Below are 57,671 nucleotides of genomic sequence, written 5' to 3' on the forward strand. Positions count from 1 at the left end.
TTATAAAACGAAAAACGCTTATAACGGATATTTTTAAATCCTGTTATAAGCGTTTTTTATTGTCTAAAAAATAAACCTGATCAAAAATAAGGGATGTTTTTCAGTGCCCTCGTGTGGTCTCCACGACTTTTAATTTTAGATTATTTTCTACTATAAAGAGAACCATTTCTGATAGATTGTTTATTCAGTTCTCCTTTTTCGAATAAATTTTCTAAAATAGTTATCGCCTCAGCATAAGTTTTATCCAGAATTACAGCATATTCTTTTGGAGTTAAAGTAGGATAAATTTCAAAAAGCGATAACGGATTTTGATCTTCAAATTGATTCTTTTTTGCATCTGGAAATAAAGACAATAAGGCGTTTTCATAAAAAGCATAAGGTTTAGAACCATAAACCGTTAACCGATTATTACTCCCATCATAAAAAAGCAAAGTAGGAAAGCCTCTTACGCCAAGTGTTTTTGCATAATTCAAATCTTCCTGAAATAGAATCTTCGCATTATTTTCGTAATCAATTTTTAATTTGTTCACATCAAGGCCGGTAAGTTGAGCGGCTTCTGCAATATTTTCCCATTTTGCAATATTTTTCTTTTCCAGATACAGTTTCTCACGAAGAATTCTCATAAATAAGACCGCCTTATCCTTGCTCTGCATTTGCGCTGCTTTCATCGCAATACAAGACGGATAAGAAGAATCAAGAGGATCTTCAATCCACACATTTCCGTCAATTGGCATCTCATAATGCAAACTTGCTTCATCCCAATGATGGGCAACATCTGACGGTTTGCTTATCCCGCCACTGTTATAAGACCAATCAGGCAATAAACCACCCATTCGATAATCAATATCAATATATTTACCATATTCTAGTTTTAGTTTTCTTAGTTGTGGCTCAATCCCCCAGCATGACGAACAAATAGGATCTGTGTAATAGACTATTTTTACAGGTTTATTGTCTGTTTTAATAGAGACACTTTTACTTAATTTTTCATCGCCAGGCATTTCGCATGTTCCGGTGACAGGATCGCATAATAACAGATTAGTTTTGTTTTCGTTCATTTTTGAAGTTATTTGCGATTGACAGCTTAAACCGAAAATCAGAATTAATAATAGTAACAACCTTTTCATAAATAACTGTTTTAAATTTACGCTTAGGTTTTAATTTTTATAATTTTACTGCAAAGTTCGCTCATCTTTAATCATAAGTCAATTAGTCTAAAAAATATGACTACAGAAAATAAATTAGAAAAAGAAAATGAATGTCCTGCAGAAGGACTTCTAAAATTGCTGTCCGGAAAATGGAAACCACAGATTTTTTTATTGGCAGTAAGCGGACCTTTACGTTTCAACGGACTTTTAAGAGATATTAAAGGGGCTAATAAACAATCTATAGCAGTTGCACTTCGTGAACTTGAGGATTTTGAAATTTTAGATAAAAATATTATCAAACTGAAACCGCTTCACATCGAATATAATTTATCTGAAAAAGGGAAATCGTTGATTCCTGTTTTTAGGCAATTGGAGTTTTTCTCTGAGCAACAAAATATTAAGTGTGAAACTCAAACAGAACATTAAACAATAAAAAATCATGAAAAAACTATTTTTAGTGATGTTATTGCTTTTGCAGATTGCTACAATCTTCGGGCAAAACCAAAATCAAGATCCTTCTTCAAAAAAAATTATTGGAACCTGGTATGTTGATGCAAACCGAAATACAAAATGGATTTTCAGTCAGGATGGAAAAGTTTATAACTATGACAAGGATATTTTTAAGGTAATGTATCGTTATACAGTTTCGCACAACTGTGGAAACAGTTCAGATGATACTATTGAATTTATTACTTTAATGGGCAAAGATGGAAATGAATTTTGTTTTAGAATTAATAGTATCAATGAGAATAAAAACGGCATTTTGTCTCTTACTAAAATGGATAATATGGAATCTCTGAAGTTTGTTAACAACCTAAAAACCTGATTCGTAAAAATTTTTAAAATACCTTATGTATAACAAAATTAAGTTATCATTCTTAATGACTCTGTTTTTGGCAATACTTAGTTCCTGTACGCAAAAAAGTGTGAATCCGATTTCCTCCATTTCATATAGTATCGAAAATGGAGGTAAAGGCGCTGCAAGTTCAAGTATTACGATTTCAAAAGATTCAACAAAATATGTATGGGCCAATTATAAGGAAACAAAGACACGCTCAGAAGCAACTTTACCCAAAACATGGAATAAAATAGTAGGTATTATAAATCTGGAAGATTTTGACCAAATTAGTAGTAGCGAACGCCGTATTCAATATGATGGTTCGGATATTGTAATTGTCATAAATGATGATAAGGAACATAAACTTATTAATGGCGAGCAGGATTCAATACATTATAGTAAAATTAAACCTTTAAAAAAAATGATAGAACAGGAGCATAAAAGGTTAGATTCTTTAGCGTTGCGTCTTTAATTTATTAATTGAGAAGAATGAGACAACTACAAATAGTACTTGCAATATTAGTATTTTCCAGTACGGCACAGGCACAGTTAATTAAAAATTGTGCCACCTGTTTATCTAAAAACATCAAACCAGAACAAATCGAAAACCTAAGTATTGATGAATTGCGTTTTCTCTCAAATGATTTGTATGCCAGAAAAGGATATAGATTCAAAACGGGAGATATAGATAGTTATTATTCTAATATGAACTGGTATAGGTCTTTAGATAACAATGACAAAATTGTATTGATCACTATTGAGAAGCAAAATATACAAATGTTTCAGCAAAAAATCGCTGCACTTAAAGCAGAACGGGACAAGTTAATAAATGAGCTTAAAGCATTTAAATCGTTTGTACTTTCTAATGATAAAACGATCCTTAAGAATAGATATTCGTTCTCTACCCAAAACGAACAATACAAGAATATAACCGAAGCCTTGACAAAGATAAATCTTGAAGATATGAACTGGTCGAAAAATAGAGGTTTGTATTCAGTAACTATCGATAACGGAGATTATGTTATGGCGTATGAATTAAAAATTGATAAAAATAATATAACGATACAATACAGCAGTAGAGGAGGTACCGAAATTGGCGAATCCATATATCCGAGCGAATTTAGTGATGAATACTCTTTCTGGTGGGAATTTGAGTGGCAAAAAGATAAACTTAAATTTATAAAGATGAATGTGGCAGGATAGAACTCTGTAATGTCGTAAAATCATAAGATTTACATGAAATCTAGATGATTAGATAATCAAAAAAATAGAAGATTAACAACAGAATATTCTGAATTTCTGATAATGTGAATTTGTAATTGGCAGCAAAAAGAAGCTATACTAAAAAATAAGCTTCGTGTCTTAGCGCCTTAATGGCTAAATTTAAATGCATTAAACTTTTATTAACAAAAAGTAACTTGTCATTAAATTATATTTGTAAGGCAAAATTAATTTTAGCAATGACGAATATGAAAATCCACGCTTTTAAAATATGTACTTTATTATTCTTTGCTTTTTCGATAGCAGGATACAGTCAAAATGTAAAGTTGCTAAACATTGATCAGCTCAACGAAAGGATAAAAAACGGAAAAGACAGTACTTATGTTGTCAATTTTTGGGCAACGTGGTGTGCACCATGTATTAAGGAATTACCTCATTTTGAAAAAGTGGGCGCGGAATATAAATCAGAAAAACTGGCTGTGTTATTAGTCAGTGTTGATTTTAAATCAAAATTAAATTCGGCAGTAATTCCCTTTGTGAAGAGAAAAAACATGAAAAGCGAAGTTTTTCTGTTAAACGAAAGCAGTCCTCAGGAATATATTGACCGAATCGACAAAAACTGGTCAGGAAGTATTCCGGCAACACTCTTCATCAAAGGAGATAAAAGAAAATTTGTTGAAACTGAATTTACCTACGAACAATTATTAACTGAATATAAAAAACTATAAATTATGCAAAAGTTCATTACTACAGTCACGGTACTAGTATTTAGTATCTTATTTGCTCAGGCACAAACTGCGACATTAAAAGCAGGGCAAACAGCACCGGATTTCAAATTAAAAAATGTTGATGGTAAAGAAGTATCTTTTGAAAGTTACCCAAAAGCCAAAGGATTTATTGTTGTTTTTACTTGTAACACTTGTCCTTATGCAGTGGCTTACGAACAAAGAATAATTGAGCTAGATAAAAAATTCAAGTCACAAGGATATCCTGTAATTGCGATTAACCCGAATGATCCGGAAGCTTCGAAAGCAGATTCTTTTGATAAAATGCAAAAATTAGCAAAAGATAAAAAATATCCGTTCCCTTACTTATTCGATCAGGGACAAGTAGTAACAGACCAATACGGAGCAAAACATACGCCGCATCTTTATATTGTTTCTAAAACAGCTAAAGGAAATATTGTAGAGTATGTGGGAGCAATCGATAATGATCCTGAAGGAACTAAAACAGAAAAAATAAAATATGCTGAAGATGTGATTGCATCATTAAAAAGCAATCAGAAACCAGCTATTACCGAAACAAAAGAAATTGGTTGTACCGTAAAAAGAAAAGCAAAAGCTTAAGTTGTATTCCTTTTTCAATAGTAAAAAATGCCTCAATATATGAGGCATTTTTTATTATACAATGTTTTGTCATTTCGATCGAAGAGAGAAATCACAGAAGTAACTCGACAAAGATTATCGATTTTCTTTACAGGAATTAATTGTTTTGTCATTTCGATCGAAGAGAGAAATCGCACAAGTAACTCAACAAAGATTATCGATTTTCTTTACAGAATTTATAATGTGATTTCTCTCTTCGATAATGATTAAGATTATGTTTATGAGCACAGAAAAATTCTCATTCGACTAAATGACAAGATCACGTTTATTCATTACAAACTTTTCAGCTTTTTCATAAAAACAGGAAAAACTTCATTCAGTTCATCAAAAAGTGGGTTTTTACGATGCTTTAATTTCACTTCACTAAATAGTTTTAATCCAAGTGCAAATTGAGTTGCATCATTAGGATCTTCAAAAATATTTTTATCTTTTATTTTTTCTATAATACTGAAAACTTCGTCATGATTGTCAAATTGTATTCCAAGTTCTTTTGCCGGCTCAGTTTCGCCGTTTGCGTATTCTTTTAAACTTAACGTAAGATAATATTTGTTTGATCTTTTTTCCATGTTACTTTAATATTATAATTATTTCAACCATTTTTCTACAATGGTTTTAAAAGTCTCTTTATACTGTTCACCAACAGTTATTTCGGTTTTATTAACGAATATTGAATTTTTACTTATCGAATTTATTTTTTCTAATGCAACAATAAAAGAACGGTTGATTCTCATGAACTTTGATGCAGGTAATTTTTCTTCCAGCGCTTTTAGAGAGATTAAGGACATTACTGATTTTTGCGAATCTTCGAGATGCACTTTTACATAATCTTTCAGGCTTTCGATATATAAAATATCTTTCAAAGAAATCCTGACCCATTGATATTCTACCTTCAAAAAGATAAATTCATCATCTGCCGTTATAGACTGAAAGTGATTAGATGCTTCTTCAGACATTTGCAGGACTTTATTAGCCGCACGCAAAAACTCTTCGTAACTAAACGGTTTTAGAAGATAATCTACGGCATTTACTTTATAACCTTCAATAGCATAATGATTATAGGCTGTCGTAAAGATAATTTTGGGCAATGGTCCCGGCTGTTCCTGTAAAAGTCGGGCAAGTTCCATACCCGTTAAATTGGGCATATTAATGTCTAAAAAAACAATGTCCGGTTGCTGCTCTCGTATTAAACTCATAGCTTCAACGGCATTATCACAACTGCAGGCTAATTCTAAAAAAGGAGTTTGTTCTATAAAAGTCTCCACAAGTCTCAATGCGAGTGGTTCATCATCTACTGCTATACATTTTAATACAATCATTGTTCTAAAGTTATTTGCAGATTTACTCTGTATTTGCCATTTTGATCGACACCGCAGGTCAAAATGTGTTTATGAGGATAGATTAAGTGCAATCTTCGTTTGGTGTTTGTTAATCCAATTCCGCCTTGATCCGTAGTAGAAGTTTTCTCAAAGAAAGTGTTTTCCACTTCAAATTCAAGATTAGTTTCATTTTGTCTCAGTTTAATATGTATTTCACTCTTATCAGTAGCATGTACGCCATGTTTAAAAGCATTTTCGACTAAAGGCAATAACAACATAGGAACAATTGGATAATCGATTATTTTTTCCGGAATGTCTGTCGTTATGGTTAATTTACTATTGGCGCGAAGCTTCATCAAAGCTATAAAATCTTTCATAAAATCTGCTTCTTTTAATAAAGTAGTTCTTTCGCCTTCTGTACTATAAAGCAAATATCGCATCATACGGCTCAAGGTGTGTAGTGCACCACGAGAATCTTCGATATTGGTATAAGTAAGTGAATAAATACTGTTAAGCGAATTAAAGAAAAAGTGAGGATTGATCTGCGCCTTTAGCATAGCAAGTTCAGCCATTGTTTTATCCTGTTCCAGTTTTTGCTTGTGTTGAGCTGCTTTTTGCCAATGATGCAACATCGCCCAACTGGTGCTAATACCTAAAACTAAGAGACTAATTGTGAAAACATAGTTGTCAAAATAATCATTTCTATATTTTTTAAAACCTAAAATTTCCGCCAGTTTACTATGCAAATCAGTATTGTAATTGTAGATATAAGCGATAAACTGCATGGCAAAAATGATAAAAAGTGCCCATAACAAAAACGGACTTATGTTATCTCTTATAATTGTTCTTGGAACTATAAGCTGTGCATTAGAATAAAAAATAACAATCATAAAAAACAGCACAATAGATTGCCATAACCAGAAGATTGTTGGCAGCACAATATTCCATGTTAAAGGTATGTAAAACAGTAGGGTAAACCCTAATAATAACCAGGCAAGGATATGTAATCCGGTGAATATGTATGGTTTAAAAAAGGTTGGAGACATTTTATTTTTGGATTTTATGACAATATTACACTATATTTATAAAAGATATAAAAGCAATCGGCAAAAATAGAATCAGAACCTTTAAAAACCAATTTAGAGCCGATGAGTTTATTTGTACGTGCCTAATTGCAATGGATTAACTTCTATCGGTTCTCACGTTATATCTATCGATTATCTCTAGGGCTTCGTCTATTGGTAATTTTTTGTTTGTAATATTTTAGTTCTTTTGTTTCTATATAAATTGATAATTACACATTTTTCACAATGAATAAGCAATCCTTTTTAAGCATTCTCGCAGCATCTGTTATTATCGCATCGTGTGGTAATAAAAATGACAAATCAGCTCAGGCTGGAGGTGCACCACAAGTTAAAGAGTACAAAACTGTGACTTTACAGCCACAATCAGCAACATTATATACAGACTATCCTGCAAGTATTCAGGGACAGGAAAATATAGAAATCCGCCCAAGAGTAGAAGGCTATATTGATAAGATATTTGTTGATGAAGGTGCTGTTGTAAAAGCAGGTCAGCCATTATTTAAAATCAGTGCTCCTGAATATGAACAACAAGTTCGTACTGCAGCGGCAAGTATAAAAAGTGCTCAGGCAGATTTAAGCGCAGCAAAATTAGCTGTAAATAAAGTAAAACCGCTTGTAGAGAAAGGAATTATCAGTAAATATGATCTTGAATCAGCACAGTATACATATGAATCTGCTGTGGCTACGCTTGCACAGGCAAATGCAGCTTTAGTAAATGCTAAAGTTAATTTAGGATATACTACAGTAATAAGTCCAGTTAATGGTGTTGTGGGGTCAATCCCGTTTCGTTTAGGAAGTTTAGTGAGTTCTAACACAGCTGATCCGTTAACAACAGTTTCGAGTATTGGCAACGTTTACGCGTATTTTGCCATGAATGAAAAAGTACTTTTGGAGTTTACCAAAAACACTCCCGGAACGACATTAGCAGAAAAAATCAAAAAATTACCGGAAGTTTTATTAGTACTTTCAGATGGTTCAACTTATCCTGAAAAAGGGCGTATTGAAACCGTAAATGGATTAATTAATACAGAAACAGGTTCGGTTAATATTAGAGCTCGTTTCGCAAATCCAAAAGGAATTATTAGAAGTGGAAGCAGCACAACGATAAGAATTCCGAATGAAGTAAAAGACGGAATATTAATTCCGCAGAGTGCTACATTTGAATTGCAGGATAAAATGTTTGCAGTTACAGTAGGGAAAGACGGTAAAACGAAAAATGTCAATATTACCGTGATGGACAATACAGCCAAAACTTATTATGTAGTAAAAAGTGGTTTAAAAGCAGGAGATCAAATCGTATTAGAAGGAGTAGCTTCTCTAAAAGACGGAAGCGAAATTAAAATTGACAATCAGAATCCAGAAACGGTTTACGCTGACTTAAAATAAAAAAAAATGTTTAAAATATTCATACAAAGACCTGTACTTTCGACAGTAATATCTGTTATTATTGTCATTTTAGGTGTTTTAGGCCTCGTTGAGCTGCCTATTTCTCAGTATCCCGATATTGCTCCGCCTACAGTAAACGTAGCAGCAAGTTATACAGGTGCAAATGCAGATGTTGTACTAAAAAGTATCGTAATTCCGCTTGAAGAACAAATTAACGGTGTAGAAAACATGACTTACATGACTTCTACAGCAACGAATGATGGAAATGCTTCTATTAAAATTTTCTTTAAAGTAGGAACAAATCCAGATTTAGCGGCGGTAAACGTTCAGAACAGAGTTTCCAGAGCAACAAGTTTATTGCCTGTAGAGGTAACTCAGGCTGGTGTAACAGTAACAAAGAGTCAGAGTAGTAACTTATTGATTTTCTCTTTATATAGTGATGATCCGGCTTATGATCAGACCTTTCTTCAAAATTATGCTAAGATTAACCTTGTTCCTCAAATTCAGCGTGTAGTTGGGGTAGGAGATGTAACCGTTTTTGGTGCAAAAGATTATTCTATGAGAATCTGGTTAAAACCAGACATCATGCAACAATACAAACTGATTCCAAGTGATATTTCGGCTGTTTTAGCAGAGCAAAACATAGAAGCTGCACCTGGTAAATTTGGTGAAAATGGAGATCAGGCATTTCAATATGTAATAAAATATAAAGGTCGTTTAACCAGTTCACAGGAATTTGGAGACATTGTTATCAAGTCTGTTGGTAACGGACAAATGTTGCGATTAAAAGATGTTGCTAAAGTTGAGTTAGGATCTTTGAGTTATTCCTCAACAATTAAAACAAACGGTGTAGAATCTGCGGCAATGGCAATTAGCCAGACTCCCGGATCAAATGCACGTGATGTAATCAACAACTCTAAAGCACTTATTGAAGACGCTGCCAAGAACTTCCCAAAAGGAGTAAAATATACTATTCTTGTTGACGTTAATGAAAACTTGGATGCTTCTATCGAAAAAGTAATCCATACTTTGGTCGAAGCCTTTATCCTGGTTTTTATCGTAGTATTTATTTTTCTTCAAGATTTTAGATCAACATTAATTCCGGCTATCGCAGTTCCGGTAGCGATCGTAGGAACGTTCTTCTTCCTGAATTTATTCGGATTTACAATCAACTTATTAACGCTTTTCGCGATGGTTCTTGCCATTGGTATTGTGGTCGATGATGCCATTGTCGTCGTCGAGGCGGTGCATGCTAAACTGGATCACGGTTATAAATCTTCTAAAAAAGCAACCATTGATGCAATGGATGAAATTTCCGGAGCAATTATATCCATCACACTGGTAATGTCTGCCGTATTTATTCCGGTTACTTTCATTACAGGTTCTACCGGGGTTTTCTATAAACAATTTGGTATTACATTAGCCGTGGCGATTATACTTTCGGCGATTAATGCATTGACTTTAAGTCCGGCATTGTGTGCTTTGCTTTTAAAGCCACACGCTGATGATCACAAACATAAAAGTTTTATTCAAAGATTTTATACATCGTTTAACGTTGCATTTGATAATGTTACGGGCAAATACAAACGTTCGGTTCAATTTCTTTCAGTAAAAAAATGGATCGTATTGGCGGCGATTATAATTGCAGGTTCAGCGTTATTTTATATGATGAAAACCACACCGTCAGCTTTCGTTCCTGCGGAAGATCAAGGAGTTGTTTTTGCTAATATTAGTTTACCGCCATCAGCTTCTATGGAACGTTCTGATGTAATAGCGAAAAAAGTAGACAGTATTGCACATACCATTCCCGGGGTAAAAAACACACTACGTATTGTAGGACAAAACTTTACAGCCGGAGCGGGAAGCGCATACAGTATGGTAATTGTAAGACTTGAAACATGGGAAAAACGTGATTTAAGTGTAAATGATGTAATTGGTCAGCTTTTTGCCAAAACTAGTGGTATTCGTGAAGCCAATATATTCTTTATCTCACCACCAACAATTTCAGGATTTGGACAAAGTGGTGGATTCGAATTTCAGTTGCAGGACAAAGGTGGTCATACGACAGCAGAATTCTTTAAAGTAAATCAGGATTTTTTAGAAAAATTATCAAAACGTCCTGAAATACAATATGCAACAACACCTTTTAATCCAGGTTTCCCTCAATATATGATGGATATTAATTTGGCAAAAGCAAAAGATGCAGGAGTTTCTATTAATACGATTTTGTCTACGATGCAGGGTTATTATGGAGGTTTGTATGCTTCGAATTTTAATAAATTTGGAAAACAATATCGTGTTATGATTCAGGCTTCGCCGGAATTCCGTACCAATACAGAAGGACTAAACAAGATTTTTGTTCGAAATGTAGCAGGAAATATGGCACCAATTACTGAGTTTGTAAAAATGACCAGAGTATTTGGACCGGAATCAATTTCAAGGTTTAACCTTTTCTCTTCTATTTCGATTACAGGAGCACCAAATCCTGGTTTTAGTTCAGGAGATGCAATTAAAGCCATTCAGGAAGTTGCTGCACAAGAGCTGCCTACAGGTTATGGTTATGAGTTCTCCGGTTTAACACGTGAGGAATTAGCATCAGGAAGTGAAACTGTTTTTATCTTTATCTTATGTCTTGTCTTTGTTTACTTCTTGTTAAGTGCACAATATGAGAGTTATATTTTACCATTTGCAGTATTATTATCCATTCCGTTTGGTTTAGCAGGAGCTTATTTGTTCTCGATTATATTCAAATTAAACAGTAACATTTATTTACAGATTTCCTTAATCATGTTGATTGGATTGTTGGCGAAGAACGGTATTTTGATTGTCGAATTTGCCTTGGAAAGAAGGCGTAAAGGAATGCCAATCGTACAAGCAGCAGTCGAAGGAGCCGTAGCACGTTTGCGACCAATCTTGATGACTTCTTTCGCCTTTATTTTAGGACTTGTTCCTTTAATGTTTGCGTCGGGAGCAGGAGCTGTAGGAAACAAATCAATTGGTACAGGAGCTGTCGGAGGTATGTTAATTGGAACAGTTTTAGGAGTATTTGTTATTCCGATATTGTTTATCATTTTCCAGACTTTACAGGAAAAAATTAGTGGTCCGGCAAGAGAGGGGTATGACGATGGAGATGATGACGAGGAAGTACAGCTAATCGAAGCTCATAAAGAGTAATAATTTAATTAAGAAAAAATGACTCATAGTACAAATAAATATATTCTAATGGTAGTCGCAGTCACACTTTTAAGTGGCTGCGTTGCTAAAAAGTACGAACGCCCCACAGCTATTTCTACAGATAAGTTGTATCGTGATCAGGTCTCTGCCGATTCGACTACGATTGCAAATATGCCTTGGCAGACAGTTTTTAAAGATCAAAAACTGAATGCTTTAATTCAAAAAGGATTAGATCAAAACCTGAATTTAAAGAATGCGATCGAAAATATTGTTCAGGCACGTGCGACCTTGCGTCAAACGAAACTGGCGTATTATCCAACTCTGGATTTTGATGCAAATGCAACACGCAATAAGCAGTCTAAAGCAGCATTAAACTTTCCGGCAGGAATTAATATCAATACACTCACAACGACCTATAAATTAGGTTTAAGTACCTCGTGGGAAGCTGATATTTGGGGAAAATTAAGTAGTTCTAAAAGAGCAGCTTTAGCAACGTATCTTTCTACAGATGCAGCCAAACAAGCGGTTCAGACACAATTGATATCAGATATTGCAAATAATTATTTTTTATTACTTTCTTATGACAGGCAATTAGAAATTACAAAAGCAACGTTAGAAAGCCGTATTAAAAATGTTGAAGTTATAAAAGCTTTAAAAGAAGGAGCAATTGTTACAGGAGCGTCTGTTGTACAAAGTGAGGCCAACCAGCATGCAGCAGAAGTTTTGATCCCCGATTTGAAAAGAAGTATTCGTGAAACTGAAAATGCGCTTAATATTTTATTAGGACAAGCTTCAGGACCAATTGAAAGAGGAACCATAGGAGATCAGGTAATTCCTGAAAAACTTGCGATAGGTTTACCAGCTCAATTGTTAGAAAACCGTCCGGATGTTCGTCAGGCTGAATTTGATTTCAGAACCGCTTTTGAGACTACTAATCTGGCTAAAACTTATTTTTATCCAAGTTTAACACTTACAGCAAGTGGTGGTTTGTCGACTTTGCAATTAAGGAATTTCTTCGATCAGTCTATTTTTTATTCTATAATAGGAGGATTAACTCAGCCTATCTTTAATCAGGGACTTAATAAAGCCAGATTGACAAACGCACAATCAAGACAAGTGCAGGCTTTTAATAATTTCCAACAAAGTCTTTTGGTTGCAGGTCAGGAAGTTTCTAATGCCATGTATGCGTATGAAATGGCGGTAGCCAAAGAAGATTCCAGAGAGAAACAAATCGAAGCTTTAGAGAAAGCCGTTGATTATACACAACAGCTTTTAGAATATAGTTCTTCTACTAATTATACAGATGTATTAACATCAGAACAAAACCTTTTAGCAGCTCAATTGAGCGGTGTAAATGATAATTTACAGAAATTACAAGCTGTAGTTGATTTATACCGAGCTTTAGGGGGAGGATGGAAATAAACAAATTAATTAATTGGTTTAGAGGGCTGTATGAAATTTTTATACAGCCTTTTTTATTTTAACTTTTTATCGGTTGTGAGTTACTATTCGTCGATTGGTTTTGCCCTTTCGTATAATCAATAGGATAAAGGCTAATAAATGGCATTACTTTCGCTTTGTTTCAAATCAAATAACTTAATACTACAAAAATGAAAAAATTAGGAATCGCACTAATACTTTTGATGAGTGTTTTTGCACATGCGCAAGTTTCGATCAATGTAAATATTGGTACACCGCCAAATTGGGGCCCGCAAGGTTATGACAATAGCAGATATTACTATTTACCGGATATTGATGTTTATTATGATGTAAACCAAAGTCAGTTTATTTATGATAATAACGGTAAATGGATTAGAGAGAACAGATTGCCTTCAAGATACAGAAATTATGATCTATATGGAGGTTATAAAGTAGTGGTTAATGATTATAAGGGAGATGCTCCATATACATATCATAAAAAACACAGAAACAATTATCCAAAAGGTTATCAGGGACCTCCTCAAAAAAATAGAGGGAATAAACCGGATAAGAGTAATAAACAAAATAACAGTCAGAAAAATTATAACGGGAATTCAAAAAATAATAATTCAAATCACGGTAAAGGAAATTCTAATAAAGATCAGAATCATTCGCATGATAATCACCATTAATTAAAATATGAATAAACAAAAACGCCTCAAATTACGAGGCGTTTTTGTTTTACAATAATGTACTTTATATTGAGGTCTTTACAATTGCTGAACTGCATTTGTTTAAACCTGTTATCTTGTAATAATCTTATTTTACCAGTTTCCTTTTAGGCCTTCTTTTAAGGCAACATCATATTTATCTAAATCAAAACGATATAAATCCGGAGCTTTATGAGCGCCTCCTTTTCTGGATTCATCCAGTTTAGTTAAAATATCATATCTTAGTATTTTACGATAAAAATTACCTCGATTTAGTTTTTTGCTCAAAATAGCTTCATATAATTTTTGAAGTTCCGGCATCGTAAATTTCTCAGGCAAAAGATTGTACCCAATTGGATGATTGTTTAATTGTTCGCGTAAGGTAAGCAATGCTTTATCGAAAATTGTTCTGTGATCCATCATAAACGGAGGTAAATCTTCGATAGATTTCCACTCACAAGCCGAAGAATACTCATCGACGATCAGATTGACTTTTGAATGTTCTGCTAAAGCGTAGTAACCTATCGAAACAAAACGTTGCTTGTACCATAAATTATCATCATATTTTTCAAACGCACTTTCAGAGCGATTTAAATTTCCAAAAGTATAAAATTGCTGCAGATAGATATTTTCCGTTCCCGTTCTGTCTTTCAGGATACGAATTGCAGCATCATCGACATTTTCTTCTTTTTGAACATAACCACCCGGAAGCCCCCATAGATCCTGATCTTTCATCTTAACGGTTAAAACCTGAAGAGTAGTTTCATGAAAACTAAAAATAACACAATCAATAGAAAGTGTCGGAATGTATGTTTTCCACGATTCTTCAGATTGTTTTTCAAGTATTTTTTTAAATTCCATTGCATTGATTTATTTTCAAATTTACAGTTTTTGTAAACTATAAATCAAATTAAAAAATCTAAACTTCCTTTTTAACAAAAAAAAGGAATAAATCTATAAAGTACTTTTCTGTTGTCGTTCTTAATGATAAACCGTAATTATTGGGAATGACTCATTTTTAGATATTTATAATTGAGATGAACGAAATTTTAAGCTGATTTATTTGTTGATGTAAAAAAAAGTGTTTAATATTGCTTCTATATGAAGCAATGAAATATCACCAGTAAAAGCTTTACTATTTTTTCCAAAACAATTTAATATTTCTAACTATGAAACCAAGCTTTACCAAAACTGCCAGAGTATCACTTTTGACTGCTTTAGTACTTTCAAATTTATCATGGAAAACCATTCCAAACGATGAAAACAACCCACCGCTTTTAACCATTAAGGGATTTACATTTGTTGATTCTAACAGAAATGGGAAATTAGACATTTGGGAAGACACACGCCTTTCTGTTGATCAGCGAATTGATTCAATTATCAAACAAATGACCAATGCCGAAAAGGTAGAACTGCTTATAGGAACAGGAATGCCCGGAATAGAAGTTTTGACAGGTCCTGTTGGAGATTCTAAGCAAGGTTTGGTTCCCGGAGCTGCCGGAGGAACGGCTTCTTTTGAGCGATTTGGAATTCCTGCGACTGTTGTTGCTGATGGACCTGCAGGTTTAAGAATTGAACCGACAAGAGAAAATGATTCAAAAACGTATTATGCAACCGCATTTCCTGTAGGTACAGCTTTGGCATCGACCTGGAATAAAACGCTTTTAGAAGAGGTTGGAAAAGCAATGGGTAATGAGGTAAAAGAATATGGCGTTGACGTTTTATTAGCACCGGCACTGAACATTCAAAGAAATCCTTTGAACGGAAGAAATTTCGAATACTATTCTGAAGATCCTTTGATTTCTGGAAAAACGGCGGCGGCAATAGTAAACGGAATTCAGTCGCAAGGCGTAGGAACTTCGATCAAACACTTTGCAGTTAATAATGAAGAAACCAACCGATTAACAATCAATGCGCACGTTTCTGAAAGAGCTATTCGAGAGATATATTTAAAAGGTTTTGAAATCACGGTAAAAGAATCTCAGCCCTGGACGGTAATGTCCTCCTACAACAAATTGAATGGCACTTATACTTCTGAACGTAAAGATTTGCTAACCCAGGTTTTGAGAAACGAATGGGGCTTTAAAGGAATTGTGATGACGGACTGGTTTGGAGGTTTTGCAGGTTTTGAATCGATACAGAATGGTTCAAGTTCTGATGTAGTACAACAAATGATCGCCGGAAACGATCTTTTGATGCCAGGAATTCCAGTTCAGAAAAAAGCATTATTAGAAGCTTTGAACTCGGGAAAAATATCTCAGGAAGTGGCCAATACAAATGCAAAAAGAATTTTAGAATATATTTTTCGCACACCAACTTTCACAAAATATAAATACAGCGATAAACCGAACTTGACTAAGAATGCCGAGGTAACAAGAAATGCTGCGGCAGAAGGAATGGTTTTGCTTAAAAACACAAATAAAGCATTGCCTTTTGCTGAAAAACAAAAAGAAGTTTCTTTATTTGGTGTTACTTCTTATGCCTGGATTACAGGCGGAACAGGAAGCGGAAGTGTGAATAATAAACATACAGTTTCGCTTTTAGAAGGTTTGAATGCTGCGGGTTATAAATTAGACAAAGAAGTGGTTGATTTATACACACCTCACGCAGAAAAAGAACTTGTTGCTGAAAAAGAGCGAAGAAAAATAAAAGGAATTTTGGCTTTGCCTGAAAGACTTCCTGAAATGAAAATGGACGATGCTTTTATTGCTAAAAAAGCAGCAAGTTCTGAAATCGCTTTTGTGACTTTAGGGAGAAACTCCGGAGAAGGAGGAGACAGAGTTGTGGACAATGATTTTAATCTCGCAAATGAAGAAATTGAAATGCTGGATAAAATTTCAAAAGCTTTTCATGCAAAAGGAAAAAAAGTAGTGGTTATTTTAAATATAGGCGGTGTAATCGAAACAGCTTCATGGAAAGATAAAGTAGATGCTATTTTGTTAGCCTGGCAGCCAGGTCAGGAAGGCGGACACTCTGTTGCAGATGTAGTTTCGGGGAAAATAAATCCATCCGGAAAACTTACTATGACTTTCCCAGTGAAATATTCTGATACACCTTCAGCTAAAAACTTCCCGGGATTTCCTGCTAATAATCCAAAAGAAGTGACGTATGAAGAAGGAGTTTATGTTGGGTATCGTTATTATAATACTTTTAATGTCAAACCATCTTATGAATTTGGCTTTGGAAGTTCGTATACTAATTTTGATTTTTCAGATGTGAAATTGAGTTCACCAACATTCAATGATAAATTAACGGTTTCAGTTACTGTAAAAAATACAGGAAAAACAGCCGGAAAAGAAGTAGTACAAATTTATCTTGCTGCACCATCAAAGTCTATTGATAAACCAAAAGAAGAATTGAAAGCTTTTGGTAAAACCAAAGAATTAAAACCGGGAGAAAGCGAAACACTAAAATTGACTTTATCTGCAAAAGATCTTGCTTCATTTTTAGAAAATAAAAGTGCCTGGATTGCAGAAGCCGGAACGTATAAAGTTTTGGTTGGAGCTTCGTCATTAGATATCAAAAAGACAGCAGAATTTTCAGTAGCAAAAGAAATTACGGTCGAAAAAGTAAAGAAAGCTTTTGAGTTAGATTCAAAGTTTACAGAACTTAAACCGTAAGTTTTAGTTAATCGTTGTTTGTAAAAAAGCCTTCCGGAACTCATGTTTTTGGAAGGTTTTTTTTTTTGTATTTTATATTGTTTTTTTTAATTATAGAAACATTTTTAAATTATTGTATGGAATATAAAACATCCTTATTACTAATCGATTATTGTTTATATTAGCTAAATGTCCAGAAATTAAATCAAAAAAAGGAAATATGAAATTATTTACAAGTGCATTTATTTTATTTATTGCTGCCATTACCAATATCAATGCGCAATTTGTAGGCAGTTATTCTCTTAAAGATGGAGGAGTAGATATTCAGAGTTCCAGTTTATTTGTTTTACCGGACCATACCTTTATTGTATTTTATGCCGGCGGAACTCCGCTACAAGGAAATTGGACGGAAGAGTCAAAGGATAAGATCAAATTAGAAATTAATACGGAGAACAAATCAATTTTTAGTGTGTATGCAATTAAGGGTAATCCGACCAATAAAAATGTTCAATTTAGTCCTTCAGGTCAAATAAATCTTTATGTTTCTGTTTCAAAAAATAAATTAAAACAACCCGTTTACCAGCCTTTGTTTGATGAAAAGTGGGGTTGTTTAGATCGGGATTTCGAAACAAATATTGCGGACAAAAAGGCTGAATTAAAGTTAGTTTCTCCGGAAATAGCAATTGATTTTTCAGATAATATAAAATATCCGGTTGCGTCAAATGTCTACACTTTTCAATTATCAGACAAGTTTTCGAACTATAGAATCTTTATTGATCCAAATGTAAAAGCCCCGTTTAAAATTGAAATTATAAAACAAAACGAAAAATATATCATTCAGGACACAAAGGGAGGGAAACCAATTGTAACGGATCGGGATGATATTGCAGAGGAGATGATTACAAAAATAAAGGCTGCCTTGATGCCCTGGCAAATTAATGATCTTATGAGAAAAGGGGTAGAAGTTGAGATGCTAAATCCTGTAAAAGTCGAAAAAACAGAATTTAATAAACCAACAGAAAAACCTTTGTTTATTGCAAAGTGTGAACAATAAACGATCTAAAACCGATGCTGTAAATAGGTTAGGAGAGGCTTTATTCTTTTAATAAATTTGTTGAAGATTTTTTCATACCTTAAACTAACGATTTTAAAATATCCAAAAACACCTTTACCGCTTTCTTTTCGTATACTTCTTTTATAGAAATTAGCATAGCAGTTCGTGTCATATTCTTACCCTCAATTGGAATACATACTATCTCTTTTTCATTTTTAATCGTAGTCTGGGTAAGAATCGTGTACCATTTACCGCTTTTCACGAGTTCTAATAAAGTAGGAATGTCATTGATTTCGATAGCGACTTTTGGATGCAGATTGTTTTTATTAAAAGCATCATTAATAAATTGAGTTGTGCTATACCCTTTGGCGGGAAGCGCAAGAGAGAGTTTGCTAATTTCTTTTAAAGATATCGATTTCCTGCTTTTTAAATCTGAATTTGTTGAAGTTACGAGCGTCATTGGAGACGTAAAAAGAGTTTGATACTTAAAATGATTTTCGGTAAGAATCTCTTCAAAAGTAAGAATGATATCCAATTCAAAATGGTTTAATTTTTCTATTAATTCCTTAGAAGTTCCAAAAACAATTTCGAATTCGATTTTAGGATATTGATCATTGAATTTAACGAGGGTTTGAGTCACGATATCCCGTAATGCATAGGTAACGCCAATCGCAATTTTTCCGGTATTCAGGTTGTTCAGGTCTTTTAATAACTGAAGACCTTCATTTGCTTTACTCGTGCTTTGCAAGGCATAAACAGAGAATAATTCTCCGGCTTCTGTTAATGTAATTCGTTTTCCTATTCGGTTAAAAAGTGGAATTTGTAATTCGTCTTCAAGTTGTTTAATTTGTTGCGATAAAGTACTTTGGCTAATATTTAAACTATTAGCCGCTTCAGTAAAGTTGAGCAATTCTTTTGCTTTTAGAAAATATCTAAGTTGTCTGAGTTCCATTTTTGTAAATCGGTTTTATCGATTGATGCTATCGAAAAATAAGGTTTTACAAATATAGAAATTCTTTAGACCTTTGTAACAAATAATGATTGTAGTAAAATGAAAATAATACCATTACAAGAAGGGAATTACGTTGTAAACAAGGATAAGGAGTTTAAACTTATTAATGAGTTCCCGTCAGATTCAGGACTTAAAATGGCAATTCAGCCTTTTTTGGTTGTTACTGAAAATGATTATATCCTTTTAGATCTGGGGTTAGGAGTGAATAAAAACGGAAAACCTTTGATTCATCATTTACTGGAAAGTCATAACATTCTGCCCGAACAAATTACAAAAGTCCTGATTTCGCATTTCCATAAAGATCATATCGAAGGAATTGGTTATTTTGACGGAGAAACTTTTATTCAAAATTTTCCAGATGCAACCATTTATCTGCAAAAAAGAGAGCTTGAATTTGCTCTCGAACAACAACATCCCTCTTATAATTTAAGTATATTAAATCAAATAAAACAATTTTCTAATGTTGAAATGCTGCAATACGATAAAGGGCAAATAACGGACGAAATTTTCTATAAAGTTTCTGCCGGACATTCACCATTTCATCAGGTTTTCTGGATTAGGGAAAACAATGAGATTACTTTTTACGGCGCTGATGATTTGCCACAAGAAGCTTATTTAAAACTTCATGTTGCTTACAAAACAGATTACAATGGTAAACGTGCTATGGAATCGAGAAAAAAATGGGAACAGGAAGCCAAAGAACAGCATTGGAAAGTGCTTTTGTATCATGATATGAAAGTGCCGGTGTTGGAGTTTTAGTTTTGTAGAGTATAGAGTATAGAGTATAGAGTATAGAGTATAGAGTATAGAGTATAGAGTATAGAGTATAGAGTATAGAGTATAGAGTATAGAGTATAGAGTATAGAGTATAGAGTATAGAATAAAGAGTATAGAATAAAGAGTATAGAATAAAGAGTATAGAATAAAGAGTATAGAATAAAGAGTATAGAATAAAGAATAAAGAATAAAGAATAAAGAGTATAGAGTATAGAAGAAAGAGGATAAATTTAGAGTGGATTGAAGAATAAATAAACGCGTTTATTGCACATCGCTATGTGAATTAATATAAAGTGAAACGCCTTTTTTAAGAAAAGGAAATCTATGTTTCTATGTGTTTAAAAAAAAACTCCACTAATCAAACATTTGTATGATTTTGAAGAAGATTATTACAAACGTATTCAGATACAATTTCAATTTAAAAAGGGGGAAATTGTTACGGGATACATTTATGCTTTAAGCCAGTAAAACTGCAAATAGAAGTAAAATTGACAAAGGTTTGAATCAGATGTTTTTGATTCAAACCTTTTTTATAAAATTATTTCAAAGCTTTTACTTTATGTCCGTAGATTCCAAATGATAGAATGATAACAAAACACAACAAGGGAATAATATATCCGGATTGAATATCATCATGTTTCATATCGATTAGAGTTCCCATTCCGTATGGCAGGATTGCTCCGCCAACAATCGACATTACTAACCATGAAGAACCTGTTTCTGTATTTGATTTTAAGCCCACAATACCCAAAGAGAATATCGTTGGAAACATAATCGACATAAAGAATCCGATTCCGCCAAGCGCATAAATTACATATATTCCTGTTCCGTAAATGGCTACCATACACAATAAAATACTGCAAACGCAATAGATCGAAAGCAAGACATAATCTTTAACGAATTTTAGAAAGAATGTCCCAATAAAACGTCCTGCCATAAACAGAAAACCATAAATACCAAGGTAATATCCCGCTGTTTTTTCGTCTAATCCTGCGCCTTGCTGCGCAATTCTAATAAAGAAACTTGTGATACAAACTTGTGCTCCAACATAGAAAAACTGAGCTACAACTGCCCAGCTTAAATGACGAAATTTTAATACAGAGAAGAATCCCGGTTTTACTTCAACCTCTGCATGTTGTGCTTTCATCGAAGGCAAATGCATGAAATAGAATAAGATTGCCACCAAAACAAGTACAGTTCCCAAAATAATATAAGGTAACTTTACAGATGAAGCTTCTTCTAATAAATAAGCAGCCTTTGTTGCATCTGGCATTGCAGCCATTTGTTCCGGTGTATGATTGGTTCCCGAAAGAATAAATAAAGAACCCACAATTGGTGCGACCATCGCAGCCAAACCATTAAAAGAAGCTGCTAAGTTCAATCGTTTTGATGAGGATTCCGGAGGTCCTAAAATCGCAGCATACGGATTTGCGCTGGTTTCCAGAATAGTTAGCCCGCAGCCAATTACAAATAAAGCAAACAAAAACAATTCGTAAGTTCTGGTGTTTGCTGCAGGAACAAATAGAAAAGCGCCTGCCGCGAAAACCAATAAGCCGGTAATAATACTGTTTTTGTAACCAAAGCGTTTGATTAACATTCCGGCAGGAATTGCCATAATAAAATAGGCGAAAAATACTGCCGTATCAATCAAAGTCGATTGACGATTGTTTAATTCACAAGCCTTTTTTAAGTGCGGAATTAAAATAGAATCCAGATTGTGAGCCATTCCCCAAAGGAAAAATAAACTTGTAATTAATATAAAAGGCAAAAGGTATTTTGTTCCTGTTCCTTTTTCTGTAGCGACTTCGTGTTGGTCGCCAGTTTGGTTGGTTATTTGCATAGTTTTTTTTAGTTAATAGGTTCAAAGAGGCAAGAGACAGAGGTCCAAAGGTTTTCGTTTTATATTCAAAGTATAGAAACCTTTCTACCTCATAAAATATTTTTTTTCACCAATAATAGGTGATCACAAACGAGAACGACTTCACCTTTTTGATTGAGAATTTCTACGTGTTCAGTTACAGTTCCCATATCCGGTTTTTTGGCTTCGCCTTTTTCTGAGATCGTGATTTCAGAATGGATGGTATCGCCAATGTGCACAGGTTTTACAAATCGCATTCTGTCATATCCTTTAGAAAAAGCTTCCGGATTAATTTCAGATGCGGTCAGGCCAATGCCAATGCTAAAAACCATAGTTCCGTGCGCGATACGTTGACCAAAAGGTTGTGTTTTGCACCATTCCTCATCCATATGATGCGGGAAAAAGTCGCCTGTATGACCCGCGTGAACCACAAAATCGGTTTCGGTAATCGTTCTGCCAAAAGTGACGCGTTTATCGCCAATGTGATAATCTTCGAAAAATGTTGATTTGAAATACATATATTTTTTGTTTGAAAGTTTCAAAGTGATAAAGTCAAAAGTCAATCACTTTTGATTTTATGACTTTCGATTAATTTATAATTCGCTAAGAGCAACCCCTCCATTTTTGTTACTGATATAACAGGCTTCAACTACCTTCATCGTGTCGAGAACATCCTGAACACTGGTTAAAAGTTTAGTATCAGAACCTTCTTTAAAACGCATTAGGTTGGACATTGTTCCTATGAAAGCTTCGGGAAACCACGAACCCTCGAGTTCGATTTTTTTCCATTCGTATTGCCCTTTTTCGTTTGCTAAAGCATATTCAAATTCATCAGGCAAACCATCGGGATAATTCATTAATAATCCCATTTTAGCTTTTATCGCACCTTTTGTTCCTTCCCATTTGATGTAGCTTTCCTCATGTTTAGGGCCAAAATGATGATCGTGATTTGTATTAATCACAACATGTTTGTCTTCTCCATAATCTAAAATGATGGTAGAACGAGAAGAGGATAGTTTTTTTAGCGGATGTTTGGCCGTTTTTGCCATGACACTCTTCGGATTTCCCAAAAACGATCTGATGCAATCGATATAGTGAACACTATGAAAAAGAATTTCTAATCTGGGATGTTCCTTAATCAGCGGAAACAACTCCCAAGGTGTGTTTACAGTAACTTTAAATTCAAAATCATACAAGTCGCCAATAATTCCTTCGTTGATTAAATGTCTTGCAGTGCTTACGAATGACGCAAAACGCAATTGAAAATTAATTGCCGCGACCAGATTTTTTCGTTCGCAAACCGCAACAATTTCACGTGCCTGAGCGAGATCATTTCCCATAGGTTTCTGAATCAAAACTGCAGCGCCATCAGGTAATTGTTCTAATATTTCGATGTATTGATCAGGCAGGACTGTAATGTCATAAACAGCATTTGATGGCGCGTTTTTAACTGCATCAGCTACATTTTCAAAAACATGGCTAATCTTAAATTGTTTCGCCAGATCATGCGCTTTAGAAATCGTTCTGTTGGTAATACCAAAAACAGTAAAACCGGCCATTTCATAAGCAGGTAAATGCGCATCTTTAACGATTCCGCTTGCTCCGATGATGATAATCGGTTGGTTCGTTTCAGGTAATTTTGGTTGATATGGAATATTCATAATTTTTAATTTAAAGGTTCTAAGCTGCTAAGGGACTGAGTTGCTAAGATTTTAGCATCCTTGTTAACCTTTGTCAAAGTTGTAGCAACGTATTCAATGCGTTAATTTTTCAATCATATGCTGAGTTTCTTCTAATAGTTTTTCTGAGGAAATATCACTTTCAATCGCTTTCAAAACCATTTGATCTATTAACCCGGTTACTTTAGGCCAAATAGGGGTTTGAGGTAAAGTCAAAGCATTTTCATGTAACATCTCAAGCTTATGATAAAACGGAATGATATTGTTGATTTCAGGGTCATTCCATGTTGATTTTCTACAGCCAATTCCGCCTTCTATAGTCAATAGTTTATCACTTTCCGGTGAAGTAGCAAATCTCAAAAAGTCGTAAGCCAGTTTTTGATGTTTACTTCCGGAACCAATGGTATACAACCAATACACATTCAAAGAAGCCGTTTTATGGTTAAGGTCAGAAGGTAATTCCGTAATATCAACTTTGCCTTTTACTTTCGATTCATCGATCACTTCACACATCGAAGCAAATCCAAACCAGTTGATGGCCATTGCGGCTTGCCCTTCGGCGAAAGCCATTCCTGCTTCAACCGAGCCAAATTCTTTCGACTTGGGATGAACGGCATTTTTATTGTTTACAATTTTTCGATAAAAATCTAAAGCTTCAATTGCCACCGGATTATTGATGTTAATTTGATTTTGATCGTTTAATAAAGATTCGCCACGAGTCCACAACTGCAGGCAGAAATCAAAAACCATATTGTGACCGTCTGGATAATTGGCAAAAATACAGCCGTACAGATTTTGTTCGGGACGGTTAAAAAACGTGGCTATTTCTACAAATTGTTGCCATGTTTTGGGTGGATTTAATTCATAACCCAATTGCTTTTTGAAGTTTTCTTTCTCAATATTATTTTCGAATAGATCTTTTCTAAAAATCAAACATTCAGGACCGTCATGAAATGGTAAACCGTAAATTCCGTTATTAACTTGCTGTAAATTCAATAAAGATTGCGACCAGCCTTCAGGATAATCCTGAGGTGGGTTGTGATTGATAGAGGAAGTTAAATCCAGAACCGCTTTTTCATTGGCAGCATCAAAAATCCAATCAGTATTCAGGTGCGCAATATCCCATTTTCCGTTTTTCAGACCTTGATTTGTAATGGTTTCTTCATAAATATCATGCAATTCCAGTGGAATCATTTCAGCTTCAATCTGAACATTATTTTTGATGCAAAACAAATCCCATAGTTTTTGCAGCGTACTTTCGAAAGGATCAAATTTGCGGACAGCGATTCTTATTTTCTCCATTATATTGCTATAAATTCTTTAATAATTTGTTCGTTATCCTGTCCTAATTTTGGAGAACCTTTGCCTGAAACTAAATACTCTCCGTCAATTTTAATAGGACATCTTGTCGTTTCATACGAATAACCGTCGAGCATTGTTACTTTTTGCGTAAAGTCTAAAACCTTAAATCCTTCTTCTGCAAAAAGCTCCTGATAATTTAAAACTCCGGCACACCAAATATCTGCTGGTTCTAAAATATTCAACCAAAAATTAGTATCCTGAGTTTGTAAATGTGTTGCGAGAATATTTTTTATTTCATCTCTTAAAGTGAATTTATTTTCAGGAAATGCCAAAAGCGCATCGCATTTTAAAAGTGAAGCGAGAACCGGAATAGATCCCATTGCCAATGCCAGAAAGCCATTATTGGTTTTGTAAATTCCATAAGGTGCGCCTAAATAAGCGTGAGCATTATTCGTTTTAGTTCGAACAGGTAATTCACCGCCATCATTAAAATAAGTAGTAATCGTTTCAAACTGAAAATCAAAAGCCGATTCTAACATGCTGACCTGAACCGAAGCGCCAATAGTATGAGTTGCTTTTCTATACAAAGCCGCCAAAATTCCCTGAGCCAAATGTGCACCTGCCAACATATCGACAATCGATAAACCCATTGGTACGGGACCATCATCCTGATTGCCGCTTAGCCACGTTAAAGCCGTTAAGGATTGTAATAGCAAATCCTGTCCTGGTAAATCTTTTAAATCCGGATGATCGCCAAAACCTGAAATTGAGGCATAAATTACATTCGGATTTATCGCTTTAACATCGTCATAACTTAAACCAATGCGTTCCATAACTCCGGGTCTGAAATTATGCATCACGACATCGGCTTTAGCCAATAGTTTTTTTAATTTTTCAAGTTCCTCAGGTTCTTTGAAATCAATGGTAAACGACTCTTTGTTCCTGTTAATGGTATGAAAAACAGAAGATTCACCGTTCATGATCAAGTCTGATGTGTATAAGGTTCTGCAAATATCGCCTGTTCCCGGTTTTTCAATTTTTATCACGCGTGCACCCAGATCAGCCAACCGCAAACTTGCAGAAGGACCAGATAGAAACTGGCTAAAATCTACTATTAAATAATCTTCTAATGGTTTCATGCGTTGTGTAAAAATTGTTCGTGTATTTTTAAATTGTCTTCTCCAACTTTTGGAGCTGCTTTTGAGCTTACTAAAATTTTTCCGTCAAGCTGAATTGGACTTCTTGTTGTGACCATAGTTTCTCCATCTGAATTTTTTACGGTTTGTTTCAATTTCAATTCCTTTACAAAAGGCTGACTGTCGAGTTCTTCATAATTGAATACTTTTCCGCACCAGATTCCTTCTTTTTGAAGTACTTTCAGCCAATAATCAGCTGTTTGAGTGGCTAATTTTTCACTTAATAAAGTTCTGATTTCATCCCTATGTGTAAACCAATGTGGTTTGTCTGCGTACTTATTTAAGTCTAATCCTAACGCATTTCCAATAAAAAGCAAATCGCCCATGGCCAAAGAAAGAAAACCGTCCTGAGTTTGATAGACACCATAAGGAGCACTGAGAAATGCATGTGCACTTCCTTTGATATCGCCTCTTTCCGGTAATTGTCCGCCATCATTCATGAAAGAAGTAATGGCTTCAAACTGTACATCCAAAACCGATTCTAACAAACTTACTTCGACCAAAACCCCTTTTCCGGTTTTGGCTCTTTTAAGTAATGCTGCCAAAATTCCCTGTACAAAATGATTACCGCACATCAAATCTGCTACAGCCAAACCAAACGGAACAGGTTCCTGACTTTTTCGACCGCTTAACCAACTCAATCCGGATAAGGATTGCAATAATAAATCTTGTCCCGGTTTTTTTGCCCACGGACCAATATTCCCATAACCCGTTATAGTTCCGTAAATTATTTTTGGGTTGATTGCTAATGTTTCAGTAAAGTCCAATCCAATTTTCTCCATCACGCCAGGTCTGAAATTATGTGTCATAATATCAGCCTGGGCGATCAGTTTTTTGATTAAAGTTAAATCTTCAGGGTTTTTAAGATCTGCTGCAAAAGATTCTTTATTTCGGTTAATGGTATGAAATAACAAACTGCTATCATCAACAAAAAGATCTTTGATACTTAATTGTCTGCAAGCTTCGCCTTTTACAGGACGTTCGATTTTGATGACTCTTGCACCTAAATCGGCCAATTTTAATCCCGCTGAAGGCCCTGCCAAAAACTGGCAGAATTCCAATACAACTAATCCTTCAAGTGGTCTCATGTTGTTTGCAGGTTTAAAGATTTTGTATAAAGCGAATTCATGACTTCTAAAACCAATTCTTCATCTCCGCCATTCATCAGATAATCACGAACGACATCGCCTGCATGATCTTGAAAATACATATGTCCGGAATATCTTGGGCGTAAAAAAGCACGTTCTAAAGCAGGTAAAGTATTCTTGAAATAATCATGCGTTACAGCATTAATTCGGTCACTTTTCCAGGCTTGTAAATGTCCCGGTTGTCCGCCATTATCAGCAAATATGTTTTGTTGAACGTACGACGATCCGGTAAATTCAGCATAGGCAATTGCTTCCGGAATATGTTTGCTAAAAGAAGAAACGGCTAAACCGGTTCCGCCCAGCGAACTAATCATCGGGTTATTATTCAAACGAACCAAATCATAAAAATGAAGTAAATTTTTGCTGTAACCCGTTCTCGAATAATTCGAATATCCGTAAGCAAAAGGGCAGTACGCAATCTCATCAGAATTGACCATAGCTTCGTAAACCTGAATTGGATTTCTGTTAAAATTCGCCGGATCGATTAATTGTGCTAATTCACGAAACATCTGCAAAGCCTTTTTTCCTATTTCTACTGAGATTACTTTTTCATCAGACTGAAACGGAGCTTCACCCAAACTACAGCAATACATATAAAAACTCATTAAAACATCAACCGGAATTCCTGCGAAAGCGACCAATCCTTTTTTTGCCAAAGCCAATACATCATCATAAGTCTGTGGTACTTTTAGACCTTGTTTTTCAAGAATATCCAGACGGGCAGCTGCAACCGGAGTCGCTGCATCAATAGGTAAAGCCCATAATTTATGGCCAAAAACATAACTTCCGTAAGAACGTCCGACGGTATTAAGTTCCTGATCTTTTATATAGTCAGCAGAAAGGTGATCGGAGAGAGGTAGGATAGCGTTTGTGTGCGCTCCAAAACCTGTCCAGGGATGATCGATAACCAATAAGTCGAATCTTTTTGCCAAATCTTCAATCGAAGCATCAGCAAATTCTTGTAGACTTCTTTTCTTCCACGTAATTTCAATATTCGGATGTAGTTCTGTAAAACGTTGTGCTGTAGCAACCATTGGTAATAAACCTCTCGTGTGATTCCAGGTTATCCCTTTTAGTATCGTCATTTTGTTATAATTTAATGGTGATGATTTTGATTGAAGAATAATAAATGTAAAAAATACAATTACAAAAATAGAAATAAGATTGAATTGCGCAATGAATGATGCATTTATTAACAGTCGTTTTTTGCAGTATGTGAATCTGTTGCCTTATTTTTTTACAAATCAGATAAAAAATGTTATAATATCTTAGACTATGATCATTTTTTGAGGAATTAAAGAAAATATTTATCAGAATATTGAGATTAAAAATTACATTTGTAATTGTGTTTTTTACATTTATTAATTTTAGAACACTATATCGATATAAATAAGGACTTAATACGAATAAAACATGTTTTCATTACAAAATAAAAAAGCTGTAGTAACAGGAGGAGGTAGCGGAATTGGCAGAGCCATAGCAACCCTTTTTGCTAAACAAGGAGCAGAAGTACATATCATAGATCTCACGATCGAAAGTGCTCAGGAAGCAGTTGATGACATCAGGAATTTAGGTGGTAATATTTTTTCGCATGCTTGTAATGTGGCGAGTCAAAAAGAAGTTCTGGCAACATTTGAAGCCATTGGCAATATTCATATTCTGATCAATAATGCCGGAATTGCTCATGTTGGTAAAGTTGACACAACATCAGAAGCTGATTTTGATCGTGTGATGGAGGTCAATGTAAAAGGAGTTTACAATTGTTTGTTCGCAGCTATTCCACAATTCAGGCTTTCAAAAGGCGGAGTTATTATCAATATGGCATCAATTGCCGCGTGGGTGGGTATTCCGGATCGATTTGCTTATTCTACCGCTAAAGGCGCTGTTATGGCCATGACTTTATCTGTTGCAAAAGATTATATCAAAGATAATATTCGTTGCAATTCTATTTCGCCTGCAAGGGTTCATACGCCATTTGTAGATGGTTTTATCTCGAAAAACTACGCTGGAAAAGAAGCCGAAATGTTCGAAAAATTATCGCAATCACAGCCTATTGGACGTATGGGAAAACCGGACGAAATTGCCGCTTTGGCTTTGTATTTATGCAGTGACGAAGCAGGATTTATAACAGGAAGCGATTACCCAATCGACGGAGGATTTATTAAATTAAATAACTAGGTAAGGTGCTAAGGTTCTGAGATGCTAAGTTGCTAAGGTTTTTATTTTTAGTAGATTAGTTCATAAATAACCAGACAGCAAGTTAACAACTTTAAAATAAATAATTAACAAAGCAGCTAGATGCTAAGTCTCTAAGACTCTAAAAAAACTCAGAAACTTAACGACTTTGTGCCTTAGCGGCTAAAAAAAAAAAAATATGAAATTAATACGTTTTGGAGAAATCGGAAAAGAAAAACCTGGAGTTTTAATTGGTGAAAAAAGATATGATGTTTCGTCGATTGTTTCAGACTTTAACGAAAGTTTTTTTGAAGAAAACGGTTTAGAAAAATTACAAAAAGCATTAGACAGCAATCCAACTTTACCAGAAGTGGATGCGAATGTACGTTTAGGATCTCCGGTGGCAAGACCATCAAAAATAATATGTATTGGTTTAAATTATGTAGATCACTGCGTAGAAACCGGCGCACCAATTCCAACAGAACCTATCATCTTTTTTAAATCAACCACTTCTTTATGCGGTCCTGATGATGATGTTATTATTCCTAAAAATAGTGTAAAAACAGATTGGGAAGTAGAGTTAGCATTTGTTGTAGGTAAAAAAGCAAGTTATGTCGAAGAAGCTGATGCTCTTGACTATGTTGCCGGATATGCTGTGTTGAATGATTATAGCGAAAGAGAATTTCAGATTGAGCGTGGCGGACAATGGGCTAAAGGAAAAGGCTGTGATACATTTGCGCCTCTTGGACCCTTTTTGGCAACAAAAGACGAAGTAAAAGATGTCGATAATTTGTCGATGTGGCTGAGCGTAAACGGTAAAAAGTTTCAGGATAGTAACACGTTAAATCTGGTTTTCAAAATCCCTTATTTATTACATTATTTAAGCCAGTTTATGACCTTGCTTCCCGGCGATATCATCAGTACAGGAACGCCTCCGGGAGTTGGATTAGGAATTAAACCGGATCCTGTTTACCTTAAACCGGGTGATGTTGTCGAGCTTGGAATCGAAGGATTGGGAAGTAGTAAACAAACTGCTGTGGCATACAAAAAGTAATCTAAAAACAAAATTGAAGATGAAATTTATTGTATGTGAGAAACCACAGGAATTCAAATTAAAAGAGAAAGAAATACCCGAACCAAAAGAAGGCGAAGTATTATTAAAAATAAAAAGAATAGGGATTTGCGGAACTGATATTCATGCTTTTGGCGGAACCCAGCCTTATTTTGAATATCCAAGAATTTTAGGTCATGAACTGGCTGCAGAATACATTAAAGGAAATGCCAAAGGTTTTGAACCAGGTGATAAAGTTACTTTTATCCCATATTTCAATTGTGGGAAATGTGTGGCTTGCAGAAATGGCTTAACCAATTGTTGTGTCAACATTAAAGTATTTGGAGTACATATTGATGGCGGAATGGCCGAATATGTGACAATTCCGGAGCAGTATTTATTGCACGGTCAGGGATTAGATTACGATCAGTTGGCTTTGGTTGAACCCTTGGCAATTGCGGCACACGGAGTTCGAAGAGCGGCCGTAGGACACAATGATACTGTTTTGGTAATGGGCGCGGGACCAATTGGAATTGGATTGATTCAGTTTGCTAAAATTGCAGGAGCAAAAGTGATCGTAATGGATATCAACGAATACCGATTGGGTTTTTGTAAAAATGAACTAAATGCCGATGCAACGATAAATCCGTTAAACGAAAATGTTACTGCAAAACTGGCCGAAATTACCAATGGCGATATGGCCAATGTGGTTATTGATGCCACAGGAAACAGGAATGTCATGAATGATGCTTTCAATTACATTTCGCATGGTGGAAGATTTGTTTTGGTTGGACTTCAAAAAGGCGAATTAACGTTCAGTCATCCTGATTTTCATAAAAGAGAATCGACTTTGATGAGCAGCAGAAATGCAACGATTCAGGATTTTGAATATGTAATGGAATGTCTTAAAAATGGCAAAATAGATCCTAAAAAGTACATTACTCATAGAACCAGTTTTAGTGATATGATTGAAAATTTTGGACAATTAATTGACACGAAAAATAATGTCATTAAAGCATTAATAGAAATAGATTAATTCTTTACGGATATTATTTAAACACATAGAGATATAGATTTTAAAATTATTAGTTAAGATATTTTTTAGAAAATCGAGCTTTTTTCACCTGGCGAAATCTATGAGATTTATTTGAAGGAAACGACTTTTCTAGACTATGAAAGCTATGTTTCTATGTGTTTTAAAATTTATAACTACTGATAAACCTCAAATAACCGCAAAAAATGGATTTAAATTTAAAAGGTAAAATTGTTGTCGTGTCCGGTTCGGCGGGCAAAGAAGGAAGTATAGGAGAAACGATTATCAAGAGATTGGCAGATGAAGGTGCAATTCCGGTACTTGTTGATAGAAATGACAGAGGTTTTGGTTATGCCGAAGAACTTCAAAAAAGAAATATAGATTCATTATTCGTCAAAACAGATGTTACCGATCCTGTTGAAATGGAAAATGCTGTTAAAAAAATCGTTGCAAAATACGGTAGAATTGATGTTGTTATCAATAACGTGGGCGTGAATGACGGAGCTGGTTTAGATTCGAGTTATGATGATTTCATGAATTCGTTGAAACTGAATGTGGTGAGTTATTTTTTATTGACAAAATATGCGCTTCCATACCTAAAAGAATCGAGAGGAAATATCTTAAATATTGGTTCAAAAGTAGCTTTAACAGGACAGGGCGGAACTTCTGGTTACGCTGCTGCCAAAGGTGGAGTTTTAGGATTAACCAGAGAATGGGCAGTCGATTTGATCGAATTTGGAATTCGTTCGAATGCCATTATTATAGCAGAAAGTTTTACGCCGGCTTATGATGATTGGTTGAAAACACTTCCGGATGGCGAAACTGTTTTGAATAAAATCAACAAAAGTATTCCGTTTGAAAGCCGAATGACCAAGACAGAAGAAATTGCAGATACAGCACTTTTTATCATTTCAGATCGTTCGTCGCATACTACAGGACAATTTGTTTTTGTTGATGGTGGCTACGTTCATTTAGATCGTGCACTAATTAGCGATGTAAATTAGTATAAGATGGGAAACCGAATTGATTCACATCAGCATTTTTGGAAATTTGATCCCGTAAGAGACAGCTGGATTGACGATTCGATGCAAAAGATCCAAAGAGATTTTTTGCCTGAAGATCTTTTGCCTTTATTGCAACAAAATCAATTTTCAGGTTGCGTAGCCGTTCATGCCAGTCAGTCTGAAGAGGAAACTGAGTTTCTTTTAGATTTAGCTTCAAAAAATGATTTTATAAAAGGAATCGTGGGTTGGGTTGATTTAAGAGCTTCAAATATCGAAGAACGACTAAATTATTTTTCTTCTTTTAAAAACATAAAAGGATTTCGTCATGTTGTTCAGGGCGAAGCCGATGATTTTATGTTTAGAGAAGATTTTCGTAACGGAATTTCAGCTTTAAAAATGTTCAATTATACCTACGATATTTTAATTTTTCATCGTCAATTATCCGCTGCAATAAATTTGGTAAAACATTTTCCCGATCAGCCTTTTGTAATCGATCATATCGCAAAACCGGATATAAAATCAGGTGATATTGCATCATGGAAGAAAGGAATTGAGGAAATTGTAAAATACGAAAATGTAAGCTGTAAAATCTCAGGAATGGTCACAGAAGCTCATTGGAACTCCTGGAAACCATCTGATCTAAAACCGTATCTAGATGTTATTTTCGAAAATTTCACTGCCAATAAATTAATGTTCGGATCAGATTGGCCAGTTTTGAATGTCGCCTCCGATTATTCTGAAGTAGTACAAACCTTAGAAGATTATATGTCACAACTTTCTACAGAAGATCAGAATAAGATTTGGTTTGAGAATGCGAGTTCTTTTTATAAGTTATAAATAACCGCACAATATTTCATCCTGATTTTACACAAAGAAACGCGACAGGTTTTTAAAACCTGTCAGGTTTGATGTTGTATATCATAATCTTGTCACCTCTGCGAAAGAGAAATCTCCGCAGGAAACTCCACAAAGGATTATAAAATACGTTGTCGATTCACGAGCGTGATCCTTCGTTCCTCAGGATGACAAGATTGCGAATAAAATAGCAGTAAATGACCATAAAGTTTGTCATTTCGAAGAATGAGAAATCACACAAGAAATTCCGCAAAGATCTAGATCGATTGTCGAGGTACGTACGAAGATTTTTATTTCGAAATCAAAAAGAAATTCAATAAAAAAGCAGGCTTTCCATCGGAAAGCCTGCTTTTTTATTACTCTATACTCTATACTCTATACTCTATACTCTATACTCTATACTCTATACTCTATACTCTATACTCTATACTCTATACTCTATACTCTATACTCTATACTCTATACTCTATAATTAAAACTTCACAGCCCCTTTAGGAACAGTCTCCCCAATAGTAGTTTTCTTTGCAAAATTAAAATTAGTTGATGAAGTAAATTCAATATTCTGAGAAGCTTCTCCATTAATGGAAATTGCTTTTGCTGATGTCGAATTGAATTCCACATTTTTCAAAGACAAATTTTTAGCATTGTAAATTTCGAAAATAGTACTGTCTGCGATATCCAGCTTTGCATTAGTGATTTTGATTCCGTTAGCATCAATAATCGAAAAACCTTTTTCTGCCGTAGCGATTAAGTTCGAGATTTCGATATTCTCTAAATTCATTTCAGGCAAACCTTGTAAAAATACTGCTTGCTGAGCACCTTTAATCGTTACATTTTTGATCGAAATGTTTTTAAATTGTGGCGTTTCAACATTCACAGGCATTGCTTTATTGATGATTTTATCTCCACCTTCTTCTAATGTTTCTGCTATTGATTTTCCTCCGTAATAAAGGTTGAAAGAAATCGCCTGAGAAGGAATATCAGTCATAAAAATATCTGAGATATAAATGTTTTCAACCACACCGCCACGTCCGCGGTTACTTTTAAAACGTAATCCAACATCAGTTCCCATAAAAGTGCAGTTTGAAACATGCATGTTTTTTACACCACCGGACATTTCGCTTCCTACGGTTACACCTCCGTGTCCGTGATATACGATATTGTTTTTTATGATGATATTCTCGCAAGGAACACCACGATCACGTCCATCTTTATCTTTTCCTGATTTAATACAAATCGCATCGTCACCCACATCAAAACTAGAATTTTCGATGATCACATTTTTGCACGATTCTACATCAAGGCCATCTCCATTTTGAGAATACCAAGGATTACGAACCGTTATATTGCGCACAATCAAATCTTCAACCATTAAAGGGTGAATGTTCCATGCTGGAGAATTCTGAAACACAGGTCCGTCAAATAAAACTCTTTTACTGTTTTGAATACTTACCAGTACCGGACGCAAAAAGTCATGAATTTTTTCAAAATCCTCTTTCGTTTTTAAGTCAGGACGTACATTTTGATCCGCACCTTTAGAAGCATTCATAAAAACTTCTGAAGGATACCAGCTCGTTTTGTCTTTATTAAGAACGCCGCCTGAAGCAACAAATTTTTTCCATTGCCCCTCAGTTAATTTACTCTTTTTAACCTGTCTCCAAACTTCACCTGAACCATCCCAGACACCATTGCCGGTAAAAGCAATGTTTTCAAGGTTTTTGCCATAAATAGGAGAGATGCAACGCCATGTATTAAGCCCTTCAAAACTCGTTTCGATAATGGGATACAAACTCTTATCAGGAGAAAATTTGATCAGTGCTCCGGTTTCAGCGTGCAATTCGAGATTGCTTTTTAAAATAATAGGGCCAGTAAGCCAGATTCCCGGAGGGATAATTACCTTTCCACCGCCTTTTTTTGAAACCGCGTCTATAGCATCTGCGAAAGCCTTTGTGTTTAAAACATACCCGCCATTTACAGCGCCAAAGTCTTTTATGTTTACACTGTTTTTTGGAATTACAGGTTCTTTGACCTTTGCCATTTTAAACTCAATGTTCTTGTAAGTGTCGTAAGATTGCGAATTCTGGGAGACAATGTTCTGCGAACAACTTGCAATCATAATTGCCAAAGCAATACGTAAAAAGTTAATTGGGTTAGTTTTCATTGATAATGTATTATGGTTAAAATTTAAATCTGAGTCGAAAGCGTTTATTTGCTAAATCTGTTTAATGACCTTTGTTTTTTTATTGATATAGAAAAAATGGAATACTATTAATCATAAAACTTAAATGTAATCGATTACACAAATCTATAAAAAATTATTCTAAATATTCTCTTTAATCGAAAGATTGCCACAAAAGAAATAGTAAAAGTTAAGAAAATATCTTTTCACTGTCTTAATTTCAATAATAGCAGGAGTGTACAGGATACTTATATTTTTATGTTCTTTTAAATTGTGCCATATATTTAAGGTAAATGTTAAAATATCTACTGATGTAAAGTTTTTATTACTTTAAATTATTTCCCCAATAATTTTAATACCAAAAAAAGTTTAAAAATTCAAAATAATGCATTCAAATTCCTTTCGTAAAATTTTCATTGTTTTTTTTATTTTCTGTACCGTCTTTTCAGTCAACGCTGCTGAGATTTGGGTTGCTCCAAACGGAAAAGATACCAATGCAGGCACAAAAGCAAATCCTGTGGCAACGGTACAAATGGCAATGCGAAAAGCCAGAGAACTACGCCGATTAAATGATCCATCTATAAAAGGCGGGATTCAGATTATCGTAATGAACGGTACGTATTATTTAAACGAACCATTGTTTGTAAGACCTGAAGATTCAGGAACTCCGGAAAGTCCAACAACAATTGTAGCAGATCTAAATGCAAAACCAATAATAAGTGGTGGATTTGAAATTAAAAACTGGAAAAAAGCCACAACAATAAACGGCATAAAAAAAGCCAATGTCTGGGTCGCCGATGCGCCTAAAATTGCAGGTGAAATTATTAATTACCGTCAGTTATGGGTAAATGATAAAAAAGCAGTCAGGGCTAAGAGCACTTCCGGAAACACTATGGACCGTATTTTGTCCTGGGATCATGAATCGCAAACGTGTTGGATTCCGTTTAAAGACAAGTCTGTTAAGTTTGAAGCGGGAATGGAAATGTTTATCACACAATGGTGGTCTGTTGCCAATCTTCGAATCAAAAATATCGAAGTTCAAAAAGACAGCGCAAGACTTTCGTTTGAACAGCCGGAAAGCCGTATTCAAAGCGAACATCCGTGGCCAGCACCATGGATTTCGAAAAACAACGGAAATTCAGCTTTCTTTTTAAACAACGGAATTTCGATGCTGAATGAAGCCGGAGAATGGTATTTGGATAAGAAAAATGCCAAAGTCTATTATATCCCAAGAGCCGGAGAAAATATGAATTCGGCTAAAGTAACGATTCCTGTTTTAGAAAATTTACTAGAAGTAAAAGGAACTATCGATGCTCCGGTACACGATTTTAGATTTAAAGGAATATCGTTTCAATACAGCAATTGGCTTCGTCCTTCGCAGCAAGGTCACGTTCCGTTGCAATCTGGTTTGTATTTGCTTGATGCTTATAAATTAAAAATTCCGGGAACTCCCAATCAGGCCAGTTTAGAAAATCAGGCGTGGGTAGGAAGACCAAGAGCGGCGGTAGAAGTAAATTATGCTAATAATATTCAGTTTGAATCCTGTCGTTTTGAGCATTTGGCCTCAACAGGATTAGATTTAAATAAAGGTACAAATCATAATATCGTAAAAGGAAATTTATTCAAAGACATTGGCGGAAGCGCTATAAACGTTGGAGTATTTTCTGAAGAAGCTTTTGAAGCCCATTTACCATTGAATGTAAAAGACGAAAGAGAAATTTGCTCTGATGAATTAATTGCGGATAATTTGATTACAAACGTTACCACTGAAGATTGGGGAACGCTGGGAATCAGCGCTGGTTTTGTTCGCAATATTACGATTGAACACAACGAAATTTCAGATGTATCCTACTCCGGAATTGCAATGGGCTGGGGTTGGACACACACGGCAAATGTGATGAAAAACAATAAAATCCTTGGAAATAAAATTCATCATTACGCCAAACATCTCCATGATGTTTCGGGCATTTATACCCTTTCATCACAACCAAACAGCAGAATCGAAGAGAATTATATCGATAAAGTTTACAACAGTCCTTATTCTCATGATCCGTTTTTATGGTTGTATTTGTATACTGATGAAGGAAGTCAGGGATTTACGATCAAAAATAATTGGATTGCAACGGAGAAAATCCTAAAAAACAATAACGGTCCTGAAGGCAATATTTGGCAGGATAATAATCCTTATGTAATTACTAAAATCAAAGATGCCGCCGGAATCAGAGCACCCTATACGGATTTAACAAAAGAGGTTTTTATTGATGAAAGCTGGGGATTACAAGAATTGCCAAAATCAGTTGCGATAGAATTAACAGGATCTGATTTTGATATCGAAAAAATAAAATCAACTATAAAAGGATTTCGAATTGTAGGCGAATCGTTGTACCAATGGAAAAATCATTTGGTGATTTATGGCAAGATGAATCAGCCCGAAAGAACCAAACGAAAGTTGGCTTTGGCTTTTCCATCTATTCAAATTAAAATCTATGAAAATCCGATTTATGATTTCCAAAATTTTGACAGATGCAAAGATTCAAAACCGGCATCAGAATGGGAGAATATTGTTTTGACAGCCAATTTGGTCGATGATTCAAAAATGCAAAAGGAGTATGTTGATTATCATACGACGCAATTCGAAAAATGGCCTGAAATCGCAAAAGGTTTCTGTAATGCCGATTTCCAGCAATTGCAGGTTTTCAAAAACGAAAAACAACTCATGCTAATTATCAGTATTCCTAAAGGAGAAAATTTGGATAAACTGAATCCAAAAACAACCCAAAATAATCCGCGTGTTGACGAATGGAATACTTTAATGAAAAAATACCAAACCGGAATCGAAGGAGCAAAACCAGACGAAACCTGGATCTTTCTAAATAAAGTAGAATCGAAATAATAACACATTATTTATCCTAACAGGTTTCCAAAACCTGTTAGGTATGTTTAGCCAATAAGAAAGTAAGCTACTTCCGATAGCTATCGGGATAAAAAGATTAGACAGATTAAAATCATTTGAATCTTTTTAATCTGTGAAAAAAAAATGATGATACCTAACAGGTTTTAAAAACCTGTCAGTATACTTTACAAACTATAGAAAACCAAAAAACCAATGTTAAAAATAGCCATTTTAGGACTCGGAGAAGGCCGAAGCACCATGTCTGCAGCTTTAGGAAGTTCAAAATTAGAACTCGTAAAAGTATGCGACAGAAACGAAGAATTGTGTAAAAAGAGAGCAAGGGAATTTGATTTCCATTCCTACACAACCAATTATGATGATTTACTAAAAGATGATTCCATTGATATCATCGCCATTTATACACCTGATCATTTGCATGCTGAACATATAAAACAAGCTTTATTACACGGGAAACATGTAGTTTGTACCAAACCTTTTATTGATGATCTTTCTGATGCTGCAGCACTTTTAGAACTCAGTAAAAAAACAGGTAAAAAGGTTTTTATAGGTCAGAGTTCAAGATTTTTTGAACCTGCAAAAAGACAGCGAAAAGATTATGAAGAAGGATTAATAGGAGATTTAATTACTATCGAAGCGCAGTATCACGCTGATCACAGATGGTTTTTAGAGAAAGAATGGTCGTTGTTGCAGTCTTTCAGATGGCTGTACGGTGGTTTAAGTCATCCAGTAGATTTTATCAGATGGTATTTACCTAATATCGAAGAAGTAATGGGTTATGGAATGATCAGCAGTAACGGAAGTGCTGCGGGTTTGAAAAATGAAGATACGATGCATTTTATATTTAAAGCCACAGACGGAAGAATTGCCAGAGTAAGTGGTGTGTATACTTCGCCAACACAACCTGCGCAACGTGATAGCGGAATGAGTACGATTTTAAGAGCAACTGAAGGCGCAAGTCAGGCAGATTACCATGAATTGCGTTATGCTGTTACAGACAAAACCGGCGAAGAAAAAGTAATTACGTGGGGAGATTCAACCTTAAAACATTATTTCCGTTTTGAAGGGCAAAGCCATCACGCAGGAGAATATCAAAATTATCTGGAATATTTTGTAGACAGCATCGAGCTCAAATTTACGGCGTATCCGGATATGGAAGAAGGCATAGGAACCGTAGCTTTACTACAAGCGATGGATAAATCACTACAAACCGGATTGCCAGTAAAATTAGCTGACGTTCTTAATGAATACGGGCTATGAACAGCATCTACGATAAATTAACAACGCTCGATTTTATAATTGTTGCCGTTTATCTGGTAGCTTTATTAATTATTGGCTGGGTTGTTAGCGTCAAGCAAAGCAAGAAAAACGAAACCCTTTTTCTGGCTGGAAATTCATTAAACTGGTACAGCATTGGGTTCAATATGTGGGGAACAAATGTTGGTCCGTCTTCGTTATTGGCGTTTGCGAGTATTGGTTACGCAACCGGAATTGTAGCAGGAAATTTTGAGTGGTACGCCTTTGTTTTTTTACTGCTTTTGGCAATGGTTTTTGCACCGCGTTATATTGCGAGCAAAGTAAGTACAATGCCGGAATATATGGGAAAACGCTATGGAGACAGCACACAAAATATCTTAGCTTGGTATGCTTTAGTCAAAATTTTGGTAAGTTGGTTATCATTAGGATTATTCAGCGGAGGTGTTTTAGTACGTCAGATTCTTGGAATCCCAATGTGGCAAAGTGTGACAGTTTTAGTAATTTTTTCAGGAATTTTTACTTTTGCCGGAGGATTAAAAGCCATTGCGAAAGTCAATGTTTTTCAGATGATTTTATTGATTGTCGTTTCATTAACCTTATCTTATTTAGGTTTACAAAAATTGGGAGGAATTGATGTTTTAATTGCAAAAACACCTTCTAATTTCTGGAATTTAGTACAGCCGGCAAACGATGCGCATTATCCATGGCCCGCCATTTTATTAGGATATCCTGTTGCTGCTGTGGCTTTCTTTTGTACAGATCAATCAATGGTGCAGAGTGTTTTAGGAGCCAAAAATCTGGAACAGGGACAATTGGGAGTAAATTTCATTGGCTGGCTAAAAGTTATGGCGTTGCCTTTGTTTATTTTACCGGGAATCCTTTGTTACGCCTTATATCCTGAATTAGGCAAAAACTCTGATTTGGCTTATATGACAATGGTCACAAATCTGTTCCCAAGCGGAATGAACGGTTTGGTTATTTGTGTGATGATTGCCGTTTTGGTAGGAACAATTGGTTCGTCGCTAAATGCGTTAAGTACCGTTTTTACGAATGATATTTATGTCAAGAAAATCAACCCGACAGCTACTATAAAAGAACAGATTAAGATTGGAAGAATCACCATTGCAGCCGGATGTTTGTTTGCAATTCTGATTGCCATTGCAATCGATAATATAAAAGGACAAAATTTATTCAATATATTTCAAGCGGTTTTGGGCTTTTTAGCACCTTCATTATCTGTCGTTTTTCTGTTAAGTATTTTTTGGAAACCAACTACAAAAAAAGCTGTAAACGTTACATTATCCTGGGGTTCTGCATTTAGTTTATTTGTGGGAGTTTTATATCTATGGATATTTCCTGCCGATAAATATGCAATTTGGCCACACTTTTTATTGATTTCATTTTACATTTTTGCCGTATTATTAGTCGCAGCAGTTATAATTTCATTATTAGATAAAAGCCCTGAAACCAATTTTTCAGTTGAAGTTGATATTCCTAAAACTAGTATGAAAGTTAAGCTGTTGTTTGGTTTGTTGGGATTAACTATTTTGGCTTTGTATTTTGTTTTTAATGGGAATTGAAACTATATAAAAACAAACTTCTAATAAAAACGAAAGACTGTCTCAAAAAGGCAGTCTTTTTTTGTTTTTTTGCGTACTATTTGTCATTTCGACCAAAGGGAGACTCGAGCGATAGCGAACAGACGAAGTAAATCGCATTCAATTTTCGATAAAGATTGACTAATTTCTATGCGGAGTTTCTTGTGTGATTTCTCCCTTTTGTCTAAATGACAATATTGCGATTGTTGTACTGGTTAAAAAGATTTTTTATATTTTATTTTGGTAGAGTAGAAACCAACAACTCTCGAACATCAACTTTCAAAAATTTAGAAATTTCATAAAGTGTTTCAATAGAAGGCTGATATTCATTAGTACACCAGCGAGAAACAGTGGATACAGTTTTACCTAAATGTTTAGCTAATTCCTTATTACTTCTATTGTTTTCAACTAAAACAACTTTTATTTTATTTAACTTAAGTTTCGACATAATGTTGATTTATTGCTTTTTTATGCAAATATGATGTATTTTAAATATAATGAAAAGTATAATAAAATTATTCAAAAGTGCTGTAAAATTATAATTTTAATATATTTAGTTATTGTTTTTAATAAAATTTTTACTATATTTTCTTTAATGAAAGTAAAAACTTAAATAAAGCGATCAGGAAAACGACAATTAAAAGATATCGGTTTCGAATACGGGCGATCTGTAACAGTTCGACATGAAAAAGATATAATTATCATCATGGCAAATACTAAGATTGAAAAGATCACAAAGTATTGATTATTTATATTTTTAATGGATATTAAACTCAGATCAACTTTAAAGAATAATAAAAAAAGTGCTTCAGAATCCCTGAAGCATTTTTTTTTATGATAGTTTTTAAGAAGCCTGAGTGATAAATCTCACAACCCATTATCTATTTGAAAAAAAATCAAATAAAATTTAAAGAATTAAATAAAAAAAAGGGACTAAAATTACGGTCATGGTATAAAAAAGGTTAATTATTCCGCGTAAACAGGACAGTGCAGGGTATGAAATGTAAAAATAACGTTTATCTTTAGCCTTAAATTATTGTTATATGCAGAACCAATTTTCAATTTCCAGATTTTTGCTTGTTTGTCTTATTTTTTGTCCTTCGGTTTTTCTGTTTGCGCAGGAAAAATCAAAAGAAGCGACATGGATCTGGTATCCAGGAGATTTTGAAGTTTGGTTAAGCAATAAAATGCAGGTAAAACGTACAGAACGCGAAGCGGTATTTCCGCCGCTTTGGCAATATTATAGTCCTTATGCGCTGGTAACTTTTCAAACAGAAGTAGATATTCCAACACCAGACGAAGTAAAAATTTATTCAGAAGGACCTTTCCAATTACTTTTAGATGGTATTCAGGTTTATGGGCAGCCAAAATCAATAACTATTCCCGCCGGAAAACACAAAATTTCCTTCAAAGTTTATAATCAGGAAGTATTGCCGACAATTTATATCGATGGTAAATATGTTAAATCTGACGCCTCCTGGAAAGTGACCAACGAAGATAAACTTTGGATTGATGAAACAGGAAAAGCACAACAATCCGGTACACCATGGGTGCCTGTTGGTTCCTGGAATTTTGATGCACCAGAGAATAAACCTTCAGGATTTAAACTGACTACCAAGCCTATGAATGCTAAAAAAGCAGAAAAAATAGGGACTGGTCAATTAGTAGATTTCGGTAAAGAAACTTTTGGTTACATTAAAATTCATGGTTTAAAGGGAAAAGGTAAAGTAGCACTTTATTATGGTGAATCTCGTGAAGAAGCGCTAGATTCTGCAAGATGCGAAACCTTAGATCATTTATCTTTTGATGGAAATCAGCCTGCAACATACACACATAATGGATCCAAAGCGTTCCGCTACGTTCAGGTTCAAGCAGATGCAACGGTAAAATATGATTCTATTTCGATGCTTTATGAATATTTGCCATTAGACTATCGTGGTGCATTCAGATCTTCAGACCAATTATTGAATCAAATTTGGGATGTGTCCGCTTACACAATGCATCTAACGTCCCGCGAATTTTTTATAGACGGAATTAAACGCGACCGTTGGATTTGGTCTGGCGACGCATATCAAAGTTATTTAATGAATTATTATTTATTCTTTGATTCGGCTTCTGTAGAACGAACGATGTTAGCGCTTCGTGGAAAAGAACCTGTGACGGCTCACGTTAATATCATAATGGATTATTCGCTCTATTGGTTTGTGGGTGTTTACGATTATTACTTACACACAGGCGATACAAAATTTATCACAACTTTTTATCCGCGAATGAAGTCACTTATGGAATTCTGTTTAAAAAGAAGAAACACAAGCGGATTCCTGGAACCACTAGAAGGCGATTGGGTTTTTATTGATTGGGCAGACGGATTACCAAAAACAGGCGAGGTTAGTTTTGAGCAAATGCTTTTAGCAAGAAGTTTAGAAGCGATGGCGGTTAGTGCTGAAATTGCAGGTGAAAAGGAAGACCAAAAAGAGTATAAAAAATTAGCTGATGATTTAAAGACAAAATTATTTGATGTGTTTTGGGATAAAAAACAAAACGTTATGAAGCATCAGCGTATAAACGGCAAAGTAGAAGATATTGTAACGAGATACGCTAATATGTTCGGTATTTTTTTCAATTACTTTAATGAAGAGCAAAAACAAAGTATAAAAAATAAGGTACTGCTCAATAATGATATTCTTAAAATCACAACGCCATACATGCGTTTTTACGAGTTAGAAGCTTTGTGTGCTATGGGCGAACAGGATTACGTATTAAAAGAAATGAAAGATTATTGGGGCGGAATGCTAAAAGAGGGCGCAACATCTTTCTGGGAAGAGTATAACCCAAACAAAAAAGGAGCAGAACATTTAACCATGTACGGACGCCCTTACGGTAAAAGCCTTTGCCACGCTTGGGGAGCAAGCCCAATTTATTTGTTAGGGAAATATTATTTGGGCGTAAAACCAACTTTACCAGGATATTCAGAATACGAAATCAAACCTAATTTAGGAGGTTTAAAATGGATACAGGGAAAAGTACCAACGCAAAACGGAGAAGTAGAATTGTATTGCAGTACCAAAGAAATCACAGTAAAAGCGGCTGAAGGCGAAGGGAAATTGATTTTTGAAAGTTCAGCTAAGCCTAAAACAAATTCAGGAATAATTACAGCATTAGCTAAAAATAAATATCAATTGATTGTAAAACCTAATATTGAATATAAAGTGAGTTATAAAGCAATTAGTTTTTAGTCCACAGTTTGTAAACGTCTAGTGCGTCATTTCGACGAAGGAGAAATCACACGCGTAACCACAAAGATTGTCGATTATAAGTAGGGAATTTCTAATGCGATTTACTGCGTCTGTCCGCTATCGCTCGGGCTCCTTCATTGGAATGACAAAAAAACTCAAAAAATAAAAAAACAATGTTTTCAAAAAATACAAAATACAATTTCAAATTAAATACAGTTTTTCTGGTATTGTTTTCAGTTTGTCTTCAATTTTCAGTTCTGGCACAGAGCCAGAGATTAAAACCCGCTTCTTTTGAAGTTATAAAATCAAACTACAAAACATTCAAAACAACACAGTACGCACACGTATTTTCAGGAAGCAAACATAATATTGTTCGTTTAGCCCCGGAATTGAAAGGTTTGCAAGGTGTAGAACTTCCTTTAGAAGCATATAAAAAAGGAACAAACACTCCTTTGCAATTAAAATTCAAAGAACCGGTTCAGGTTTTGATTGGGGTTTTTCAAGAAAATAATCAGGAATATCTTCAATTAAATAATAATGCAAATTCAAAATTAGTTTTAGAAAATGCAGTAACCATTACAGGTTTACCGCCAATAAATATTTATGCGATTTCTTATCCTAAAGGAACCCAGACTATAAATCCGGGAAAAGGATTGTTCGCCCTTTTGGGTGTTGTGAAAAGCAGTCAAAAATTAACCTTAAGAAACGCAGAACTTCCGAACGGTAAATTATGGAATCCAACGTTTATCGTTGAAGGATTTTCAGACGAGAAACCCCTTTTCGAAATTATTGGAGGAGAAAATAAACCTGTTGTAGAAGAAGGAATGCCCGGAACCGAAGGAATTCAAGGCGGTTTTGAAGGCGGACGCGTGGTAAAAGTAGGCGATACGTATCATATGTTTCCAACCGAAAGAGCCGGAGAAAAAGGAGTAGATTATTATTATGATCGCGTAAAAACAAGAATCGGACACTGGAGCAGTAAAGATGCTATTCACTGGAAAAGAGAATCTACTATATATCAGGCAAGCGGTACATACGCCTTAACCGAAGACGATAACCCAATGAATGATCGCCGTGCCGCAATTTGGTCGTATATGCCGGTTTTTAACGAAAAGGCAAACAAATGGTACGGCTATTATTTAGCCTATACAGTGAGTAAAGAAATAGAACCAAATCATTCATTTGGAAGAATTTGGAGATGTGAATCGACAGTAGACGGTATCAACGGAATTGGTGGTCCGTACAAGGATATGGGAATCATTATGGAACCGGGATTAGACTCAGAACCTTGGGAGGGGCGTCAGGGCGTGGCTTCATTTTTTCCTTATAAAGTAGGCGATAAGTATTTTGGTTTTTACAGCGGAGCATATCCTTTTAATTCCTGGGCAGATTATCCAAAGAAATCAGGAAAAGGCTGGTTTGTGGCTTTAGCCGAATCAAAAAGTTTAGAAGGTCCATGGTCAAGAATAAAAGAGGGCAATAATCCGATAAAGACAATGCATCCGTTTTTTGTAGAAAATCCAATTGTGAGTCAGCTACCAAACGGTTTATATATTGCCATTTTTGATGGAGGACCGGACGGTTGGGGACATCATTTGCCTAATATGATCGCCTATTCAGTATCAAAAGATGGTAAAAATTGGGGAGAAGCAAGATATCTTCCCATAGAAACAAAAGTCGATAAATGGTGGGATATTATGAGAACGCCATTATGTCTAATTCCAGAAGGAAATGACGTTTACACCATTGTTTACGCCGCAATCGACCTAAAAAGAAGATTTCACCCAATGGGAATGGTTAAAGTAAAATTAAACAAAGACGTAATGGAATCCCGTTTAGAAGAATTGAAGAAATAGAAAAAAGATATAAGAAACAAGATTTTAAAGAATAGAATATAGAGTATAGAGTAAAGAATATAGAAACTTTGCGACTCTGCGTCTTTGCGAGATTAAATTGTTCGCAAACAAATAAAAAACTTAGCGACTTAGCGCCTTCGTGGCAAAAATAACATAAAATGAAAATTAAATATTTATTAATCGCCTTAACAGTACTTGCCATAACAAGTTGTGCAACAAAATACAAGAAAAGAGAAATCAACGAAACCGTAATGCAGGAGATTTACAACGAGATCAAAACGCCTTACAAATATGGTTTGGTCATGGTTCCCACAGACAACTCCTATAAAATGGATTGTCCGAGTGTGTTTAGAAAAGACGGAAAATGGTTCATGACGTATTTAATCTATGGCGGAAGAGGTTACGAAACCTGGCTGGCAGAAAGTGATGATTTATTGCATTGGAAACATTTAGGAAAAGTAATGTCTTTTTCTGAAAATGAACAACATTGGGATGTCAACCAAAAAGCAGGATATATTTCGTTGCAGGATCCAACATGGGGAGGAAGTTACGAATGGGAAAAATACGATGACAAATACTGGATGAGTTATTTTGGCGGAGACAGCAAAGGTTACGAAGCCGGAGTATTGTCTATTGGAATGGCTTATACCAAAGAATCACCAACAAAAGCGCATGAATTTGATCGTCTGGACAAACCTGTTCTGACTCCAAAAGATAAGGACGTAAGCTGGTGGGATAACAGCACGATGTATAAAAATACCGTAATCAGAGATACAGAAAAACAAACCGGACATAATTTCATCATGTATTACAATGCCCGTGGCGATAGTTTGAAACCAGCAAAAGGAGCAGAAAGAATTGGAATGGCAGTCTCTAACGATATGAAAAGCTGGAAACGTTTTGGTAAAGATCCAATATTGAACAATCATAAAGGAATTACAGGCGATCCATACATTCAGAGAATTAACGATACCTGGGTGATGTTTTATTTTGGTGCTTTCTGGAAACCCGGAGCTTTTAACCGTTTTGCGGTTTCGAATGATTTGATTCACTGGAACGATTGGAAAGGCGAAGATTTAATCAAATCATCTGAACCTTATGACGATTTGTTTGCACACAAATCATTTGTAGTAAAACACAACGGAATAGTATATCATTTTTATTGCGCCGTAAATAAAGCAGAACAAAGAGGAATTGCAGTAGCAACTTCTAAAGATTTAGGCAAAAGCGAAACGAATTTTGTGGCGCCGCCAGAGAAGAAGAAATAGTTTTCAGTCTCAGTTTGAATTGCCAATAGGTATAGTCCCTACGGGACATTTTTACATTAGCTGCCGATGTTGCTATCAATATTTAATCACTACTAGATATTCCGTTAGGAATTTAATATTGGTAGTATTAAGAAGGTAGAAATCAATATTTAATATCTGCGAAATATTACGTTAGGAATTAAATGTTGGAAGCAAAAAAAAACATTTGCAAATAAGTTTTGTCCCGTAGGGACTACATAATATAATAAGTTAATAATGAATGAATTAAAATCAATGTCAATTTATATTCGTCAATTTTTCAATTTTGAATTTTCGATTAATAAATTATATTTCACATTTTGCATCTTACTTTTTACGGTTATGGGAAATGCCCAATCCGTAACAGGAGAACCTGCGGGAATTCCCGAAATACCTAAAAAGTACGAATTTGCTCCTTGGGAAGATCCAACGGTTACGAGTATCAACAGACAACCATCAAGAGCAACGGCATATTCATACACAAATATCGAAGATGCCTTAAAAGGAGACAGAACAAAAAGCCGACTTAAAATGCTTACTGGAGATTGGGATTTTAAATATGCATCTAATCTTAAAGAAGCTTCTAGAGATTTTTATAAAGGAAAAGTCAATGGCTGGAAAAAAATAGAAGTCCCGTCAAATTGGGAATTAAAAGGTTATGATATTCCAATTTACAAAAGTGCCGTTTATCCGTTTCGACCTATAAATCCACCTTTTATTCCTAAAGATTATAACGGAGTTGGGTCCTATCAACGCAGTTTTACCGTTCCTGAAAATTGGAAAGATATGACAGTAACTTTGCATTTTGGAGCTGTAAGTTCCGGATTTCAGGTTTGGCTGAACGGAGAATTTTTAGGATATGGAGAAGATAGTTTTTTGCCTTCGGAATTTGATATTACGCCGTATTTAAAAGAAGGCGAAAATGTAGTTTCGGTTCAGGTAATTCGTTGGACAGACGGTTCATATCTTGAAGATCAGGATCATTGGCGCGTAAGCGGAATCCAGCGTGAAGTTTTTATTATGGCAGAGCCAAAATTACGCATTCAGGATTTCTTTTATCAAACCAAATTAGACAAAGAATACAAAGACGCTTCTTTTCAACTGCGACCAAAAGTTGAAAACCTGACAGGCGAAAAAATCAAGGATTATACTTTTCAGGCACAATTATACGATGCCAATAATGTAGCTTTATTCAAAGAACCACTTAAAAAACCGGTGATCGATATGATCAACGAAAGTTATCCTCGTCTGGATAATGTACGTTTTGGAATGTTTAAGGAAAATATCACTAATCCAAAAAAATGGAGTTCAGAAGAGCCTAATTTGTACACTTTGGTAATGTCGATAAAAGATGCAAACGGAAATATTACAGAAGCAAAAAGCTGTAAAGTTGGTTTTCGTTCAGTTGAATTCTCCAAGGAAAACGGAAAAATGCTTATCAACGGAAAAGAGACTTATGTTTATGGTGTAAACCGTCACGATCAGCATCCAACCAGAGGAAAAGCAGTTACAAGAGAAGATATTAAGGAAGATATTACCACCATTAAAAAGTTCAATTTCAACTTTATCCGAACCAGCCATTATCCTAACGATCCTTATTTCTATGATTTATGTGATCAATACGGAATCATGGTGATGGACGAAGCCAATCAGGAAACTCATGGTATTGGCGGAAAACTAAGCAATGACCCAAAATGGACAAATGCGTATTTAGAACGTATGACGAGAATGGTCGAAAGAGATAAAAATCATCCGTCAGTTGTGTTTTGGAGTTTAGGTAATGAAGGCGGAAAAGGACCAAATCATGCTGCAATGGCAGGTTGGGTTCACGATTTTGATATTACACGTCCTGTACATTATGAACCCGCACAAGGAAACCCGAGATTAGAAGGTTATATTGATCCACTTGATCCAAGATATCCTAAAACAATCGATCACGCGTACAGATTCGAAAATCCGCAAGACGAGCCGTACGTTGATATGGTCAGCCGATTCTATCCGGGAGTTTTTACACCAAAGTTTCTGGTAGATCAGAAGAAAGACACACGACCAATTATTTTCGTTGAATATTCTCATGCAATGGGAAATTCAGTTGGAAATTTAAAAGAATTATGGGATGAATTCCGTTCGCTTCCAAGAGTTATTGGAGGTTGCATCTGGGAGTTTAAAGATCAGGGATTATTGAAAAAAGATCCGGCAACGGGTCAGGAATTTTTTGCTCATGGCGGAGATTTTGGCGAAAAATACCATGACGGAAACTTCAATACAAAAGGAATTGTCGATTCTAACGGAAAACCAAAAGGTTCTATTTATGAGAACAAATGGATTTACCAACCGGCGACAAGTACATTAAAAGATAATTTTCAATTAGAAATTAAAAATCGTCAGGCCGTAAAATCTTTAGCTGATTATATTCCGGTTTTGAAAATATTAGAAAACGGAAATGTGATTAAAACTCAGGTATTAAAACCTTTCAATTTAGAAGCAGGACAATCTACAATTTTAGATGTAAAACAATATCTGCCTAAACTGAAAAAAGATGCCGAATATTTTCTGAATATCGAGTTCCAGCTTTCAAAAGAGGAATTATGGGCTTCTAAAGGTTATACAGTTGCAGAGGATCAGTTTTTGTTGAAAAAGCAAGACGTAACAATTGATTTTAAAGAGAAAGATTCTAAGTTTAAAACAACAGAAACTGAAACAGATTTTAAAATAAAAGGAAAATCATTTGAGATCAATATTAGCAAGGCAAACGGAGCTTTGAGTTCTTATGTTTTCAATGGCGAAGAGCAGGTTTTTGCACCGCTGCTGCCTAATTTTGTAAGACCACTTACGGATAATGACAAAAGAGGCTGGAAATCGCACAAACTTTTAAAACCGTGGTATCAGGCAAAACCAAAAGTGGTAAGTACAAAAATGGCGATTGCAATTGACGGAACAACAATTACGAGTGAATATGAAGTCATAAAAGACAGTGCGAAAGTTCAGGTTGTTTATAAAATCAATAAAAACGGAATTATAAAAGTGGATTATAGTTTGAAAGCAACAAACAAATTACCAAACATTCCAAAAATTGGAATGCAAATGGGAGTACAAAGAAAATTCGATCAGATTTCGTGGTACGGAAAAGGAGAATTAGAGAATTACATTGACAGAAGTTTTGGATCGTTTGTAGGGAAATATTCGTTGCCAATTAATGATTTTCTGGAGCATTATGTGAAACCTCAGGAAAACGCAAACAGAACAGAAGTAAGATGGATGGCTTTTAGAACACCTCAAAAAAATAAAGGTTTATTGGTTGTCGATGATTCCAAAGTTTTAAGCATGAGCGCGTGGCCATATACGCAGGAAAATCTAAGCGCCGCCAAACATACTTTTGATCTGAAAGATCCGGGATTTTTAACGGTAAATATCGATTTGATTCAGATGGGAGTGGGAGGAAACGACAGTTGGACTTTAGTAGCCCAACCTTTAGAACAATATCAAATTAAGTCCGGAGATTATCAATATAGTTTTTATCTCGTTCCTTTTTCAGGTTCAAAAAATGGCCTGGATGAAAGTTTGAAAAAATTTAAGTATTAAGTTATGATCTATCCTAACAGGTTTCTAAAACCTGTTAGGTATTTCTGTTTAGAAGCTTAGAGATTAAAGATATATTTTGTTATTTCCATCGAAAAGATACTCGAGCCGATAGCGAACAGACGAAGTAAATCACACTAGTAGCTCGACAAAGATTATCGAAGTTCTTTACGGAATTTCGCGTGTGATTTCTCCTTCGTCGAAATGACAAAAATGTGAATAAAATAGTATGTATTGAACCCGACAAGTTTTTAAAACCTGTCGGGTTTGCCAAACGAATGAAAAAAACAATAATAATGTTCCAAAAAACAATCTTCTTTTATGTATTATTTTTCACGGGACTCATTTCCGCGCAGCAAATCCATAAAAAAGAAAATAATCCGTTTCAGCCCACAATCGAATCCTCAAGACCTTGGGTATATTGGTATTGGATGCAAAGTGCTTACTCAAAAGAGGGGATCACAGCTGATCTCGAAGCGATGAAACAAGCCGGAATTGGGGGTGCCTATTTAATGACCATTAAAGGACCGGCAAGTCCGCCATTGATCAATCCGCCGGTTTTACAACTAAGTCCTGAATTCTGGACTTTGGTACGTTGGGCTTTGACAGAAGCAGACCGTTTAGGCGTAAAAATCGCTTTTCATCCCGCTGATGGTTTTGCCGTTGCCGGAGGTCCCTGGATTACACCCGAAATGTCGATGCAAAAAGTAGTTTGGGCTGATATTACGGTAAACGGCTATAGTTTCAAAAAACTGCAATTACCAACGCCAAATCATTACAAAGACTATTATAAAGATATTGCCACATTTGCTGTTCCGGTTAAAGAAGCATATACAACATCAAATCAAAATCGCCCAAGAATTACATCTACTGTTCCTAATTTCGATGCATCATTTTTAAGTGATAGTAGTAAAGACGATCAATTTAGGTTAAAGGAAAAAGGCTGGATACAATATGAATTTAATGAGCCGTTTTTATGCAAATCGATTCAGATAGAAACCAAAGGAAATAATTATCAGGCGCATCGTTTAATCATTGAATTTAGTGATGATGGCAAAAACTTTAAAAGCCTTGGTCGATTGATAACCCCGCGTCACGGCTGGCAGGATGTTGATGCTTTTTACACCCATAGTATTGTACCAACAAAAGCCAAATATTTCAGGTTCATTTATGATCCGGAAGGAACAGAACCAGGCGCAGAAGATCTTGATCCCGCAAAATGGAATCAGGGTTTGAAAGTCGCAAAAATACTCTTGTCGAATGAACCCTTGATCGATAATTATCAGGGAAAGTCGGGAGCCATTTGGCGTTTGAGTCCACAAATAACAGACAAAGAAATCAGTAGAGCTGATTGTATTGATCCATCAAAAATGATTAATATCTCGAAGTTTGTGGATCAGAAAGGAATTCTAAACTGGAAAGCTGCATCAAAAGAAAATTGGCGAATTATCCGTTTTGGATATACATCGACAGGGCATGAAAACGCGACGGCAGGAGCAGGAAGAGGTCTGGAAGTAGATAAGTTTAATCCTGAAGCCATTCGTTTTCAATTGGATCATTGGTTTGGCGAAATGCTTAGAACTGCGGGTCCTGAATTAGCTTCAAAAGTGGTCAAAATATTACATATTGATAGCTGGGAATGCGGCAGCCAGAACTGGTCGCCCGTTTTTAGAGAGGAGTTTAAAAAGAGAAGAGGTTATGATATAGTAGATTATTTGCCGGTTATGGCGGGAATTCCAGTGAAAGATATTCAGACTTCAGAGAAAGTGTTGTACGATGTTAGAAAGACGATTTCAGAATTGGTTGCGGATAACTTTTTTGCAACATTAGCTGATGAAGCTAAAAAAGCAAACGTGAAATTCAGTTCAGAGAATGTGGCACCAACGATGATGAGCGACGGACTTTTACATTTTAAACATATCGATTATCCTAGTGGTGAATTTTGGTTAAAAAGCCCAACACATGATAAACCAAACGATATGCTGGATGCTATTTCGGGCGGACATATTTACGGAAAAGACATTATTCAGGCAGAAGCTTTTACAGCGTTACGAATGGATTGGGACGAACATCCGGGAAATTTAAAAACTTTAGCAGATCGAAATTACGCTCTTGGAATTAACCGTCTTTTCTATCATGTTTTCGTTCATAATCCGTGGATAGATCGTAAACCGGGAATGACTTTAAACGATATAGGAACTTATTTTCAGAGAGACCAAACGTGGTGGAAACCCGGAAAAGCCTGGTTTGATTATTGTCAGAGAGTTCAGTTTCAATTGCAAAAAGGAAAACCTGTTGTTGATTTGGCCATTTTTATTGGTGAAGATTTGCCATCGCGTTCAGTACTTCCGGATCGATTGGTACCTTTTATTCCGAATGTTTTTGGCGCAGCAAGAGTTGAAAGTGAAACCATTAGATTAAAAAATGAAGGTCAGCCAAGTATTAAAATCCCAAAAGAAGTAACGTCTACTAAAAATTCTACGGATTTATCGCAATGGATCAATGCCATGAATGGTTATCAATATGATTCGTTCAACTCCGATGTTTTATTGAATAATACGAAAGTAGAAAACGGAAAAGTAATCTTTAGTAATAGTATCGAGTACGGCGCTTTATTGTTTCCGGGAAGTCATAAAATGGCTCCAAATAAATTGATTTCTTTGGCTGTAGCCGAAAAAATGCTTCAGTTGATAAAAGAAGGAGCAACCGTTTTTATTCATGAAAAACCAGATTTGCAACCCGGAATACAATCCAAAGAGAATCATCAAAAATGGCAGAGTGTTTTAGATGAAATCTGGAATAATAAACAGAATGTTTCTTCATGGAAAATAGGAAAAGGAACAGTAATTAAATTGCCTTATCAAGGAAAGGACTTCACTTCAATTGGAATTGAGCAGGATATTTATTTTCCAAAATTAAATAGAGATGATTCCCAAACGATTGCCTGGACACATCGAAAATCTTCAACGGAAGATATTTACTTTATATCCAATCAGAAAGAAGAAAAAAGAGAGTTTGAAGCTTCATTTCGTGTTGCCGGAAAAAGACCGGAATGGTACAATCCTGTAACAGATAAAACTTCATCTTTAGTAAATTGGAAAATCGAAAACGGACGTACAATTGTGCTTTTGACTTTAGATAAAAACGAGTCCGGTTTTGTGATTTTTAAAGAAAACACAAAAGAAGTCGTTGCAAAGGATTATAATAAAGCAGCCGAATTTGAAACGGTTCAGACTTTAGATGAAAAGTGGGAATTGCAATTTGATCCTGAATTTAAAGGTCCGAAAGAAGTGGTAAAAACGAACAAACTTTTTGACTGGAGTACATCTCAAAATGATCAGATTAAATATTATTCCGGAACAGTAATTTATAAAAAGGAGGTTAACTGGAAAGGAAAAAATACTTATAAAATCTGGTTGGATCTGGGGACAATTGCTAATCTCGCAGAAGTAACCATTAACGGAAAAGAGTGTGGGACAATTTGGACTTTCCCTTATAAAGTTGCTATTTCTGAAGCCTTGAAAAAAGGAAAAAATACAATCGAAATCAAAATTACCAATACATGGGCAAACCGACTAATTGGTGATGAGAAATTACCAAAAGAAGAAAGATTAACCTGGACAACAGCGCCTTTTAGATTGGAGGGAGAGCCTTTATTAAAAGCAGGGTTGTTAGGGCCGGTTGTGATTTTGAAAGAAAAATAAATGTTTTTGCCTTGTAGACTGGACTAAAGTCCAGCCCTATAATATGTTTCGAGCCGATGGCTCTTTTGCGTAACGTAAAAGTTTTGAGGAACGATTTACATTATAGCGTGGGGTTTTTAACCCTATGGACTGGACTAAAGTCCAGCTCTATAATATGTTTTGAACCGATGGCTCTTTTGCGTAACTTAAAAGTTCCGGAGGAACGATTCATATTGTAGCGTCGGGTTTTAACCCGATGGACGATCAGATTGGAACAACGGATTTTAATGCGTTGTAATTTAAAATAAAAAAAGCCTCGAAATTCACGAATGATTGTAGAAAGATTATAATATAAAATTCGTGGCTAAAAAAAACTTAAGAAATGATACATTTTAAAAATTTAATTATTGCACTTCTATTGCTTTTTGCAAGCTTTCAAATCCATGCAAAAATCAAATTACCTGCATTGTTTTCGGACAATATGATGCTGCAGCAAAAGTCGAATGCACCAATGTGGGGGTGGGCAGAAAAGAATGGAAACATTACCATAAAAACATCCTGGAATTCCAAGATTTACAAAGCAAAAGCAGACAATCTGGGCAAATGGAAAGTGGCCTTGCAAACCCCAATTGCGGGAGGGCCTTTTACGATAGAAGTGACGGAAGGAACTGAAAAAGTAATCGTAAAAAACGTATTGATTGGTGAAGTCTGGCTATGCTCAGGACAATCGAATATGGAAATGCCTTTGAAAGGTTTTCAAGGGCAACCTGTGAAAAACGGAAATGAAATCATTGTAAGATCAACCAAGAAAAACATTCGTTTGATTACGATTCCAAGAGCAACAGTTCTCGAACCATTGGATAATTTTGAAGGTCAATGGGAAGTTGCTTCTCCAAAATCAACAGCTAATTTTAGTGCAACAGCCTGGTATTTTGGTTCACTTTTGCAAGAAGTTTTAGATGTTCCTGTTGGTTTAATTCACGTTTCTTACGGAGGATCAAGCATGGAAGCGTGGATGAATCAGGAAATGCTGAAAGATTTCGCAAGCGCTAAAATCCCAACAAAAAAAGAAGAATTAGCGAAAGATCCAAATCGTGTTCCGACAACTTTGTTTAACGGAATGCTTTCGCCTGTTATTGGCTACGGAATCAAAGGCTGTATCTGGTATCAGGGCGAATCGAATTATGAAAAAGCTAATGAATACGCAGCATTAATGAAGAAAATGGTGAGCAGTTGGAGAACGTTATGGAAACAAGGCGATTTCCCTTTTTATTACGCTCAGATCGCACCATTTAATTATGCTACATTTCATCCAAAAGACTATCTGGAAAAATACAATTCGGCTTATTTAAGAGAAGCACAATTGAAAGCGACAAAGGAAATCCCGAATTCAGGAATGGTAGTTTTAATGGATATTGGAGAAGAAAATAGTATTCACCCAATGGACAAGGAAAAAGGCGGAAACCGACTGGCTTTTCAGGCTTTGGCCAGAACTTACGGAATTGAAGGTTTCGAATTCGAAAGTCCGAAATACAAATCGATGGAAATAAAAGACGGTTCGGTTACAGTTTCTTTTGATGATGTCGCCAACGGAATTACAGCATATGATAAAGAAGTTACCGGTTTTGAATTGGCAGGAGAAGACAAAGTGTTTTATCCCGCAAAAACCGTAGTAAGAAGAAAATCAGTGGTTTTGACTTCTGATAAAGTAGCGAAACCAGTTGCAGTAAGATATTTGTTTAAAGATTTTGCCAAAGCAGAATTGTTTAGTGCAGGAGGTTTGCCTGTTTCGTCTTTCAGAACAGATGAGTGGTAGGATTTTAGTTAAGAGTTAAGAGTTAAGAGTTATGAGGTATAGGTTAAGAGTTCGACGCCTGGTTTATCATTTCGACCGAAGGGAGACTCGAGCCATAGCGAACAGACGAAGTAAATCACACTCGTAATTCGACAAAGATTGAAAATATTCTGAATGGAGCATCTAGTATTATTTCTCTCGCGAAGTTTCGAGCGAGAAATGACAAGAAATGAAAAAAATATAAGAATTAATCTGCTCAATCTGCGATAGAAAATTAAAATTTAGATACCTACAAGGTTTTTGAAACCTTTCAGAAAAGAAAACGATGAGAAATAATATACTATTTATACTTTTCTTTATAACGCTTTTTAGTAAAGCGCAAATTCCCGCGCTCAATAACTACAATCAAATCTGGAATACGCAAAGCAATAATGCGTCAGAATCAATGCCCTTAGGCGGTGGTGATATTGGCTTGAATGTTTGGGTAGAAAAAGGAGATTTGTATTTTTATTTTTCGCGCAGCGGAACTTTTGATGAACATAATACTTTATTGAAATTAGGTCGCGTAAAAGTGACTTTAACACCAAATCCGTTCAAGGATGATAAAGGTTTTTATCAGGAATTGGTATTGAAAGACGGTTATGTTCTGATTGCTCAAAATAGTACCAAAATCAAGGTTTGGGTAGATGTCTTTAAACCTGTAATTCATCTGGATTTAGAAAGTAAAATGCCCCTCAAAATGACCGCTTCTTATGAAAGCTGGCGTTATAAAAACAGAGATTCGAAAGGAAAAGCAAATAATGCCAATTCTTATAAATGGGCACCTCAGGGAGATATTATCACGTACAAAGATTCTGTTTCATTTG

At 35.2% G+C, this 57,671-nt stretch carries 43 protein-coding genes (1 of these 43 running past the window's edge); 28 read left to right on the plus strand and 15 right to left on the minus strand.

All coding sequences use genetic code 11. The features are described 5' to 3' along the window. Positions 1–140 precede the first annotated feature (140 nt). Entirely contained in the window at positions 141–1,058 is a 918-nt protein-coding gene (locus NJT12_RS01270; protein ID WP_271334115.1) for a DsbA family protein, read from the minus strand. Between the two features lie 165 nt (positions 1,059–1,223). Here NJT12_RS01270 and NJT12_RS01275 point away from each other — a divergent pair, with 165 nt between their 5' ends. From NJT12_RS01275 to NJT12_RS01300, 6 genes are all read left to right on the plus strand, one after another. Then, positions 1,224–1,574 carry a winged helix-turn-helix transcriptional regulator gene (locus tag NJT12_RS01275; RefSeq protein ID WP_271334116.1) on the plus strand — a complete coding sequence of 117 codons (351 nt, stop codon included), beginning with the start codon at positions 1,224–1,226 and terminating at the stop codon, positions 1,572–1,574. Positions 1,575–1,587: 13 nt separating this feature from the next. Further along, positions 1,588–1,974 (plus strand): hypothetical protein, encoded by a 387-nt coding sequence (locus NJT12_RS01280; RefSeq protein WP_271334117.1) that lies wholly within the window; start codon positions 1,588–1,590, stop codon positions 1,972–1,974. Between the two features lie 67 nt (positions 1,975–2,041). Beyond that, positions 2,042–2,458, plus strand: coding sequence for a hypothetical protein (locus NJT12_RS01285; protein WP_271334118.1), 417 nt, complete (start codon positions 2,042–2,044; stop codon positions 2,456–2,458). 17 nt (positions 2,459–2,475) lie between these two features. After that, positions 2,476–3,189: a YARHG domain-containing protein gene (locus NJT12_RS01290; protein WP_271334119.1), complete on the plus strand. Its 714-nt coding sequence runs from the start codon at positions 2,476–2,478 to the stop codon at positions 3,187–3,189. Between the two features lie 257 nt (positions 3,190–3,446). Beyond that, the gene (locus NJT12_RS01295; protein ID WP_271334120.1) at positions 3,447–3,935 is read left to right on the plus strand and encodes a TlpA family protein disulfide reductase; all 489 of its coding nucleotides are present in this window, start codon (positions 3,447–3,449) and stop codon (positions 3,933–3,935) included. Positions 3,936–3,938: 3 nt separating this feature from the next. Continuing rightward, a complete protein-coding gene (locus NJT12_RS01300) occupies positions 3,939–4,553 on the plus strand; it encodes a thioredoxin family protein (RefSeq protein ID WP_271334121.1) in 615 nt (204 codons plus the stop codon). 311 nt (positions 4,554–4,864) lie between these two features. Here the strand turns inward: NJT12_RS01300 and NJT12_RS01305 are convergent, their stop codons facing one another. Genes NJT12_RS01305 through NJT12_RS01315 form a run of 3 tightly spaced genes read right to left on the minus strand, consistent with a single transcriptional unit; the run spans position 4,865 to position 6,954 of the window. Then, positions 4,865–5,158, minus strand: a complete 294-nt coding sequence (locus NJT12_RS01305; protein ID WP_271334122.1) for a DUF3861 domain-containing protein — start codon at positions 5,156–5,158, stop codon at positions 4,865–4,867. Positions 5,159–5,176: 18 nt separating this feature from the next. Continuing rightward, a complete protein-coding gene (locus NJT12_RS01310) occupies positions 5,177–5,908 on the minus strand; it encodes a LytR/AlgR family response regulator transcription factor (protein WP_271334123.1) in 732 nt (243 codons plus the stop codon). Further along, positions 5,905–6,954: a sensor histidine kinase gene (locus NJT12_RS01315; protein WP_271334124.1), complete on the minus strand. Its 1,050-nt coding sequence runs from the start codon at positions 6,952–6,954 to the stop codon at positions 5,905–5,907. Before NJT12_RS01315 ends, NJT12_RS01310 begins: the two co-directional genes overlap by 4 nt. Before the next feature lie 264 nt (positions 6,955–7,218). Here NJT12_RS01315 and NJT12_RS01320 point away from each other — a divergent pair, with 264 nt between their 5' ends. From NJT12_RS01320 to NJT12_RS01335, 4 genes are all read left to right on the plus strand, one after another. Further along, positions 7,219–8,379 (plus strand): efflux RND transporter periplasmic adaptor subunit, encoded by a 1,161-nt coding sequence (locus tag NJT12_RS01320; RefSeq protein WP_271334125.1) that lies wholly within the window; start codon positions 7,219–7,221, stop codon positions 8,377–8,379. A 6-nt stretch (positions 8,380–8,385) separates the two neighbouring features. Beyond that, positions 8,386–11,553: an efflux RND transporter permease subunit gene (locus NJT12_RS01325; RefSeq protein ID WP_271334126.1), complete on the plus strand. Its 3,168-nt coding sequence runs from the start codon at positions 8,386–8,388 to the stop codon at positions 11,551–11,553. A gap of 18 nt (positions 11,554–11,571) precedes the next feature. Then, positions 11,572–12,975: an efflux transporter outer membrane subunit gene (locus tag NJT12_RS01330; RefSeq protein WP_271334127.1), complete on the plus strand. Its 1,404-nt coding sequence runs from the start codon at positions 11,572–11,574 to the stop codon at positions 12,973–12,975. Between the two features lie 188 nt (positions 12,976–13,163). Beyond that, entirely contained in the window at positions 13,164–13,664 is a 501-nt protein-coding gene (locus tag NJT12_RS01335; protein ID WP_271334128.1) for a hypothetical protein, read from the plus strand. 132 nt (positions 13,665–13,796) lie between these two features. On the opposite strand, the gene NJT12_RS01340 is transcribed toward NJT12_RS01335, so the two are convergent. Further along, positions 13,797–14,543 (minus strand): NUDIX hydrolase, encoded by a 747-nt coding sequence (locus NJT12_RS01340; RefSeq protein ID WP_271334129.1) that lies wholly within the window; start codon positions 14,541–14,543, stop codon positions 13,797–13,799. Between the two features lie 308 nt (positions 14,544–14,851). Between NJT12_RS01340 and NJT12_RS01345 the strand changes: the two genes are divergently transcribed. After that, on the plus strand, positions 14,852–17,302 hold the full coding sequence (locus NJT12_RS01345; RefSeq protein WP_271334130.1) for a glycoside hydrolase family 3 N-terminal domain-containing protein: 2,451 nt from the start codon (positions 14,852–14,854) through the stop codon (positions 17,300–17,302). 199 nt (positions 17,303–17,501) lie between these two features. Next, positions 17,502–18,335, plus strand: a complete 834-nt coding sequence (locus NJT12_RS01350) for a hypothetical protein (RefSeq protein WP_271334131.1) — start codon at positions 17,502–17,504, stop codon at positions 18,333–18,335. Between the two features lie 79 nt (positions 18,336–18,414). On the opposite strand, the gene NJT12_RS01355 is transcribed toward NJT12_RS01350, so the two are convergent. Then, positions 18,415–19,287 carry a LysR substrate-binding domain-containing protein gene (locus NJT12_RS01355; RefSeq protein ID WP_271334132.1) on the minus strand — a complete coding sequence of 291 codons (873 nt, stop codon included), beginning with the start codon at positions 19,285–19,287 and terminating at the stop codon, positions 18,415–18,417. A gap of 99 nt (positions 19,288–19,386) precedes the next feature. On the opposite strand from NJT12_RS01355, the gene NJT12_RS01360 reads away from it, so the two are divergent. Beyond that, positions 19,387–20,106 carry an MBL fold metallo-hydrolase gene (locus NJT12_RS01360; protein ID WP_271334133.1) on the plus strand — a complete coding sequence of 240 codons (720 nt, stop codon included), beginning with the start codon at positions 19,387–19,389 and terminating at the stop codon, positions 20,104–20,106. A gap of 556 nt (positions 20,107–20,662) precedes the next feature. On the opposite strand, the gene fucP is transcribed toward NJT12_RS01360, so the two are convergent. The 7 genes from fucP to NJT12_RS01395 form a co-directional block, all read right to left on the minus strand. Then, the gene (fucP, locus tag NJT12_RS01365; RefSeq protein WP_271334134.1) at positions 20,663–21,964 is read right to left on the minus strand and encodes an L-fucose:H+ symporter permease; all 1,302 of its coding nucleotides are present in this window, start codon (positions 21,962–21,964) and stop codon (positions 20,663–20,665) included. Positions 21,965–22,053: 89 nt separating this feature from the next. Continuing rightward, positions 22,054–22,500, minus strand: coding sequence for a MaoC/PaaZ C-terminal domain-containing protein (locus tag NJT12_RS01370; RefSeq protein ID WP_271334135.1), 447 nt, complete (start codon positions 22,498–22,500; stop codon positions 22,054–22,056). A gap of 75 nt (positions 22,501–22,575) precedes the next feature. After that, on the minus strand, positions 22,576–23,643 hold the full coding sequence (locus tag NJT12_RS01375; RefSeq protein WP_271334136.1) for a Gfo/Idh/MocA family protein: 1,068 nt from the start codon (positions 23,641–23,643) through the stop codon (positions 22,576–22,578). A gap of 93 nt (positions 23,644–23,736) precedes the next feature. Continuing rightward, a complete protein-coding gene (locus tag NJT12_RS01380; protein ID WP_271334137.1) occupies positions 23,737–24,963 on the minus strand; it encodes an extracellular solute-binding protein in 1,227 nt (408 codons plus the stop codon). Then, entirely contained in the window at positions 24,963–26,102 is a 1,140-nt protein-coding gene (locus tag NJT12_RS01385) for a CaiB/BaiF CoA transferase family protein (protein ID WP_271334138.1), read from the minus strand. The genes NJT12_RS01380 and NJT12_RS01385 overlap by 1 nt, the downstream gene beginning before the upstream one ends. Beyond that, the gene (locus tag NJT12_RS01390; RefSeq protein ID WP_271334139.1) at positions 26,099–27,247 is read right to left on the minus strand and encodes a CaiB/BaiF CoA transferase family protein; all 1,149 of its coding nucleotides are present in this window, start codon (positions 27,245–27,247) and stop codon (positions 26,099–26,101) included. Before NJT12_RS01390 ends, NJT12_RS01385 begins: the two co-directional genes overlap by 4 nt. Beyond that, positions 27,244–28,392, minus strand: coding sequence for an ABC transporter substrate-binding protein (locus NJT12_RS01395; RefSeq protein WP_271334140.1), 1,149 nt, complete (start codon positions 28,390–28,392; stop codon positions 27,244–27,246). The genes NJT12_RS01390 and NJT12_RS01395 overlap by 4 nt, the downstream gene beginning before the upstream one ends. A gap of 328 nt (positions 28,393–28,720) precedes the next feature. On the opposite strand from NJT12_RS01395, the gene NJT12_RS01400 reads away from it, so the two are divergent. The 5 genes from NJT12_RS01400 to NJT12_RS01420 all read left to right on the plus strand — a co-directional run bounded on the left by NJT12_RS01400 (position 28,721) and on the right by NJT12_RS01420 (position 33,407). Further along, positions 28,721–29,485 carry an SDR family NAD(P)-dependent oxidoreductase gene (locus tag NJT12_RS01400; protein WP_271334141.1) on the plus strand — a complete coding sequence of 255 codons (765 nt, stop codon included), beginning with the start codon at positions 28,721–28,723 and terminating at the stop codon, positions 29,483–29,485. Positions 29,486–29,681: 196 nt separating this feature from the next. Beyond that, positions 29,682–30,536: a fumarylacetoacetate hydrolase family protein gene (locus NJT12_RS01405; RefSeq protein WP_271334142.1), complete on the plus strand. Its 855-nt coding sequence runs from the start codon at positions 29,682–29,684 to the stop codon at positions 30,534–30,536. A 19-nt stretch (positions 30,537–30,555) separates the two neighbouring features. After that, entirely contained in the window at positions 30,556–31,569 is a 1,014-nt protein-coding gene (locus tag NJT12_RS01410) for a zinc-binding alcohol dehydrogenase family protein (protein ID WP_271334143.1), read from the plus strand. Between the two features lie 203 nt (positions 31,570–31,772). Further along, complete coding sequence (locus NJT12_RS01415; protein WP_271334144.1) at positions 31,773–32,570, plus strand: SDR family oxidoreductase; 798 nt, start codon at positions 31,773–31,775, stop codon at positions 32,568–32,570. Between the two features lie 6 nt (positions 32,571–32,576). Then, positions 32,577–33,407 carry an amidohydrolase family protein gene (locus NJT12_RS01420; protein ID WP_271334145.1) on the plus strand — a complete coding sequence of 277 codons (831 nt, stop codon included), beginning with the start codon at positions 32,577–32,579 and terminating at the stop codon, positions 33,405–33,407. 490 nt (positions 33,408–33,897) lie between these two features. Here NJT12_RS01420 and NJT12_RS01425 read toward each other — a convergent pair whose 3' ends face one another. Continuing rightward, a complete protein-coding gene (locus tag NJT12_RS01425; protein WP_271334146.1) occupies positions 33,898–35,586 on the minus strand; it encodes a glycoside hydrolase family 28 protein in 1,689 nt (562 codons plus the stop codon). A 403-nt stretch (positions 35,587–35,989) separates the two neighbouring features. On the opposite strand from NJT12_RS01425, the gene NJT12_RS01430 reads away from it, so the two are divergent. The 3 genes from NJT12_RS01430 to NJT12_RS01440 all read left to right on the plus strand — a co-directional run bounded on the left by NJT12_RS01430 (position 35,990) and on the right by NJT12_RS01440 (position 41,352). Beyond that, positions 35,990–38,497 (plus strand): right-handed parallel beta-helix repeat-containing protein, encoded by a 2,508-nt coding sequence (locus tag NJT12_RS01430; protein ID WP_271334147.1) that lies wholly within the window; start codon positions 35,990–35,992, stop codon positions 38,495–38,497. A gap of 213 nt (positions 38,498–38,710) precedes the next feature. Continuing rightward, the gene (locus tag NJT12_RS01435) at positions 38,711–39,775 is read left to right on the plus strand and encodes a Gfo/Idh/MocA family protein (protein WP_271334148.1); all 1,065 of its coding nucleotides are present in this window, start codon (positions 38,711–38,713) and stop codon (positions 39,773–39,775) included. Next, a complete protein-coding gene (locus tag NJT12_RS01440; protein ID WP_271334149.1) occupies positions 39,772–41,352 on the plus strand; it encodes a sodium:solute symporter in 1,581 nt (526 codons plus the stop codon). The genes NJT12_RS01435 and NJT12_RS01440 overlap by 4 nt, the downstream gene beginning before the upstream one ends. 253 nt (positions 41,353–41,605) lie before the next feature. On the opposite strand, the gene NJT12_RS01445 is transcribed toward NJT12_RS01440, so the two are convergent. Beyond that, a complete protein-coding gene (locus NJT12_RS01445) occupies positions 41,606–41,818 on the minus strand; it encodes a helix-turn-helix transcriptional regulator (RefSeq protein WP_271334150.1) in 213 nt (70 codons plus the stop codon). Positions 41,819–42,413: 595 nt separating this feature from the next. Between NJT12_RS01445 and NJT12_RS01450 the strand changes: the two genes are divergently transcribed. The 7 genes from NJT12_RS01450 to NJT12_RS01480 all read left to right on the plus strand — a co-directional run. Continuing rightward, positions 42,414–44,606 (plus strand): alpha-L-rhamnosidase-related protein, encoded by a 2,193-nt coding sequence (locus NJT12_RS01450; RefSeq protein ID WP_271334151.1) that lies wholly within the window; start codon positions 42,414–42,416, stop codon positions 44,604–44,606. Between the two features lie 173 nt (positions 44,607–44,779). After that, entirely contained in the window at positions 44,780–46,462 is a 1,683-nt protein-coding gene (locus tag NJT12_RS01455) for a glycoside hydrolase family protein (RefSeq protein WP_271334152.1), read from the plus strand. 158 nt (positions 46,463–46,620) lie between these two features. Next, positions 46,621–47,730, plus strand: coding sequence for a glycoside hydrolase family protein (locus NJT12_RS01460; protein WP_271334153.1), 1,110 nt, complete (start codon positions 46,621–46,623; stop codon positions 47,728–47,730). A gap of 255 nt (positions 47,731–47,985) precedes the next feature. Then, positions 47,986–51,330, plus strand: coding sequence for a glycoside hydrolase family 2 TIM barrel-domain containing protein (locus NJT12_RS01465; protein ID WP_271334154.1), 3,345 nt, complete (start codon positions 47,986–47,988; stop codon positions 51,328–51,330). A 275-nt stretch (positions 51,331–51,605) separates the two neighbouring features. After that, complete coding sequence (locus NJT12_RS01470; protein WP_271334155.1) at positions 51,606–55,031, plus strand: glycosyl hydrolase; 3,426 nt, start codon at positions 51,606–51,608, stop codon at positions 55,029–55,031. A gap of 361 nt (positions 55,032–55,392) precedes the next feature. Continuing rightward, complete coding sequence (locus NJT12_RS01475) at positions 55,393–56,826, plus strand: sialate O-acetylesterase (protein WP_271334156.1); 1,434 nt, start codon at positions 55,393–55,395, stop codon at positions 56,824–56,826. A gap of 304 nt (positions 56,827–57,130) precedes the next feature. Beyond that, positions 57,131–57,671, plus strand: the 5' portion of a protein-coding gene (locus NJT12_RS01480; protein ID WP_271334157.1) for a DUF5703 domain-containing protein. 1,790 nt of this gene lie beyond the right edge of the window; 541 of the gene's 2,331 nt are visible here — the first part of the coding sequence; its start codon is at positions 57,131–57,133; its stop codon lies beyond the right edge, outside the window.

It is taken from the genome of Flavobacterium azizsancarii (assembly GCF_027980145.1).
Classification (GTDB): domain Bacteria; phylum Bacteroidota; class Bacteroidia; order Flavobacteriales; family Flavobacteriaceae; genus Flavobacterium; species Flavobacterium azizsancarii.

Excerpts from the sequence above, each read along its gene's own strand:
- NJT12_RS01270 (WP_271334115.1), bottom strand. The coding sequence starts at position 1,058 with ATGAACGAAAACAAAACTAATCTGTTATTATGCGATCCTGTCACCGGA.
- NJT12_RS01275 (WP_271334116.1), top strand. The coding sequence starts at position 1,224 with ATGACTACAGAAAATAAATTAGAAAAAGAAAATGAATGTCCTGCAGAA.
- NJT12_RS01280 (WP_271334117.1), top strand. The coding sequence starts at position 1,588 with ATGAAAAAACTATTTTTAGTGATGTTATTGCTTTTGCAGATTGCTACA.
- NJT12_RS01290 (WP_271334119.1), top strand. The coding sequence starts at position 2,476 with ATGAGACAACTACAAATAGTACTTGCAATATTAGTATTTTCCAGTACG.
- NJT12_RS01295 (WP_271334120.1), top strand. The coding sequence starts at position 3,447 with ATGACGAATATGAAAATCCACGCTTTTAAAATATGTACTTTATTATTC.
- NJT12_RS01300 (WP_271334121.1), top strand. The coding sequence starts at position 3,939 with ATGCAAAAGTTCATTACTACAGTCACGGTACTAGTATTTAGTATCTTA.
- NJT12_RS01305 (WP_271334122.1), bottom strand. The coding sequence starts at position 5,158 with ATGGAAAAAAGATCAAACAAATATTATCTTACGTTAAGTTTAAAAGAA.
- NJT12_RS01310 (WP_271334123.1), bottom strand. The coding sequence starts at position 5,908 with ATGATTGTATTAAAATGTATAGCAGTAGATGATGAACCACTCGCATTG.
- NJT12_RS01315 (WP_271334124.1), bottom strand. The coding sequence starts at position 6,954 with ATGTCTCCAACCTTTTTTAAACCATACATATTCACCGGATTACATATC.
- NJT12_RS01320 (WP_271334125.1), top strand. The coding sequence starts at position 7,219 with ATGAATAAGCAATCCTTTTTAAGCATTCTCGCAGCATCTGTTATTATC.
- NJT12_RS01325 (WP_271334126.1), top strand. The coding sequence starts at position 8,386 with ATGTTTAAAATATTCATACAAAGACCTGTACTTTCGACAGTAATATCT.
- NJT12_RS01330 (WP_271334127.1), top strand. The coding sequence starts at position 11,572 with ATGACTCATAGTACAAATAAATATATTCTAATGGTAGTCGCAGTCACA.
- NJT12_RS01335 (WP_271334128.1), top strand. The coding sequence starts at position 13,164 with ATGAAAAAATTAGGAATCGCACTAATACTTTTGATGAGTGTTTTTGCA.
- NJT12_RS01340 (WP_271334129.1), bottom strand. The coding sequence starts at position 14,543 with ATGGAATTTAAAAAAATACTTGAAAAACAATCTGAAGAATCGTGGAAA.
- NJT12_RS01345 (WP_271334130.1), top strand. The coding sequence starts at position 14,852 with ATGAAACCAAGCTTTACCAAAACTGCCAGAGTATCACTTTTGACTGCT.
- NJT12_RS01350 (WP_271334131.1), top strand. The coding sequence starts at position 17,502 with ATGAAATTATTTACAAGTGCATTTATTTTATTTATTGCTGCCATTACC.
- NJT12_RS01355 (WP_271334132.1), bottom strand. The coding sequence starts at position 19,287 with ATGGAACTCAGACAACTTAGATATTTTCTAAAAGCAAAAGAATTGCTC.
- NJT12_RS01360 (WP_271334133.1), top strand. The coding sequence starts at position 19,387 with ATGAAAATAATACCATTACAAGAAGGGAATTACGTTGTAAACAAGGAT.
- fucP (WP_271334134.1), bottom strand. The coding sequence starts at position 21,964 with ATGCAAATAACCAACCAAACTGGCGACCAACACGAAGTCGCTACAGAA.
- NJT12_RS01370 (WP_271334135.1), bottom strand. The coding sequence starts at position 22,500 with ATGTATTTCAAATCAACATTTTTCGAAGATTATCACATTGGCGATAAA.
- NJT12_RS01375 (WP_271334136.1), bottom strand. The coding sequence starts at position 23,643 with ATGAATATTCCATATCAACCAAAATTACCTGAAACGAACCAACCGATT.
- NJT12_RS01380 (WP_271334137.1), bottom strand. The coding sequence starts at position 24,963 with ATGGAGAAAATAAGAATCGCTGTCCGCAAATTTGATCCTTTCGAAAGT.
- NJT12_RS01385 (WP_271334138.1), bottom strand. The coding sequence starts at position 26,102 with ATGAAACCATTAGAAGATTATTTAATAGTAGATTTTAGCCAGTTTCTA.
- NJT12_RS01390 (WP_271334139.1), bottom strand. The coding sequence starts at position 27,247 with ATGAGACCACTTGAAGGATTAGTTGTATTGGAATTCTGCCAGTTTTTG.
- NJT12_RS01395 (WP_271334140.1), bottom strand. The coding sequence starts at position 28,392 with ATGACGATACTAAAAGGGATAACCTGGAATCACACGAGAGGTTTATTA.
- NJT12_RS01400 (WP_271334141.1), top strand. The coding sequence starts at position 28,721 with ATGTTTTCATTACAAAATAAAAAAGCTGTAGTAACAGGAGGAGGTAGC.
- NJT12_RS01405 (WP_271334142.1), top strand. The coding sequence starts at position 29,682 with ATGAAATTAATACGTTTTGGAGAAATCGGAAAAGAAAAACCTGGAGTT.
- NJT12_RS01410 (WP_271334143.1), top strand. The coding sequence starts at position 30,556 with ATGAAATTTATTGTATGTGAGAAACCACAGGAATTCAAATTAAAAGAG.
- NJT12_RS01415 (WP_271334144.1), top strand. The coding sequence starts at position 31,773 with ATGGATTTAAATTTAAAAGGTAAAATTGTTGTCGTGTCCGGTTCGGCG.
- NJT12_RS01420 (WP_271334145.1), top strand. The coding sequence starts at position 32,577 with ATGGGAAACCGAATTGATTCACATCAGCATTTTTGGAAATTTGATCCC.
- NJT12_RS01425 (WP_271334146.1), bottom strand. The coding sequence starts at position 35,586 with ATGAAAACTAACCCAATTAACTTTTTACGTATTGCTTTGGCAATTATG.
- NJT12_RS01430 (WP_271334147.1), top strand. The coding sequence starts at position 35,990 with ATGCATTCAAATTCCTTTCGTAAAATTTTCATTGTTTTTTTTATTTTC.
- NJT12_RS01435 (WP_271334148.1), top strand. The coding sequence starts at position 38,711 with ATGTTAAAAATAGCCATTTTAGGACTCGGAGAAGGCCGAAGCACCATG.
- NJT12_RS01440 (WP_271334149.1), top strand. The coding sequence starts at position 39,772 with ATGAACAGCATCTACGATAAATTAACAACGCTCGATTTTATAATTGTT.
- NJT12_RS01445 (WP_271334150.1), bottom strand. The coding sequence starts at position 41,818 with ATGTCGAAACTTAAGTTAAATAAAATAAAAGTTGTTTTAGTTGAAAAC.
- NJT12_RS01450 (WP_271334151.1), top strand. The coding sequence starts at position 42,414 with ATGCAGAACCAATTTTCAATTTCCAGATTTTTGCTTGTTTGTCTTATT.
- NJT12_RS01455 (WP_271334152.1), top strand. The coding sequence starts at position 44,780 with ATGTTTTCAAAAAATACAAAATACAATTTCAAATTAAATACAGTTTTT.
- NJT12_RS01460 (WP_271334153.1), top strand. The coding sequence starts at position 46,621 with ATGAAAATTAAATATTTATTAATCGCCTTAACAGTACTTGCCATAACA.
- NJT12_RS01465 (WP_271334154.1), top strand. The coding sequence starts at position 47,986 with ATGAATGAATTAAAATCAATGTCAATTTATATTCGTCAATTTTTCAAT.
- NJT12_RS01470 (WP_271334155.1), top strand. The coding sequence starts at position 51,606 with ATGAAAAAAACAATAATAATGTTCCAAAAAACAATCTTCTTTTATGTA.
- NJT12_RS01475 (WP_271334156.1), top strand. The coding sequence starts at position 55,393 with ATGATACATTTTAAAAATTTAATTATTGCACTTCTATTGCTTTTTGCA.